The sequence below is a fragment of the Pseudomonas sp. CIP-10 genome, from assembly GCF_020911845.1.
Lineage (GTDB): Bacteria > Pseudomonadota > Gammaproteobacteria > Pseudomonadales > Pseudomonadaceae > Aquipseudomonas > Aquipseudomonas alloputida.
On the sequence record NZ_CP087160.1, the window covers coordinates 1,231,455 to 1,288,709 of the forward strand.

The window sequence follows — 57,255 nt, forward strand, 5'->3', positions numbered from 1 at the left end:
GCGCTGGCGTCATTGTCACCACCCATGGACTTGCGAAAACCCTGGATCGCCTCGCCCACATCGCTACCCAGCCCCTTCAGGCGCTTGGTACCAAACAGCAAGAACACGATCAGCAGTACGATCACCAGTTGCCAGATTCCAATGCCACCCATAGCGACCACTCCTGTAAGGTCATGAAAAGGAAGGGCAATCCTGCCTTGCCTAGATGACGAGCACATGACGAACGGGCACTGCCATCTACCTGAAACACCCCGCGTGTTGACTGGCGTTTTTATTCCGCAAGCGAGGCACGCACCGATGGGTGGAAGGCAACAGCAGGGTGCGGCCCTGTTGATGGTGATGGTGGTGCTGGCAATGCTGGCGGCGGGCATGGCCTGGCTGGTGGAAGATGGCCGGCGTCAGGTCGACGAAGTGCGCCTGCTGCACCAGCGAGTGCAGGTGCGGGCCATGGAGCAGGCCGGCCTGGCCTATGCCGGGCAGGCCCTGCGTGACCCCGCCTGGCGGCTCAGTCCGCTGTTCTGGCAAGCCTTGCGCGGGCAGCCGCTTAACTACGATTTTGGCGCTGGCCAGGCGCAGTTGCGGGTACGCGACCAGCACACCTGCTTCAACGTCAATGCGTTGCTGGGGGCCGATGGCGAACGCGCCGAGCGCCAGTTGCGTTATTTGCTGGGCAATGACATGGCGGCCGAACGCCTGGTCGATGCCCTGGCCGACTGGCTCGATGCCGACAGTGATGCCCGCCTGCAGGGCGCCGAGAGCGCCCAGTACCTGCGTCAGCAACCGCCACGGCTGGCGGCTGACCAGCCGATGCTCGACACCAGCGAGCTGAACCTGTTGCTGGAGCCGGACGCCAACCGCCAGGCGCGTTACCCGATGCTGTGCGCCTTGCCCCAGACCACGGGTTGGCGGCTCAACGCCAATGCGCTGGGGTTGGAGCATCTGCCCCTGCTGGAGGCGCTGTATGAAGGGCGTTACTCGCGTTCGTTGCTCAGCCGCATTGTCAGCGGCAGGCCGGCGTCGGGGTATGTGGACGCGGCTGCACTGCGTCAGGCGCTGGGGGCGGTGGATGACGAAACGTTCGAACGGTTGAGCGAAGGGCTGCTGCTCAACAGCGGGCATTTTCTGTTGCAGCTGTCGTTCGAGGAAGAGGGGCGGGTGATGCGCAGCGAGTTCCAGGTGGAGGCGCTGGGGGTGGTGCAATGGCATGCCCGGGTGCCGGCACAGCAGGTGCGGGTGCGTAGTAGAGAGCCTATAGCCTGGTAGGTTACCGCAGATCAGGCAGTGCCGATCTCACCACCATCGCTCCGCGGTAGAGGCCCGCGGCCGCCCTTCTCCTCAACTCGTCGTGCGGCTGATGGTGGTGCGATACATGCTTGGAAAGCGCTGCACAAGCTCACACCGTCTTCCAAACTTTTCCACTATTCCGAGTCATAACGATAACGACTATAAGGATAATGGGGCATTTGATCAGTTCCGGTTCGTAATTGTAATGCCATATCTCTGTACACGTTGCGCTCGAGATAGGCGTAAGTTAATGTACCGGCGGCAAAACCGACAGGTATACTTGCTGCGCCAACGGCGCTGTGACTCGCAAGATATATTCCATAACCGAGCCCACCTGATATGGCACCATTTTCGTAACGGGTCATCATAGTTCCCCAGAATTCGGCTAGATCATTTGACCTCCTGAAAATTTCCCTTGCCCCGTGCGCAATGGTCTCGATTCCATTGATCTCTAGGGTAACGTGGGGCGCGTTGGGTGGCGGGGTTTGTCCTGCCCTATACAAATTGATTCTCGGATCAAGATGTTGAACGGTGCTGTTGCCGTTACTGGTACTTAAAAGTGGTCTGACTACAGAAATGCGTGGAAGCTGACCGACCACCCAGTTCACTGCTCGACTCACTCCTCGCTGCACGCTTCGGCTGAACCACTCCCAAAACTGTCCAGTCGGGTCATTACGATTGATGGGGTCGTTCTGACAATAGCTGTATCCGTTGGTCCCACCTTTACGAAATGGAGACTGAGTGTCAGGTTGGATAAATCGCCTCAACGTGGGGCTGTAGAATCGGTGCCCATTGCCAAGTGGGTAACAGTGCAGCATCTGATCAAGTCGTTGCCCGCTATACGCGACAAGTTGTGAAGCGGGCAGCGTGTGAAGAAAACCATAGGGTGTATAGTTCTGTGGCAAGCCTTCAGGAACGATGCGCAAAGCAGTATTTGCATGGTCAGACTGTAGGATCAGGCCTGCCTGTGTGGGGGCGTCTAACTCTGCTAAAGCGATACCATTGCCCCGTAACAATTGACGTGGGCTGTCACCGACTTCACAAGCCAAATGGTCGACTTGGAAGAAGAAATTTTTCCTGTTTGACAGCCACTTGGTTGAGCGCATATGCGTGATCCGTGGAGTGGTAGGTGGGCTAATGATTTTCTACGCGCATGTTGATGTCTACTGGCAGATTTGTCAGGTCGCTTGGACACGCCACTGTGTATGCGGCTTCCGAGCAAAGTTGAAAGAGAACGTTTGCTGATTGCGGTGCAGCCCATCGCAACATAAGGCCGCTCCACGAAATACGCGATCCCTGGTAGGCGCGGGCTCACCCGCGAAGAGGCCTGCACAGCCAGCACAAGGCTGGCTGTGTTACCGCAGGTCAGGCGGTGCCGATCTCACCGCCATCGATCCGCTGGATCACCACCGTCGAAGCCCGCGGCCGCACGGTAGCCCCAGCCGGCGTCGCATCGGTCGCCTTGTCGGTATACGGCCAGTTGTCCGGGTGTTGAATGTTGACGAACAGCGTCTTGTTGTCCGGGGTAAAGGTAATACCGGTCACCTCGCAACCATTTGGCCCGACAAAGAAGCGCCGCAGGTCCACCTGGTTCTGTGCGTTCACCGGCACCTGCTTGCCGCTGGCATCCACCAGGTCGGTAGGGATCACCGCCAGCAACTGGTCGTTGGTGTAGTCGGTCAAGGTGGTTTCGCCGTTGTCGGTCTCAAACCACAGCACGCCGCGGCTATCGAAGCTCATGCCGTCGGGGCTGGCGAACTGGTTCAGTTCGGTCAGGCCGGAGCGGTTGATGTCGGCGGTGCCGGCAGCGTTGGCGCCGAACACGAAGATGTCCCAGGTAAAGCTCAGTTGGTCGTCGCTGTCGTGCCAGCGAATGATGTGGCCGTGTCGGTTCGGGCCGCGTGGGTTCGCTGCATCGACCTTGTCCGGGGTACGTGCACTGTTGTTGGTCAGGGTCAGGTATACGTCGCCGTTCAGCGGGTTGACCGTGGTCCATTCCGGGCGGTCCATCGGCGTTGCGCCCACGGCGTCGCCAGCACCACGGGTGTTGAGGATGATGCCCGGCAGGTCACCATACAGCGCGCCCAGGGTGCTGCCGCCGGTGGTGGCGGTGGCCACGTCCAGCAGCAGCCATACGCCGGTGCCGTCGGCATTGAAGCGGGCCACGTAGAGTTTGCCTTGGTCGAGGTACTTGGCGCCGGTGGCCAGGCGGTCGGCCGGGTTGGCATCAGCGGCGTCCCACACGGCGGTGGACACCCACTTGTACAGGTACTCGTTGTTCGAGTCGTCACCCATGTACCACACCAGCGGCTTGCCGGCGACGGGCAGGCCGGGGGCGCAGCCCTCGTGGCGGAAGCGGCCCAGCGCAGTGCGTTTGGTGGCCAGGGTGCTGTTGTTGTACGGATCGATCTCGACGATGTAACCGTAGGTGCTGGCTTCGTTGCGGTAGTCGTCGGTGGCGCTGGCGCCTTTGACGGTAACGTCGAAGCGGGTGAATTCGTCGTCCACTTCGCTGGCGTCACCGGCAGCGGTTTCCCACTTGTACTGGCCGCTGGAGGTGCCCACGCCAATGCGGCGCTGGTCCTCGGGGCGGGTGCCCTTGTTGACGAAGATGCCCGGCCAGTTCTCTTCACAGGTCAGGTAGGTGCCCCACGGGGTGTAGCCGTTGCCGCAGTTGTTGTTGGTGCCACGGCAGTGGGTGCCAGCAGTGGAGTATTTGGTCTTGACGTGGTCGGTGCCACGCAGCGGGCCGGTGATTTCCATGCGTGAAGCCGTGGTGAAGCGACGGTTCAGCGGGTCGTTGTCGACCACTTGCCAGCGGCCGTTGATCTTCTGCAGGCGTACAACGCCAGCACCGTGAGCGTTGATTTCCTTGCGCACTTCTTCAACCGGGCGCTTGCCGTTGACATCGGTAGTGGGGCCGGCCGGGTGCAGGGCGGCAGTGTCGATGTACTCGAAATTGATTGCCAGCAGGCCGTCTTCCAAGCTGCCGTTGATGGGGAAGAAGTGCATGCCGTCGTGGTGCATGCCCATGGCGTTGGCCTGGTCGGTCGAGGTGTTGCTGCCGTCGGACTTCCACGGGTTGCCGTTGCTGTTCAGTGGCGTCCCCCAGGGCGCCAGCACGTAGGCGCTATAGCCGGCGGCGACTACACAGGCGTCGGTGCGCGAGCCTGGGATGGACTGGAAGCCCAGTGCCAGTTTCGGCACTTCCGGCTCGGTGACTGGCGGTTCGGTCACCGGGGGCTCGGTGACCGGATCATCGTGATCGGAACCACCACCGTCGAAGCAGCCTGTCAGGCCGGTACCGGCGATCATGGCGATGGCGGCGCCCAGGCTGCCGCGCATGACGCTGCGGCGGCTCAGGTAGGCGTCCATGACGTTGGCCATCGGCAGGTTGCCGCTTTGGTTCCGGTCCAGGTTGTCGCCGGTATCTCGACTCATCAGGGTGTCCTTGTGTTGGCTGAGTTGGAGGAAACCGCGACTTTAAGGCGCAAGTGTGATGATTCCTTGGCAGAAATGTTAACGAGCTTTTAAAACTGCCAGTTCTTAGATTTGTGGTCTACAGATCAAATTGGAATTGCTGTCGGATTTCTGCCATCAAACTGTAATGCCAACGCCGCAACATCCGGGTCCCTGAATGGACGTGGATAAGGATGGCGGATGCGATGGCGAGCAGTGTGCACAGGCGCGAAGTGATCGGCTGGATGGGTATCGGTGCCTTGGCACCGCTGCTCGGCGCCTGCACAGCCTTCCCAGGGCAGCAGGGCGGCAACGCCCAGCTCGACTTGCTGTACGTCGCCGATACCCTCGATGCCCGCCAGCCTGGCCAGGCGGTGGTACCGGCTACCCGGTTGGGGCCGGTCAGCCATTTGGGCCGCGCGCCCTGGATGACTGGCCGCAGTGCCAGTATCGCCTACCCGCAACTGGCGCCGCTGCTGGATGCCAGCCAGGCAACGACAGCGCAACTGGGCGGTTATGCGGTGCTCGCGGCGTTGCTGGAACAACTGCGTGGCGAGGCCGGTGCGGGCAACAGCCTGACCCTGGAGAACGGCCAGGGCTGGAATGGCAGTGGCCTGGCGTACCTGACCCAGGGCGAAAGTGGTGTGCAAGGCAGCCAACTGCTGGGCATCGAAGCGCGGGTCAGCAGCGATGAGCGTGTGCTGTGGCCACAACGCAGCACGGGCCTGTATCGCCAGGCCAGCGCCATTACCCTCGGCGCCGGGCTGGCTGACGCACAACGCCAGGCACTGGGTGTGCAAGCCCTGCACGTTTTCGAGCGCGGCGGTGCCCGTATCGCAGTGGTCGGCGTGACCGACCCGTACGCCCAGGATCAGAAAGCCTCACTTAAACAGTGGTACCAGTCTCTGCTGCCGGTATTCGAACAAGCCCGGCACGAGGCTGACCTGGTGGTGGCCATGGCCGATGCAGGCACGGGCCCCGGCCTGTGGCTGGCTGAACGGGTGCCGCAAATCGACGTGCTGTTGTGCGCCCGTGGTCAGGACCTGTGGCCCGCGCCGGTCGAGGTCACCCAGGCCAGCGGTCGCCGCGTACCGGTGCTGTTTGCCGGCTGCCGGGGCAGCGGTGCCTTCCGCCTGCGCTGCCAGCGTGTGGCCGGCCAGTGGCAGTTCGACGGGCGTTTTTTCCCGGCCTTTGAACAGCAACTGGCGCCTGCCGCGCAGCTGCGTGTCGCGCAACTGCAGGCGCAACTGCACCAGCAACGGGCCGGCCACGCGGCCTGGCTCGACCAGCCGCTGGCCCGCGCGCCCCAGGCCTTGTGGCGCCGCGATACCCGTGGCGGCAGCTGGGACTGCCTGCTGCATCAAGCCTTGGCCGACGATAGCAGCATGCCCGTGTTGTTGCCGGGCCTGCGTTATGACTACCCGCTGGCAGCAGGGGCGCCCATTACCCGCGAACACCTGATCAGCCTTACCGGTGGCTACCCGGCGCCAGTGGTCGAGGCACCGGCCAGGCAGGTCGAACAAGTGCTGGAAAACGCCGCTGAACAATTGTTCGGTGACCCGCTGCTGCTGGACAACAGCCAGGACCTGCCGCGCTGGCAGGGCCAGGCCTGGAGCGTCAGCTACAGCCCACAAGGCAAGCGCATCACGGGGCTGGAGCCGGTGCAGGGCCTGTGCCGCACCTTTGGCCTGCAATTCGAAAGCCAGGTCGGCGAGCCACTGTGGCAGCGGGTCGAAGCCTGGCTGGCCCGTCAGCCTGACAACTGGCAACTGGCGCCGCTGCAACTGCCCGAAGTGCGTTACGTGCAGGGGCACCCAGGCTGGCATCCACGGCAGTTGGCCTCGTGATGCTCACCTCGCGTCTGCTCACCGGCGCTGGCCTGACCCTGGCCGGCTGGCTGTCTGCGCAGTGTGTGCTGCAGTTGAGCCGGCAGCCACACCCGGCCAAGGCGTCTGCGGTGGCTGACAGCCTGCTGCCCGGGCTGATGGTCGGTCACTGGCAGGCGCCGCCCGACGACGGCGCCATCACCATTACCCGTCTGCCGCTGCAATACCTCGGCGGCCTCAAGGCCCAGCCATTGGCCGCCAGTGTGGTGGTGCTGCGCTACGGCGAGCAAGTGCGCACCCTGGCCCGCGGTCAGCGCCTGGCGCCAGGGATCGTGCTGCAGGACATCGACAGCGATGGCCTGATTTTCAACAACCAGGGGCGGCGTGAGCGCCTGCCCTGGCCGCCACGCCCCGCCGTGACCGGCTTCAAGCGGCAAGGATGAACGATGCCTGTTAGATACTGCATGGCGGCTGCGCTGAGCCTGGCCTTGTCCATGGCCTATGCCCAAGAGCCGGTGTTCGATGACAACGGTACGCCGATGTACGAAGTGAATTTCGTCGATACCGAACTCGGCGAGTTCATCGACAGCGTGTCGCGTATCACCGGCACCACCTTCATCGTCGACCCCCGGGTCAAGGGCAAGGTCACCGTGCGCACTGTCGACCTGCACGACGCCGACGCTATCTACGACATCTTCCTGGCCCAACTGCGCGCCCAGGGCTATGCCACCGTCGACCTGCCCAACGGCAGCGTGAAAATCGTGCCCGACCAGGCCGCGCGCCTGGAGCCGGTGCCGGTAGAGGCGGGCGGGCAGCAGGGCGAGGGCAGCGACAGCGTAGCCACCCGCGTATTCAGCGTGCGCAACGCCGCCAGCGAACAGGTACTGGGCATCCTCAAACCGCTGATCGACCCGCGGGTAGGGGTGATTACACCGTACCCGGCGGCGCACCAGTTGGTGGTGACTGACTGGCGCAGCAACCTCGAACGCATCGCCAGCCTGCTGCGCCAGCTCGACCGCCCTCAAGAGGCACCGGGCAGCGGCAGCACCCAGGTGATCTACCTGCGCCATGCCAATGCTGGTGAAGTGGTCAAGGTGCTGCGAGGGCTCAGCCAGGAAGGGGCGGTGCCGGCTGAAGGCGCGGGCGAGGCAGAGGGCAAGGACCGGCCGGTGATGCCAGCCTCCGGTGGCCCGGGTATCCGCCTGGAATACGAAGAAGGGACCAATGCCGTGGTCATGGTCGGCCCCGACAGCGAGCTGGCAGCGTACCGGGCGATTGTCGAGCAACTGGACATTCGCCGTGCCCAGGTGGTGGTCGAAGCGATCATTGCCGAGGTGTCCGACAGCAGCGCCCAGGAGCTGGGCGTTCAGTGGCTGTTCGCCGACGAGAAGTTCGGTGCCGGTATCGTCAACTTCGGCAGTAACGGGGTGAATATCGCCAGCATTGCCGGGGCCGCCGCCAGTGGCGACAACGAGGCCCTGGGTGATCTGTTGTCCACCACCACCGGTGCCACGGCGGGCATCGGCCATTTCGGCGGGGGCTTCAACTTCGCCATGTTGGTCAACGCGCTGAAGGGCAAGAGCGGCTTCAACCTGCTGTCCACGCCCACCTTGCTGACCCTGGACAACGCCGAGGCATCGATCCTGGTTGGCCAGGAAGTGCCCTTCGTCACCGGCTCCGTGACGCAGAACAACGCCAACCCGTACCAGACCATCGAGCGCAAGGAAGTCGGGGTGAAGCTGCGCATCAAGCCGCAGATCAATGTCGACAACAGCGTGCGCCTGGACATCGTTCAGGAGGTGTCGTCGATTGCCGACACCAGCTCGGCCAGCGACGTGATCACCAACAAGCGCGAGATCAAGACCAAGGTCATGGTCGAGGACAACGGCCTGGTGATACTTGGCGGCCTGATCAGCGACGAGTTGAGTACCAGCAACCAGCGTGTGCCGCTGCTCGGCGACATTCCTTATCTTGGCCGGCTGTTCCGCTCCGATGCCACCAGAAACACCAAGCAGAACCTGATGGTGTTCATCCGCCCGCGCATTCTGCGCGACGGCCCGAGCCTGGCGGGCCTCAGTGAAGACAAGTACCGCACCCTGCAGCAGACCACACCGCTGCAATTGCCGGACCTTGCAGAGGGCGCGCGGCTGTTGCAGGTATTCCCCGCCAGCCGCGCACGCCTGGAAGGCGGTGACTGGTGATGCTGCCCTATCGCCAGGCACGGCAGAGCGGAGTGGCCATGGCCCCGGCAGAGCAGGGCTGGCAGCTATGGCTGCGGCCCGACGCCGACAATGCCCAGTTGCAGGAGTTGCTGCGTGTGCATGGCCAGCCAAGCCTGCTCGAATACCTGGAACCTTCGCTGTTCGACGAGCGCCTTGGCCAGCTGTACCAGGCTGGCGATGCCGCCACCGAAGCGCTGATCGAAGGCATTGGCGACCAGGTCGACCTGGATAGCCTGATGAGCGAGATGCCGCGCATCGAAGACCTGCTTGAAAGCGACGACGAAGCCCCGGTGATCCGCCTGATCAACGGCCTGTTCGGCCAGGCGCTGCGGCTGCGCGCCTCGGACATCCATATCGAGACCTTCGAGCAGAGCCTGGTGGTGCGTTTGCGGGTCGATGGCCACCTGCGTGAGGTGCTGCGCCCTCCACGTGCGTTGTCGGCCATGCTGGTATCACGGATCAAGGTCATGGCCCGCCTGGACATTGCTGAAAAGCGTCAGCCCCAGGACGGCCGCATCACCTTGCGCGCGGCGGGGCGCGAAGTGGACGTACGGGTCTCGACCTTGCCCGGCATCCACGGCGAGCGGGTGGTGATGCGCGTGCTCGACAAGCAGGCCAGCCTGCTGGCGCTGGATAACCTGGGTATGCCGGCAGCGGTATTGCAGGGCCTGCGCAGTTGCCTGGCGCGGCCCAACGGCATCGTGTTGTCCACCGGGCCGACCGGTTCGGGCAAGACCACGACCCTGTACGCCAGCCTGAACAGCCTCAACGACGGCAGCCGCAACATCCTCACCGTCGAGGACCCGGTGGAGTACGCCATCGCCGGCATTGGCCAAACCGCCATCAACCCGCGTGCCGGGCTGACGTTTGCCAGTGGCCTGCGCGCCATCCTGCGTCAGGACCCTGACGTGATCATGCTCGGCGAAATCCGCGATCAGGAGACTGCGCAGATCGCCGTGCAGGCCAGCCTCACCGGCCACCTGGTGCTGTCGACCTTGCACACCAACAGCGCGGTAGGCGCAGTGACCCGCCTGCGCGACATGGGCATCGAGCCCTTCCTGATCGCCTCGTGCCTGCGCGGCGTCCTGGCCCAGCGCCTGGTGCGGCGTTTGTGCGGCTGTGCGGTGGCGCACCCGCTACAGGCCGCCGAGCGCGAGCTGTGGCCCGAGCTGGCGGCACTGGACAGCACTTATCATGCCGTGGGCTGCGAGCAGTGCCAGGGCAGCGGTTATATCGGGCGACTGGGGCTGTACGAATTCATCGAGCTGGACGCTGGGCTCATCGGCCTGTTGTACGACGGCGCCAGTGAGCTGGCCATGCAGGACTATCTGGCTGACCGGCGCCAAAGCCTGGTGGCGATGGCCAGCGATTGCCTGGCCCGCGGTGAGACCAGCCTGGCCGAAGTGCTGCGCGTGGTGCAGGGCTAAGGCATGCCGACCTATCGCTACCAGGCCGTTGACCTCGCCGGCAAATCGCACAAGGCCAGCCTGCAGGCTGACAGTGAACGCCACGCCCGCCAGCTGTTGCGCGAGCAGGGCCTGTTCGCCCGCCAGTTGCAGCGTCATGACGCCGGCAGCCGACAACCTCGACGCCAGCGCCTGAGCCGCGCCCAGCTGTGTGAGCTGACCCGTCAGCTGGCCACCTTGACCGGGGCCGGCATTCCCTTGGTCGATGCCCTTGCCACCCTTGAACGGCAACTGCGTCAGCCTGCCCTGCACAGTGTGCTGGTGGCCTTGCGCGGCTCACTCGCCGAAGGCCTGGGCCTGGCCCGCAGCATGGCCCGGCAGGGCGCACCGTTTACTGGCCTGTACTGCGCGCTGGTCGAGGCCGGCGAACGTTCCGGGCACCTGGCCCAGGTGCTGACCCGCTTGGCCGACCACCTGGAGCAGGTGCAACGCCAGCAACACAAGGCCCGCACAGCGCTGATCTACCCCGCTGTGCTGATGGGTGTGTCGCTGGCAGTGGTGATGGGCCTGATGACGTTCGTCGTGCCCAAACTCACCGAGCAATTCGCCCACGCCGGGCAAAGCCTGCCGCTGATCACCTCGTTGCTGATCGGCCTGAGCCAGGGGCTGGTGCACGCCGGGCCCTGGTTGTTAGGGGGGGCGCTGTTGCTCGGGGGGCTGGGCAGCTGGCTGCTGCGCAAACCGCACTGGTGCCTGCGTCGCGACCAGCTGCTGCTGCGCCTGCCGCGTATTGGCAGCCTGCTGCAGGTGCTGGAGAGCGCGCGCCTTGCGCGCAGCCTGGCGATTCTCTGTGGCAGTGGCGTGGCCCTGCTCGAAGCCTTGCAAGTGGCCACCGAAACCATCGGCAACCGGCGTATCCGCCTGGCCATGGAGCAGGTGCGCCAACACGTGCAGGGCGGCACCAGCCTGCACCGTGCGCTGGATGCCAGCCAGCAATTCCCGCCGCTGCTGGTGAACATGGTCGGCAGCGGCGAGGCCAGCGGCACCCTGGCGGACATGCTCGAGCGCGTGGCCGACGACCAGGAGCGCGGCTTTGCCCGCCAGGTCGATACCGCCATGGCGCTGTTCGAACCCCTGATGATCCTGGTGATGGGCGCCGTGGTGCTGTTCATCGTGCTGGCGGTGCTGCTGCCGATCATGCAACTCAACCAGGGCCTGCAATTGTGACGACAAGGAGTATTGCCATGCAGCATCGACGTAACCGCCAACGCGGCTTCACCCTCATGGAGATCATGGTGGTGATCTTCATCATCGGCCTGCTGATCGCCGTGGTGGCGCCCAGCGTGCTGGGCAACCAGGACAAGGCCATGAAGCAGAAGGTGATGGCCGACCTGGCCACTCTGGAGCAGGCGCTGGACATGTACCGGCTGGACAACCTGCGCTTCCCCAGCAGCGAACAGGGCCTGGCCGCGCTGGTGAAAAAGCCGGCTCAGGAGCCAGTGCCTCGGGCCTGGCGCAGTGATGGCTACGTGCGTCGCCTGCCGGAGGACCCGTGGGGCACCCCGTACCAGTACCGCATGCCTGGGGAACATGGCCGGGTCGATGTGTACTCGCTGGGTGCCGATGGCCTGCCGGGCGGCGAAGGCCAGGATGCCGACCTGGGTAACTGGGCGCTGTAACGGTGCGTCATCAGCGCGGCTTCAGCCTGATCGAACTGTTGGTGGTACTGGCCATTGCCGGGCTGATGACCGGGCTGGCGGTGGCCGGCCTTGGCAACGGCCAGGCCAGTGTCGAGCAGGCCTTGCAACGGCTGGCGGTCGAGGTCCGCAGCCAGGCCGCGCTGGCCCGGCATGCCGGGCAACTGCGCGGGCTGCGCTGGAATGGCCAGCGACCGGAGTTCGTCCGCCGCGAGGGCAATGCCTGGGTGGTCGAAGCGGTCCCGCTCGGCGACTGGCCCAAGGGCCTGCACCCGGACTGGCCGGCCAGCCCGCAACCGCGCGTGCTGTTCACGCCGCATGGCTGGGCGCAGGCGGGTAGTGTGCGCTGGCGCTGGGCCGATGGCAGTCAGCAATGGGCCTGGAGCCGCACCGATGGCATGTGGGTCGTGCCATGAAGCAAGCACAGCGTGGTTTCACTCTGCTGGAGGTGACCGTAGCCCTGGCAATCGCTGCCGTGCTGGCGGTGATCACCAGCCAGGTGCTGCGCCAGCGGCTGGCCGTTCAGGACAACCTGCAACAGCACCGCCTTGGCCTGTTGTGCGCGCGTGAGCTGCAAGCCCGCTTTGCCGTCGAGCAGTACTGGCCTGCCGAAAACCAGGTAGCCGGCGAGCTCGGCCAAGGTGGCCAACGGTGTCACTGGCAACTGCAACTGCGCCGCACTGGCGTGCGAGACCTGCGCCGTGGCGAACTGCAATTGTTCGCTGACCGCGATCAGCGCCTGCCACTGGGCCAGTACACCGTGTTTCTGGAGCGCCCATGAAACATCGCCAGGCAGGTCTGACCCTGATCGAACTGATGGTCGCGCTGGCCCTGACGGCCGTGCTCGGCATCATGCTGGCCGCCCTGGTCAACGGCTGGCTGAAGGTGCGCGAACGCTTGCAGGACACCATTCGGCAAACCTCGGTGCTGGACTTTTGCCTGGCCCTGGAGCGGCGCTTCGACAGCCCGGTGCTGCGCCGTGTCTACGACCAGCGTCTGCCGCTGGCCAGCCGTTGGCTGGACTGGCAGCCCGCCAGCAACCAGTTGCTGTGGGTCGCCAGCACCGGCCTGCCGGCAGCCGAAGGTGGCTCGCGCCTGCAACGCCAGCGCCTGCGGTTCGAGGCCCGCGAGCAACGCCTGCTGCTGGAAAGCTCGGCGGACTTGTACGCCGCTGTCGCCCCGCGCTGGGTACAGCGCGAACGACTCGACCAGGTCAGCGCCATGAACGTTCTGTACTACCAGGGCGGCCGCTGGCTGGCCTGGCCTTCTGACCAACCGGTGCACCCAGGCCGTGGTGTGCGTCTGGAACTGCTGCGTGATGGAGCCCCCTATGTCTGCACCTTCGCCCTTCCATGGGGGCGCTCATGAAATTTGAATGGCGGCGGCGTATGCCGGCCCAGGCGTGGCTGCTGGTGCGCCCGGGTACTGCCTGGCATTGGGCGCTGGTCCAGGACGGTATTTTGCAAAGCCAGGGGCAGGGCGAGCCACCGGCCAACCCGCAGGCCCATGTTGCGCTGGTCCTGCCTGCCGAGGCGTGCAGTCATTTTCGCGTGCCGGCCCCGCCCGGGCTCAAGCGCGAAGAGTGGCCTTTGCTGCTTGAGGATCGCTTGCTGCAGGCCCCGCATGAGGTGGCCTGTGCCTGCCTGGCCCGTGAACCCGGGTACCTTCGTCTGCTGGTAGTGGCGCGTCAGCAGCTGGATGACTGGCGTGGCCAATGTGCCGAATGGGGCTTGCAGACGGTGCGTTGCTGGGCGGAGCTGCAGCTGCTGCCTTCGCCCGCGCCAGGATGCGCCTGGCAATGGCAACGCACCCCCGGGCTGTCCTTCTACAAAGGCTTGGCCGAAGACGGACAGGAGCACTGGCTGGCATGGCCTGATGCCTTGGGTGGCGTGCCGCAGCCACCGTGGGCAGGGCTGCACAAGACGTCGCTGAGCGGCAATTGGCCAACCGTATTTGCGCCGCTCGACACATTGCCTGGCCTGTTCGACCGCGCCCGCAAGGTGTGCTCGTTGCCGGCGGCCTCCCGCCAGCAGCAGCGGCTGCTGGCAGCTTGCCTGGTGCTGGCCACCGTTTGGGGTGGCCTGTGGGTGAGCCAGCAATGGCGTCAGGCGCAACTCTGGCGCAACCAGGTCGTTGCCGTGACCGGCGAGCAGGCCAGCCCTCGGCACGCGGCACAGGCCCTCAAGCGCCTGCGCGAGAGCGTACTGCAGCAGCAACTGCGTACACGTCAGCTAGACGACCTGCAGGCTCGCTTGCAGACCTGGCTGCGTGCCAACCCCGGCTTGCGCCTGCAAGCGGTGCGCTTCGATGGTCAGCGTTGGCACCTGCGCCTGGAGGGCGAGGGCAGTGCGCCGCCATGGCGTGATATGGCGGCTGCCGCTGGCGCCACAGTGCAGGTTCAAGAAGGCCAAGTGATCTTCGACCTGGGAGCAGCCTCATGAACCGGGACTGGCTACAGCGTCATCGCTTCACGTTCGCCTGGGGACTGATCGCCCTGCTGCTGGCCTTCCTGGCCCTGCGCGAAGGCGTTGCGCAATGGCGCGTGCTTGGCCAGTGGCGTGTGCTGGCCGAACAGGCGGCCAGCCTGCAAGGCGGGCCCGGTTTGAACCTGGAGCGGCTACGTCAGTCGGCCCAGGCCCGTGGGGTTGAACTGACCGAAGTCGATACGCAAGGCAAGGCCTGGCAACTGCGCGGGCAGGTGGCCGATGAGCGCATGCTGCAAGGCTGGGTGCAGAGCCTGCGTGCAGAAGGCGCACTGCCGTTGCAATGGGGGCTGGAGCAGCAGGGCAAGGGTTTGCGATTTGATCTGGTGGTGCAGCCATGAGCCGCAGTGCAGCAATGGCCTGGGTGTTACTGGTATTCGTGCTCACGCTGTTTATCGAGCTTCCGGCCAATTGGGTGGTGCGTGCGTTCGGCCTGCCGGTAGGCGATGTCGGTGGAAGCCTCTGGCAAGGGCAGGCACAACAATGGGGGCCGGTCGGGCCTTTGCGCTGGACGCTGCAGCCCTGGCGCTTGCAGGCGAATGCGCAAGTGGGGTTCCAGGGGCAGGCCTGGCAGTTGCGTGCAGAAGGCTGGCCCTGGCGTTGGCGGCTGGAGGCATCAGCCAAGGGGCCTTTGGCGACGGTCTCGACGGATTACCGCCTGGCCGGCCAGTGGCAGGGTGTGTTGAGGATGCAGGGGGCAGGGCGGCAATGCCAGGCCAGTGAAGGCCGCGTGATCGTAACCGACCTTGCCCTGAGCGACCCTTGGTCCCTAGGCCTTGGGCACGGCTGGCTGGAAATGGATTGCCGCAGTGGCTGGCACCTGCGCGGGCAGTTGGCGCAGCAAGGGCAACATCAACTGGCCGTGGATGCCGACCTGCCAGGACGCCAGGCGCAGGTGGTGTTCCAGCTGCAGCCTGAAGCGCAGTTGACGCCATTGTTGCGTGGGGCCCAATGGCTTGGGCCGCAGGCCTTGGCGGGGCAGCGAGACCTTCGTTGGTAAGCAACAACGTGGCGCGGCCTCCTGTAGGTACGCTGCGAGCGGTCGAGCTTTTCTGAGGTGCTCGGGGCTGAAGCGCTTGGTCGTATCGATGGTGCATACCCGCGAAGCAGGCGGCGCGTTGCGTGGCACCGGCTGCGCCGGTGTTCGCGGGTGAACCCGCTCCTACAACGGCCTGTGTCCAACCGCCGATTTGTGCCCAACCGCCGATTTGTGCCCAACCACCGATTTGTGTCCAACCGCCGAGTTGTGTCCATCCCCGATCAGTGTAGGAGCGGGCTTGCCCGCGAAGACGGCAGATCAGGCAATCACGATCACTCGTCGTCGGCAGTCCCGTTGGCCCGCCAGTAGGCTGCAGCCTTTAGCGCGTCTTCCTTTACCCCTTTCTCCAGCAACAACGCCTTGGCCTGGCGAGTCAGGGCTTTTTCCAGCGCTACCCAGGCATACAGCTGGCCTTGCGGCAAGCTCAGGTTCCGCACCAGCTCCAACAAGTCTTCCCCTTGGCGACGTACCCAGATCACTTCCACCTGCGCCTTGCTTGGCAGCGGCTGGCGCTCGTGCTCGTCTTCGATCTGGATGACTGCCAGCACCTGGCGGCCCGCCGGCAACTCCTCCAGCCGACGGCCAATGGCCGGGATGGCAGTTTCATCACCGATCAGCAGGTAGCTGTCGAAAATATCCGGCACCACCAGCGAGGCCCGTGGCCCTGCGATGTCCAGGGTTTGCCCGGGCGCGGCTTGCGCGGCCCAGGTAGAGGCAGGGCCGTCGCCGTGCAGCACGAAGTCGATGTCCAGCTCATGTGCCACCAGGTCGATGCGCCGTGGTGTGTACTCGCGCATGGTGGGCCGCGCGCCACCGTCCTTGCCCAGGTTGCGGGCCTCGATGGCCTGTTGTTGCTCCGGCGTTTCGGCGAACAGCAGCTTGATATGGTCGTCGCTGCCAACGCTGGTAAAGCCTTGCAGCTCGGCACCCCCCAGGGTGATGCGGCGCATGCGCGGGGTCAGCTCGGTGACCCGCAGCACCTGCAGACGGCGCTGGCGGATCTCGTGGTTTACGCGGTGAATGGTGTCACTCATGGGGCGTCTCCCTGAAAGGTTCGGTGGGCCCGGAGGCGATGGCCTTGGCGGTATGGTTGAGCAGGTCACGGACCCGTTCGATTTCTTCCACTGTCCAGCGGCCGCTGTGCATGTGCAGTGCATGGCGCAGGTTGCCGACCGCTTCATGAATCTCTGGCGGGCGGTCGTGGCCGCGCAGGGCGCGTTTGCTGACCTCGATGCGCATGCGCACGCCATCCAGGGCTACTGCCTGATCCGCCAAGGCGCTGCGGCCGGCATCGGTGATGGCGTAGAGGCGTTTGCTGCCTTGTACCTGGCCGCTGATCAGTTCGGCCTCTTCGAGGAAGTTCAGCGTGGGGTAGATCACCCCAGGGCTTGGGCTGTAGCTGCCGTCGAACAGATTTTCGATCTGGCGGATCAGGTCGTAACCGTGGCCGGGCTGCTCGGCCAGCAAGTCCAGCATCAGCAGCTTGAGGTCACCCGGGGCGAAGACACGCGGGCCGCGCTCGCCACGGGCGGGGCGCCGCTCGAAGGGATCATGAGGGGGATGTTCGCGCATAAGGATAGGGCTCCGTCGTTTGCGATATATCTTAAGATATTACTCAAGATATATCTAAAGACAAGCCCTTTAATGCTGATGATTATCATCTACTGCGTCGATGTGTTCCCTGTCGGTGGTGGTGTGTGCAGGGCAACCTGTGGCGGCTTGCACTCATTCGGATTGCCAGGCTGCAGGTATGGCATGAGGATCGGTGCCATGCCCTTGAGCACCTGCACTGGCAGCGCCGAAGTAAATTTGAACGCTTCTGCCGTGCGACCCGGCACGAAGGCGGTCAGCGTGCCGAAATGGTTGTCGCCGAGGAAGAACACGAAGGTGGCGGTGCGGTTTAGCGAGCGCGAGCCGATCAGCCGGCCGCCGGCGCCAAAGCTCTCGATTCGGTTGTCGCCGGTACCGGTCTTGCCGCCCATCACCAGTGGGGTGCCGTCCTGCAGCTTGAAGCTGCCGGAAATACGCCGCGCGGTACCTGCATCGACCACTTGCGACATGGCGCCTTTGAGTGCACGCGCCACTTCGACTGGCAGAATTCGCACGCCCCGGTCCGGGTCTGTGATCAACTTGGTCTCGTAGGGTGTGTTGGCTGCGAAGTGCAGGGTGTCGATGCGCAGGGTCGGCAGGCGAACACCGTCGTTCTGGATGATCCCGACCAGTTCGGAGAGGGCAGCGGGGCGGTCGCCGGAGCTGCCGATGGCGGTGGCCAATGAGGGCACCAGGTGGTCGAATGGATAGCCCACGCGTTTCCAGCGTTGGTGGATGTCGAGGAAGGCTTCGATTTCGACCATGGTGCGGATGCGGCTGTCACGGGCGCCCTGGTAGCGGCTCTTGAACAGCCAGCCGTATACCTCCTGGCGTTCGAAACGACTGGCGTTGATCATCTCGGTCAGTGTCGAGCTTGGGTTCTTCAGCAGGTAGCCAAGCAGCCACAGGTCCAGCGGGTGGACCTTGGCGATGTAACCCTGATCAGGCAGGTCGTACTTGCCGGGGCCGTAAGCTGCGTACATCTCTGACAGACGGCCATCGGTCAGTTTGCCCAACACGGCCTTGTCGCCCTTGAGGTGGGCACGCACGAAGGCGTTGAAGGTTTCCTGGCCTGCCTCGGGGAACAGGTAGCGGTGTACCGCCGCCAACCGCTGCGGGGTCACGCGCATGCTGTCGAGGAAGGTGTCCAGGCGTTGTTGCGAGGTTTTACGCTGGTACTTCTTCCAGAAGCGCATCAGGTAGTTGGTGCCTTCCTTGTCGGCAAAGCGCGCAAGGTATTCCTGGCGGCGCGGGTCGGCATCGTCCTTGAGCAGCGGCACGCGGTTGTACGGCTGCTGGTAAGTCACGTAGCGCACCAGGTCGCGCATCAGGCGGATGAACGGCAGGTTGATCGACTCGCGCAGTGCATCCTTGAGTGTCGGGTTGCGGTTGTTGTCTTCCTTGCGGAAGTTGTTGAATACATGCATCCCGCCACCGGTGAAAAACGCTTCGCCGGTGTTGGCCGAGTACTTACGCTCGAGCGCGGCGTCGAGCATGGCGTCAAGGCTCTGGTTCTTGCTGTTCTGCGCCAGCCATTCCAGCGACCATTGCGTGATGCGGTCGAGTTCGGCCACTTCGACCTTCTTCAGCTCGGCGGCAGGTTTGCCGGCGTACTTGTCGTGCAGCTCGGCGATAATTTCAAGGTAGGTGGTCAGTACCCGCAGCTTGGCGGTTGAGCCCAGCTCCAGCTTGCTGCCTTCGTTGATGTCGAAGGGCTGGTTGGTGCTGTCGGTCTGCACCCGGACCCGCGAGCCATCGGCGGTGCGTTCGAACAAGGTGAAGCTGTAGCTCACCTGGTCGGTGGTCTTGGCAGTGAGCAGCCGCTCGCCGATCAGGCCGATCTGTGCGGCAAACTCCGGGTCGGCAAGGTTTTTCAGGTACTGGCTGATCTGCAACTGCAGGTCGGCCTGCAAGGTACTGGTGGCTGACAGGTCGAGGCGGTCGAGGTCGTACAGCGGGCGATTGAGCATGGCCGACAGGCGGTTGCGTGCCAGGCTGATGCCCTTGTTGGTAATGATCGGTACGATGGTCGGCTGCGCGACCCAGTCGCGGTACACCGCCTTGCTGGCCAGCGCGGCATCGGCCAGTGGCTGATCGATGACCTTGTTGGCGGCGAGCACGCGGATGTGCGCGTCGGTCAGTTCGGCCAGCTCGACCCGGCCCTTGGACAAGTAATGCGAGGGGCGGCGTTGGGCAATCATCAGCGACAGCACCTGGCGCAGGGCCAGGCCGCGTGCGGCCATGCTCTCGGGGTCGGTGGCGGTGGCGTTCAGGGCCTGGTTGACCTGGTCGAAGTCGGCGCCGTACCACACCCGCAGGCCCTCGGCCATGCCATGTACCTCACCATGCCCAGGCACAGCCGACAGCGGTACGCTGTTGAGGTAGTCACGCACGATGCGCTGGCGTGCCTCGGTGGTGTCGGGGCCGCCCTGGTAGGCACGCACGCTGGCAGAAATCATCTGCCGGATCTTCTCCGCGCCCGATACCGTCAGGCCGTCGGGTGAGTGGCGATATTTCTCCAGCTGTGTGGCCAGGGTGCTGCCGCCGGCAGACTGGCCGGGCAGGGCCAGGTACTTGGCGACCTGGCTGTAGGCGGCCTTGGCAAAGCGTGGCCAGTCCACTGCCGGGTTGTTACGTGGGTCCTGGGTATCCAGCAGGTCGCGGTTTTCGATGAACAGCAAGCTGTTGACCATCACGGGAGGGATCGCTGCAAAGTCCGGGTACAGGTGCTGGGGGTAGTTGTACTGGTACAGCGTGTCGCCGCGGCAGTCGGTGATCGACAGGCCGGCCTGGATTTTCTCGATATAGGGCGCGAACAGCCCATGATCGACGTAGTTCATCAATGCGGGTGAGAACTTCACCTGTTCGCTGATGAGGTAGTCGCGCTTGAGCAGGCGTGGCAGGAATTCACCCAGGGCGCTATAGCCCAGGCGTTTGTCGAACGGCCCGTCACCGGGGTAGATGATGGCATCGCTGGGACCGGGTTGCAGCGAATAGGTCAGTGTACTGGCCAGTTTGCTGAACTCGCGCGATTGCAGTTCGGAGGTACGGAATTCGTCATACGCGGCAACACCTATGGCTACCAGTGCCACCAGCAGGATGAGGATGATCAGCCGCCACCATAGCCGACGCTGACGGGGGGACTTGGGTTGTGGCGTCTCGGCCGGAGGTATCTCGGGTGCTTCCGTTCTGCTTGGTTCCGATTGCCACAGTGCGCCCATAGTCTTCTATCCGGCCAAGTATTTTCGTCTTGCTTGTCTGAAGCTTAGACGTTGAGTGGATAGGGTGAAAAATTTGTAAGAAGAAGGAAAGTGGTGAGGGGCTATGCGGCTTTGGTGTGGGTTCCTTCAACGGCCGATGTTGCTATGGTGCCCCGGCGATTTTTGGGGCGGGTAGCGGCCCCAGAGTTCTAGCCAAATTTCTGCATATATACAGTGAAAACTCCTACAACGGTCTTCCTATACTGCTCGCCCCCTTCGCCTTGCCGGGCGCTCTACTCCGGCACACGGGCCGGTCCACAAGGCCAGCCTGGCAAGCCAATGCCACGCCTATCGGCTTGGTCGCGGCGGCACGAAGGTCAAATCCAATAACAAAATGAGGTTGTATTGCTATGCCAGTCGGCAACCACTCTGCCCACGGCCAGGCCACAGAAGGCGGCCCGCTCAAGCGTGAACTGGGCGAACGGCACATCCGCCTGATGGCGCTGGGCGCCTGTATCGGTGTCGGTCTTTTCCTCGGTTCGGCCAAGGCGATCGAAATGGCCGGTCCGGCCATCATGTTGTCCTACATCATCGGCGGCTTGGCCATCCTGGTGATCATGCGCGCCCTTGGTGAAATGGCCGTGCACAACCCCGTCGCCGGCTCGTTCAGCCGTTATGCCCAGGATTACCTCGGCCCATTGGCGGGCTTCCTGACCGGCTGGAACTACTGGTTCCTGTGGCTGGTGACCTGTGTTGCCGAAATCACGGCAGTGGCCATCTACATGGGCATCTGGTTCCCCGACGTTCCGCGCTGGATCTGGGCCCTGGCGGCGCTGGGCAGCATGGGCGCGGTCAACCTGGTGGCGGTGAAGGCTTTTGGTGAGTTCGAGTTCTGGTTCGCGCTGATCAAGATCGTCACCATCATCGCCATGGTGCTTGGCGGCATCGGCATCATTGCCTTCGGCTTTGGCAATGACGGTGTGGCAGTGGGGATCTCCAACCTGTGGAGCAACGGCGGCTTCATGCCCAATGGCGTGACCGGCGTGCTGATGTCGCTGCAGATGGTGATGTTCGCCTATCTGGGTGTGGAAATGATCGGCCTCACCGCCGGTGAAGCACGCAACCCGCAAAAGACCATTCCCCAGGCCATCGGCTCGGTGTTCTGGCGCATCCTGCTGTTCTACGTCGGCGCGTTGTTCGTGATCCTGTCGATTTACCCGTGGAACGAAATCGGTAGCCAGGGCAGCCCGTTCGTCATGACCTTCGAGCGCCTCGGCATCAAGACCGCTGCCGGTATCATCAACTTCGTGGTCATCACGGCGGCGCTTTCGTCGTGCAACGGCGGCATCTTCAGCACCGGGCGCATGCTCTATAGCCTGGCGCAGAACGGCCAGGCGCCGGCGGCCTTCGCCCGCACCTCGAAGAACGGCGTGCCACGCAATGCGCTGCTGCTGTCGATCGGCGCGTTGCTGCTGGGCGTGCTGGCCAACTACCTGGTGCCAGAAAAGGTCTTCGTCTGGGTGACCTCGATCGCCACCTTTGGTGCGATCTGGACCTGGGTGATGATCTTGCTGGCACAGCTGAAGTTCCGTGCCGGCCTTACCACGGCCGAGCGCAAGGCACTTAAGTACCGCATGTGGCTGTGGCCGCTGAGCTCGTATCTGGCACTGGCCTTCCTGGTGCTGGTGGTCGGGCTGATGGCGTACTTCGAGGATACGCGTGTGGCCCTGTACATCGGCCCGGCGTTCCTGGTGCTGCTGACGGTGCTGTATTACACGTTCCGCCTGGCGCCGAAAGACGCACAAGGTGTGACGAGTACCGCCTCCTGACCTGACGTGGGGCCGCTTTGCGGCCCCAGCGTTCTCTCAGGCCGCCACTTCGCTGTGCGGCTCGAAACTGTCCGCCCGGGCCAGTTGCCACATCCGCGAATAGAACTGCCCATTCACCTCGCCGGTCAGCAGCTCACCTGGCTTCAAAAACACATGCATCTGCGAGAACAGCTTGATCTCGGTGGCTGAAATGCGCCGCACCAGGTGCTTGGCCTCCAGTTGTGCCGGATGCTCCAGGCCGGCCGCCGCCAGCATTTCTGCCAAGGCACGCAACGTGTTGTGATGGAAGTTCAGCACCCGCTGGGCTTTGTCGGGCACCACCAGCGCACGCTGGCGCAGCGGATCTTGCGTGGCCACGCCGGTCGGGCACTTGTTGGTGTGGCAGCTTTGCGACTGGATGCAGCCGATGGCGAACATGAAGCCGCGTGCCGAGTTGGCCCAGTCGGCGCCAATGGCCAGCACGCTGGCGATGTCGAAGGCGCTGACAATCTTGCCGCTGGCGCCCAGCTTGATCTTGTCGCGCAGGTTCAGGCCGACCAGGGTGTTGTGCACGAACAGCAGGCCTTCACGCAGTGGCACGCCGATATGGTCGGTGAACTCCACGGGCGCTGCGCCGGTGCCGCCTTCCTTGCCATCGACGACGATGAAGTCGGGCAGGATGCCGGTTTCCAGCATGGCCTTGGCGATGCCCATGAATTCCCACGGGTGGCCCAGGCAGAACTTGAACCCCACTGGCTTGCCACCGGACAGTTCACGCAACTGGGCGATGAACTGCATCATTTCGATCGGTGTCGAGAAGGCGCTGTGGCGCGACGGTGAGATGCAATCCTCGCCCATCAGCACGCCACGGGTTTCGGCAATTTCCTGGGTGACCTTGTGTTTGGGCAGTATGCCGCCATGGCCAGGCTTGGCACCCTGGCTCATCTTGATCTCGATCATGCGCACCTGAGGGCTGCGCGCCTGGGCGGCGAAACGTTCGGGATCGAAGCGCCCATCTGGCGTGCGGCACCCGAAGTAGCCGCTGCCCAGTTCCCACACCAGGTCACCACCGTGCTCGCGATGGTAGGGGCTGATGCTGCCCTCGCCGGTGTCATGGTGGAAATTGCCCAGTTTGGCGCCCTGGTTGAGCGCACGGATGGCATTGGCGCTGAGTGAGCCGAAACTCATGGCCGAAATGTTGAAGATCGACGCTGAATACGGCTGGCTGCACTGCGGCCCACCGACGATGACGCGGAAGCTGGCCGGGTCGGCCAGCGGTGCCGGGCGCATGGAGTGGCCGATGAACTCGAAACCGGATTCATATACGTCGATCAGGGTGCCGAAAGGTTTGTCCGAGGCTTCGTTCTTCGCCCGGGCATACACCAGCGAGCGCTGGGCGCGAGAGAAGGGCAGGGCATCGCTGTCGGACTCCAGCAAGTATTGGCGGATTTCCGGGCGAATGGCCTCGACCAGATAGCGGATGTTGCCAAGAACCGGGTAGTTACGGCGGACGGCGTGGCGCTGCTGCAGCAGGTCGAACAGGCCGATCAGGCTGAGAATGCCTGTGGTCAGGGTGAACGGCCACAACCATTCGTGGTGGCTGAAGGGGAGGCTCGCCAGGGTGAACAGCACACAGGCGGCGAAGAAGGCATAACGACTGAGAAGTGACAGGCTCATACAGGGTCCTTGCGATGGCGCGGTCAGGCTCAGGGCCTGGGGGCAAACCCCGACCATAGCCAAGTTGCCGGGCACTGCAAAATAAAATTGGGGTAGCGAAAATCATTCTCGACCCGAGCCAAATTGCCTGGTCGCAACGCAGATCGGTGGTGGACACACATTGGTGATTGGGCGCAGGCCGTCGTAGGCGCGGGTTTACCCGCGAAGGGGCCGGGCCTGCTGGCCAATTTCTACCCGCCGTTCACCGTTGCCGCCGCCACCGTATTCGCGGGTGAACCCGCTCCTACAGGGGTGTCGCGCAGCAGTTTTTGCCGCCAGCTTTCCTGCTCCTGTGCGGACGCCTCGACCAGATACGCGTAACGCCCGGCCATCCGCACCGCCACCGGTATCCCGTCGCGATACAGAAGCCGGTTGCCAATCACTGCCGGCACTTTCGCCCCGGGCAGCAACGAGCCGATCAGGTTCAGCGGGTCACCGGCGCTCACCACCTGCAGCGTTCCGTCCGGTTCACGTCGTCTCACTTGCCGCAGCAATACTACCGCCTCAGGCAAGGCGAACTGTTCACCGGCCAGCCCGGCAATGAAGCGCCCGCCCCGGATCTCGCCACGCGCTTCCAATCGGTGATAGCAGCGCAGCAGCTCACGCCAGGGCGGCAGTACATCACTCTCGCGCGCCAACAGCCGCCAGCAGATCACGCCATAGCGGCGCAGCAGCGTGCGGGCAATGTGCTCCAGGCGCTGGTCGTGATCCGGTGGCGCATCGCTGCGGCGCAGCAGGGCCCAACGTCCGGCATGCGCCATGCTGCTGGAAAGCGGCGGGTGGCCTCGGCGGCTGTTACGTGAGCTGCGCTTGGTTGCAGGCGTGATCAGGCTGCGCAAGCCAGTGAAACTGTCCGCCCCGGCCAGGCCCGAGCCCACCAGCTCCTGCAGTGCAGTTTCCAGTTCACTGGGCAGCAGGTGTGCCTCATGTGCCAGTTCATCGAAGAACAGCGCACCCTGGGTTTTCAGCGCTTCGTGCACACGTTGCGCACGTAGGCCAAGGGCGTCGACAGCAGGTGCGGGCGCCAGGCTGCGCCACGTGTTCAACTGGTCCCGCGGCAGCAACACCAGTGGGGTACTGGTCAACGTGCTGCTCGCCACTGTTGCCGCCAGCCGGCTCCAGGCAAACTGGCCGCTTCGGCAGGCTTCGTCGAGCCAGTGCGGACTGTAGTCTTTGATACGCGCCGGCAGCAGCTCCGCCTCCCAGGCCGCTGCGGCGCTGGGGAATCCTTGTAACTGGCCCAGCACTTCGGCCACCGCCTGCGGACCACGCAGGCGCTCGTCAGGCGCCAGGTGCTGCCAATCGAACAGAAAGCGCATGAAGTCTTGCAGGCTGACCGGTTCGATCTCGCGGCGCAGGCGTTTGACTGTGTAGCGGTGGATGCGCGCCAGCAAGTGGCGTTCGCACCATTGCAGGTCAGTGGCACCTGGGCTGAAATGCCCGCGCAGCACATAGCCTTCGGCTTCCAGGCGGGCCAGCGCCTGTTCGATATCGGTTACCGGTTTGCCCAATGGCGCAGCGATTTGCGCCAGGGTCTGTGGGCCATGGCCGCTCAGGCGGGCGCGCAGCAGTTCGCTCAGTGCGTGGTCGGGCTCGATGGGCTGGTCGAAGCCAGCGAGCCGTTCGAGCGCTGGCTCCCTGTGCGCTGTGGGGTACAGTGCCAGCAGCAGGTTCAGGCGTTCGCGGGCCAACCAGAGCTTGTCATCGGGCAGGCGCAAGGCACGCCCGGCCTTGGCCAGCTGCCTTAGCAGCACATCCCAGCAGGGGTTGGCATCTACCTCGACCTGACCGATGGCCCCCAGGCTCATCAATGCTTCGTGCATTTCGTCGGGATTGGCCGGCTGTGGCCAGGCCTCGGCCGCTACGGCAGCAATGGCATCAGCGTCCAGCGCGCCCAGGTCGTCGCTACTGTGCACGTCGTTCCAGCGCCGGTTGAGTACCGCCTGGGTACGTCGTTCTTCCAGTGGCGCATCGTCCAGAAAGGCATAAGGCCGGGCATTGAGAATCGCTGAAGCCAGCGGCGAGGGGGCGGGCAAATCCCTGCACAGCAAGCGCACTGCACCGCTTTCCATGCGCCGCAGCAGGGCTAGCCAGCCTTCGCTGTCCATTGCCTCGTGCAGGCAATCGTCAAGGGTTTGCTCGACCAGCGGATGGTCGGGAATCTGCCGCTCGCCGACGATGTTCTCCAGGCAGGCGATCTGGTCGGGGAACACGGCGGCAACCAGGTCCTCACTCTTCATGCGCTGGATTTGTGGCGCCACCTTGCGTCCGCCCACAAAGCGCGGCAGTGCCATGGCCACGCCTGCATTCCAGCGCCAGCGCACGCCAAACAGCGGTGCATCGAGCAGGGCCTGGATGAGAATCGGCTCGGCGCTGCGGCTGTTCAGGTAACGCCACACTTCGTCCAGCTCGAAACTGTGGCTGGTCGACAGAGACAGCACGATGGCGTCCTCGCTGGCGGCAGCCTGCAGTTCGAAGTTGAAGGTGCGGCAGAAGCGCTTGCGCAGGGCCAGGCCCCAGGCGCGGTTGATGCGGCTACCATAGGGTGAATGAATGATCAGTTGGGTCCCGCCGGACTCATCGAAAAAACGTTCCATCACCAGCGTATCCTGCGAGGGCAGGGCGCCAAGCACTTCACGGGTGCGGGCCAGGTAGTCGAGCAACTGGCCCGCACAAGCTTCGTCCAGTTCGAAGGTCGCCTGCAACCAGGCCAGTACCTCCACCGTGTCGCCGCCTGCCTGCGCCAGTTGCTGGTCGATTCGCGCCTGCAGCCGGGCCACGGCGGCAGACAGCTCGTCACTGCGCCCCGGCGCTTCACCCAGCCAGAACGGAATGGTCGGTGGCAGGCCATGAGCATCCTCTACCCGCACCCGGCCCGGCTCGACGCGCAGAATGCGATAGGAGGCGTTGCCCAGCTGGAAAATATCGCCGGCAATGCTTTCCACGGCAAAGTCTTCATTGACGCTGCCGATGTTCAGCGCCTGCGGTTCCAGCAACACGGCGTAGTCGGCGTTGTCGGGGATGGTGCCGCCGCTGGTCAGCGCGGTCAGTTGGCTGCCACGTCGGCCACGCAGCGTGCCGCTCACTGCGTCACGGTGCAAGTAGGCACTGCGCACACCCTGGCGGCCGTTGTAGCCCTCGGCGAGCATGCGCAGCAGGGCCTGGTAATGGTGCTGGTCAAGCTCGGCGTAAGGTGTGGCCTGGCGCAGGCAATCCAGCAGATCCTGTTCGTGCCAGGCCTGGTTGCTGGCTTCTGCGACGATCTGCTGGGCCAGCACATCCAGCGGTGCCCGGGGGATGTGCAGTGCGTCCAGTTCGCCCTGTCGAACGCAGTCAAGCAAGGCAACGCATTCGATCAGGTCATCGCGTGAGGTGGGGAACAGGCGCCCCTTCGGCACACCATCGACCTGGTGTCCAGCGCGGCCAACCCGTTGCAGGAAGCCGGCAATCGAGCCCGGCGACGCGACCTGGCAGACCAGGTCGATATCGCCGATATCAATGCCAAGCTCCAGCGATGCGGTCGCGACCAGCACCTGGAGCTGGCCGCTCTTGAGCCGCTGCTCCGCATCCAGGCGCAGCGCTTTGGACAGGCTGCCATGGTGTGCGGCAACCGCCTCCTTGCCCAGCCGGTCGCTGAGGTGGCGGGTGATACGTTCGGCCAGGCGCCGGGTATTGACGAATACCAGCGTGGTGCGGTGTTCACGGGCAAGGGTGGCCAAGCGGTCATACACCAGGCCCCAGACATCAGTGGCCATCACCGCCCCCAACGGTACCGGCGGCACTTCGATGGCCAGGTCACGCTTGCGGGCATGGCCGATATCGACAATGGCGCAGGGGCGCCCGCTACCCACCAGAAACTGTGCCACCCGTTCAACTGGGCGTTGGGTAGCGGACAGGCCGATCCGCCGCAGTGGCTTTTTGCACAAGGCTTGCAGGCGCTCCAAGGTCAGGGCCAGATGGGCGCCACGCTTGTTACCGGCCAAGGCATGGATTTCGTCGACGATTACCGTGTGCACATGGGCCAGGCCTTCACGGCCAGACGCCGAGCCCATCAGCACGTAAAGCGATTCGGGGGTCGTCACCAGAATGTGCGGGGCCAGCTTGCGCATGGCGGCGCGTTCCTTCTGCGGAGTATCGCCGGTGCGTACCGCCGTGGTGATGCGTGGGGCGTTCAGGCCTTGCTCTGCAATGGCTTGGCTGATGCCTTCGAGCGGGGCCTGCAGGTTCAGACGAATGTCATTGGACAGGGCCTTCAGAGGTGAAACGTAGATCACCAGTGTCTGTGCGGGCAGTTCACCCTGGTGCTTCATGCCTTCACGCAGCAGTTCATCTAGCACGGCCAGAAAAGCGCTCAGGGTCTTGCCTGAGCCGGTCGGCGCGGCCAGCAGCATGGATTGCCCGGCGTGGATCAACGGCCAGGCCTGTGCCTGGGCATCGGTGACCGTGGCGAAGCGGCGGCGGAACCAGGTGCTGACGGCAGGGTGGAACAGCTCGAGCACCGGGTGGTGTTTGGCGGGCAGGTTCATGTGGTGTTTATGGAGGGTGTGCAACAGGTTGGCAAGGGGCCGCTCGTCTGCCAGGCCGACACAGGAATGACCGGCCTTGTCAGGCCAATGACCCCATGGGATCCTCGCGGGTCATTTTATTCAGCGAGCCCACTTCATGCCCAACATCATCCGCATCGCCGCCGCCCTGCTGATCGACCCTCAGGGCCGCACGCTGCTGGTGCGCAAGCGTGGCACCGAGGCTTTCATGCAGCCAGGCGGCAAGATCGATGCCGGTGAAACGCCGGTACAGGCGCTGGTGCGCGAGTTGCAGGAGGAACTGGGCCTGCGCATCGACCCGGCTCAGGCCATGCACCTGGGCCAGTTCAGTGCCCCCGCCGCCAACGAACCAGGCTTCGAAGTGCAAGCTGAACTGTTCCGTGTCGACAGCGCCGCTGCCGTGGTGCCGGCCGCAGAGATCGAGGAGGTGGTCTGGCTGGCTGCAGATCAGGCGCCCGTCATGCCACTGGCTCCCCTGACCCGCGACTTGATCCTGCCGCTGTATCGCCAGGCGCTCAACGCACCGCGCTGACGCCGTCGAGGGTAGCGAACGAGGTGTCCTTGGCCGTCAGCAAAAAGTCGCGCATGTACGGGGCATCGAGCATGTCGGTGCGTACGGCGGCATAAAGCGTGGCAAACAGGCCTTTCTCGCCCAGGCGTTTGCCCTTCACATAGCCGCGCGAGCTGTACTCGTGCAGCGCCCAATGCGGCATGCCGCATACGCCACGGCCGCTGGCCACCAGTTGCATCATCATCACCGTCAGCTCCGAGGTACGCACGGCGGCTGGCTCGATATCGGCCGGCTCCAGGAAGCGGGTGAAGATGTCCAGGCGATCGCGCTCCACCGGGTAGGTGATCAGCGTCTGGTCGAGCAAGTCTTGCGGCACGATGTAAGGCTTGCTGGCCAGCGGGTGCTGGTTGGCCACTGCCAGCATCGCCTCGTAGGTGAACAGCGGCACATAAGTGATGCCTGCCAGGTCCACCGGGTCGGAGGTCACCACCAGGTCAAGGTCGCCGCGGGCCAGGGCCGGCAGCGGGGCGAAGGCAAAGCCCGAGGCCAGGTCCAGTTCCACTTCCGGCCAGGCATCACGGAACTGGTCGATGGTCGGCATCAGCCACTGGAAGCAACTGTGGCATTCGATAGCCATGTGCAGGCGTCCGGCCGTGCCTCCGGCCAGGCGTGCGATGTCACGTTCGGCACTGCGCAGCAACGGCAGGGTGGCATCAGCCAGTTGCAGCAGACGCAGCCCGGCGCTGGTGAAGCGGATCGGCTTGGTCTTGCGCACGAAAATCGGGAGGCCCAGGCGCTCTTCAAGCTCCTTGAACTGGTGCGACAACGCCGACTGGGTCAGGTGCAGGCGTTCGGCGGCCTCCACCAGGCTGTCGGCCTCGCGCAGGGCATGAAGGGTTTTCAGGTGACGGATCTCCAGCACAGATGACTCCGGGGTGTGGAATTGAAGAAACAGGGAATGAATTGAGTTTCTCTCATGATGCGGCATCTGTCGACTGGGCGATCGTCGCACCGCCTGGCGGGAGTCATGAAACTGTCACCGAACTGTGGCAGCGCGCCCGAACAGAATTCATCAGACTCGCGCTCTACTGGGGATCTGCATTCTGGTGTTTCTTTCATGCGGGCTTTTTGGTTTTTTCTTTTCTTTCTGTTCAGCGCACCGGCGAGTTTCGCCGAACAGCGCTGTGACGCCCAGGTGCCGGTGCAGCGTGCCGAACTCGGTGCCGTCAGCCTGGTGTACCAGAGCGTCGGTGCGCCACGCGACCCGGCCTTGCTGCTGGTCATGGGCTTGGGCGGGCAGCTGATTCATTGGCCAGATGATGTGGTCGAGGCATTGTGCCGCCAAGGTTTTCGGGTGATCCGCTATGACAACCGCGATGTCGGCCTGTCACGCTGGAACCAGGTACCACCGCACGCCAACCTGACGCTCGAACTGTTGCGTTACAAGTTGGGCCTGCCCGTGTCGGCGCCCTATACGCTGACTGATATGGCCGATGACGGCTTGCGCCTGATGGACGCGTTGGGCGTGCGCCAGTTTCATGTATTGGGGGTGAGCATGGGCGGCATGATTGCCCAGCACCTGGCGGCGATGGCGCCTGAGCGTGTGCGCAGCCTGACGCTGGTCATGTCCAGTTCAGGGGCGGCGGGGCTGCCGGCGCCGGCCCCGGCGTTGGTGCAGTTGCTGGCCCGGCGCAGCGCGCCGAACCGTGAAGTGGCTATCGAGCAGCAGGCCGACCTGCTGGCGGCCCTGGGCAGCCCTGAGGTACGAGACGACCGCGAAGTGTTGCTGCAGCAGGCGGCGCAGGCCTACGACCGGGCGTTCAACCCTGACGGGGCCAAGCGCCAGATCATGGCGATACTGGCCGAGCCGAGCCGCGTCGAGTTGCTCAACCAGTTGCGAGTGCCGACCCTGGTGGTACACGGCACGGCTGATCCGTTATTGCCGGTGATGCATGGCGTGCACCTGGCGGCGCATATCCAGGGCAGCCAGTTACGCTTGATCCCGGGGCTGGCGCACCGTTTCCAGGAGCCGTTCAAGGCGCCGTTACTGGGGGCGGTGTTGCCTTATTTGCAGGCGCACAGGCAAGCGGTCACGCACATCGCAGGGCTCTGAATCTGCGCTGGCTGCTTTCGATCAGTGCATCCGCACCCACACAGTCACCAGCACGGTCGCGGCGATCAGCCAGGCCAGCGTGGCCAGCGCCATCGATGCCTCGAGGCGCAAGCGGTCGACCAGTACATACAGGGTTGCCAGGTACACGAAATACGGAATGATCGACCACATGCCAAACAGGATGGTGGTCTTCAGGTCGGCAATGCTGCGCCCCTTGCCGACGATGTAGTGGGCAATCAGGGCGAAGGTGGGGAACAGCGGCACCAGCCCTGCGATGTAGTAGTTGCGCGTTTTCGACAGCACCGCCAGCAACAGCACCACGCCTGCGCCCAGGGCCGCTTTGAATACCAGGTCCACGTTGTTTTCCAGTTTGGGTTCAAGTCAGCCGAGGCCGTATTTTTTCACTTTGTCGAACAGCGTGGTCTTGGCCATGCCCAGCTCCTGGCTGGCCTGGCTCAGGTTGCCGCCCGTGCGTTGCAGGGCATCAGTGAGCAGGTTGCGTTCGAATGCTTCCACCGCCTCGGCAAAAAGCAGGCCTTGGTTGGCACCTCCGCTGGGGCCTTTCTTGAATGCTGGCAGGCCGAGGGCATAGCGTTCGGCCACGTTGCGCAACTCGCGCACGTTACCCGGCCAGTCATGGGCCATCAGGCGCGACAGGGTCTGGCTGTCCAGTGTCGGTGTTTCGCGGTCGAAGCGTAGGGCCGACTGCTGCAGGAAATGTTCGAACAACTGCAGGATGTCTTCACGGCGCTCACGCAGCGGCGGCAGCTCCAGGGTGACCACGTTCAGCCGGTAATACAGGTCGCTGCGGAACTGGCCGCTCTGGCCCAAGGCATCGAGGTCGGCCTTTGTCGCGGCGATCACCCGGCAATCCACCGGGATGCTCTGGTTCGAGCCCAATCGCTCCAGGGTGCGCTCCTGCAGCACGCGCAGCAGCTTGATCTGCAGGTTGATCGGCATGCTCTCCACTTCATCGAGGAACAGCGTGCCGCCATTGGCGTGTTCGATCTTGCCGATGCGGCGTTTGCCGGCACCGGTGAAGGCGTTGGCCTCGTGGCCGAATATCTCGCTTTCAAACAGGTTTTCCGGCAGGCCGCCACAGTTCAGCGCCACGAACGGGTGGCTCTGGCGGCGGCTGAAGTCGTGCAGGCAGCGTGCGACCAGCTCTTTGCCGGTGCCGGTCTCGCCTTCGATCAGCACGTTGGCTGAGGTGTCGGCGACGTTGGCGATCAGTTCGCGCAAGTGCTCCATGGCCGGTGAGCGACCAATGATGCGTCCCTCCAGGCTGCTCTGTTCGGCCAGCTGGCGGCGCAGGGCCACCACTTCGCGTGACAGCCCGCGCTGTTCCAGCGCGCGGCGCACCACATCGACCAGGCGCTCGGGGGAGAACGGTTTTTCCATGAAGTCGTAGGCGCCGTTACGCATGGCGCCAACGGCCATGTCGATATCGCCATGGCCAGTGATCAGCACCACCGGCAGGCTGCGGTCACGGGCCTTGAGGCGATTGAGCAGCTCCAGGCCATCAATACCCGGCAGGCGGATATCGCTGACGACAATGCCGGCGAAATCGTCGCCGATGCGCTCCAGCGCCTGTTCGGCGCTGCCCACGCCCTCGCAGGCGATATCCTCCAGGGCCAGCGCCTGCTGGCAGCCGAGCAGCACATGCGGGTCGTCTTCGACAATCAGGACGGTAAGAGGCGCTTGGTTCATGGATGCTCTGCCGATTCGCTAGGGGGGGAAACCAGGGGCAAGGCCAGGACGAAGGCTGTGCCGCCGGTGGCGGGATGCTCGACGTTGAGGCTTCCCTTGGCGGCGGCGGCAAGGGAAGCCGACAAGGTCAGGCCCAGGCCCAGGCCATGCTCGCCCGGTTTGGTGGTAAAGAAGGGTTCGAACAGGTGCTTGCGCGCTTCGGCGTCAATGCCGTGGCCGTTGTCGCGCACCTGCAAACGGTACTTGTCGCCCTGCAACTCGCCTTCCAGCCACAGCTCAGGCTGCGGTTGCGCGGCCATCGCGTCAAGGGCGTTGCCGATCAGGTTGACCAGAATCTGCTCCAGGCGGGTCTGGTCGATGGCCAGTTGCTGGTCCTCGAACTGATGGTGCAATTGCAAGTGACAGGCACTGACGCGGTTGGCCAGCACCTGCAGGGTGGCCTCTACCGCCTTGGCCAGTGAAGCCTGGCCGCTGTCATCGCCGCGCCGGGCGAACGAGCGCAGGCTGGCGGTGATGCGGCCCATGCGGTCGATCAGGTCATTCATGGTGCGCAGGTTGGTGCTGGCGGTTTCCAGCGCCCCGCGCTCAAGGAAGCGCACCGTATTGCCAGACAAGGTGCGCAGCGCAGCCAAGGGTTGGTTCAGCTCGTGGGCAATGCTGGTAGACATTTGCCCGATGGCGGCCAGCTTACCTGCTTGCACCAGCTCATCCTGGGCGTGGCGCAAGGTCTGTTCGGCATGCCGGCGCTCGCGAATCTGGCCCTTGAGGCGTTCGTTGCTGGCGCGCAGGTCGGCGGTGCGTTCGGCAATCCGCCGCTCCAGCTGGCTGTTGGCCTCTTCAAGGGCTTCACGGGCCGCCAGGCGGGTGGCGATCACTTTGCGCCGCTCGTTCCAGGCGATGCCGAGGATCGCCAGCAAGGCAAAGGCCACGCCCACCAGAATGCCCTGCACCATGGATTCGCGACGCAGGTCCTGCAGTGGGGTCAGCAGGGTGAAATGCCAGGGCGTGTCGACCAGGCGCCTGGTTTGCGCCAGGTACGCCACTTCGTGCGGTTTGCCATGAGCGGTTTCGGTGTTGGCCGGGAAGGTCAGCTTTTCCACACCATCGGCCAGGGTTTCCCGCGCCAGAGGCTGCAATTCGTTCAGCGGCCACCAGTAGTATTGCAGGCTTCGCGCCAGGCGCTCCTTGATTTGCGGGGTCAGCGGGCGCACCGACTTAAGACGCCGGGCCGGGTCGCTGGAGAGAATGATGATGCCATTCTCGTCGCTGACGAACGCCTCCAGGCGGGCACGCTGCCAGCGCTCCTCGAGGGTGTCCAGGCGCACCTTGATCACCGCAACGCCTATGATCTTGCCGTGCTCCTCAAGCCCATGGGCCAGGTAATAGCCAGCCTCGCCAGTGGTACTGCCGATGCCGTAGAAACGCCCGGGCTCGCCGCGCACGGCAGTCTGGAAATAGGCGCGAAACGACAGGTCTTCACCCAGGAACGAGTCGGCATCGCGCCAGTTGCTGGTGGCCTGCACCCGGCCATTGGTGTCGAGGACGAAGATGGCCCGACTGCGACTGCGACGGTTCAGGCCTTCAAGGTATTCGTTGACCGTCTGGCGTGAAGCGCCGTCCGGGTCGGTGAGCAGGTGCGAGACGCTGTCTTCCAGCTCCAGCAGGCTTGGCAAGTAGGTGTACTTGCTGATTTCGCTTTCGACCGTGCGTGCGTGCAGCTCCAGCTGGCGTTCGCCGTTTTCGCTGAGGGTGCGGATACCATTGCTCTCGCTGATCAGGTAGCCAGCCATTCCCAGGCCGACCATCAGCAGGATGATCAGTGGTGGTAACAGCAATTGACGGATCAGGCGGGAATTCACGGCAGGCTTGGCAGGGCGAAGTAGCGAGGGATCGCATTTCATCACAGTGGCCTTGTTACGACCAGCTTCCGCTGCCTGGTGGGGCCGTGGCAGCGGAAGCTGTGGCCGGGTCAGTGCTGCAGGATCTTGCTGAGGAAGTGCTGGGTGCGCTGGTCGCGGGCGCTCTGGTCACCGAAGAACGCTTCCTTGGTGCAGTCTTCGATGATGCTGCCCTTGTCCATGAAGATGACCCGGTTGGCGACTTTGCGGGCAAAGCCCATCTCGTGGGTTACGCACATCATGGTCATGCCTTCTTGGGCCAGTTGAACCATCACGTCCAGTACCTCGCTGACCATTTCCGGGTCCAGTGCCGAGGTGGGTTCGTCGAACAGCATGACGATCGGGTCCATCGCCAGGGCGCGGGCGATGGCCACGCGCTGCTGCTGGCCACCGGAGAGCTGGCCGGGGTGTTTCTTGGCATGGGCACTGAGGCCTACACGCTCGAGCAGCGCCAGGCCCTTCTTGGTGGCTTCCGCCTCGCTGCGGCCCAGCACCTTGCGCTGGGCGATGGTCAGGTTCTCGGTGATGGTCAGGTGCGGGAACAGCTCGAAGTGCTGGAACACCATGCCCACGCGCGAGCGCAGCTTGGGCAGGTTGGTCTTCGGGTCGGCAATCGAAGTGCCATCGACCACGATGTCGCCCTTTTGGAACGGCTCCAGCGCGTTGACGCACTTGATCAGGGTGGACTTGCCCGAGCCCGACGGGCCACAGACCACCACCACCTCACCTTTCTTGACCTCGGTGCTGCAGTCGGTCAGTACCTGGAAGTCGCCGTACCACTTGTTGACGTTCTTGATGGAAATCATACGGTGATCCTTTTTTGCAGGCGCTTGACCAGCCACGAAGCGGAGAAGCTGATGAGGAAGTAGACGACGCCGGCGAAGATCAGGAACTCATGGGAGCGCCCGATGATGTCGCCGTTGGAGCGTGCCGAGTTGAGGAAGTCGACCAGGCCCACGGTGTATACCAGCGAGGTGTCCTGGAACAGGATGATGCTCTGCTGCAGCAGCAGCGGGGTCATCTTGCGGAAGGCCTGGGGCAGGATGATCAGGCGCATGGTCTGCGCGTAGTTCATGCCCAGCGCTTGTGCGGCGCCCATCTGGCCCTTGGAGATCGACTGCACACCGGCGCGGACGATTTCGCAGAAATACGCGGCCTCGAACATCATGAAGGCAACCACGCAGGAGGTGAAGGCACCCACCGGGGTATCTTCGCCGGTGATCCAGCGCAGCACGAACGGGACCGCCAGGTAGAACCAGGTGATCACCAGCAGCAGCGGGATCGAGCGGAAGTAGTTGACGTAGGCACCGGCCAGGTTCGACAACAGTTTGCTCGACGACAGGCGCATCAGGGCCAGGATGGTGCCCAGCACGATACCGCCGATGACGCCCATGACCATCAGTTTGAGGGTCATGACCATGCCCTCCCAGAGGGCAGGCAGGGCAGGGATGATTTCGCTGAAATCCATTTCCATTTACTTGCCCCCCACGGAAATCAGGCCAGGCACGGCGACTTTCTTCTCGATCATGCGCATGAGCAACATCAGGCCCATGTTCAGGGTGAAGTAGATCAGCGTGGCCAGGGTGAACGCCTCGAACAGGTTGGCGGAAAACTCTGCGGTCTGTTTGGTCTGCGCCAGCAGCTCCATCAGGCCGATCAGCGACGCCACCGAGGAGTTCTTGAACACGTTGAGGAACTCGGAGGTGAGCGGCGGAATGATGATCCGGTAGGCCTGCGGCAGCAGCACATTGTTGTAGATCTGCGGGAGGCTGAAGCCCATGGCGCGGGCGGCAGCTTCCTGGCCTTTGGGCAGCGCCTGGATACCGGTACGCACTTGCTCACAGACGCGTGCGGCGGTGAACAGGCCCAGGCAGACGACCACGCTGATCAGCGCCGAAGTGGTCGGGTTGAGGTCCTGCTTGAACCATTCCTGCAAGCCTTCTGGCAGAAGGTCCGGTACCAGGAAGTACCAGATGAACAGTTGCACCAGCAGTGGCACGTTGCGGAACAGTTCCACGTAGGCGGTGGCGATACCCGATACCAGGCGGTTCGGTACGGTGCGCATGACACCGAGGACTGACCCCAGCAGCAGCGCGATGATCCAGGCGGTAATGGCGATGGCGATGGTCCAGCCCAGGCCGGTGATGTACCAGTCCAGATAGGTTTCGCTGCCCACGCCGGTGGACTTGAAGAACACGCCCCAGTCCCAGTTGTAATTCATCGGGATTTCCCCTCAGACGGTTGTTTCACGGGCACCTTCGAGCATCCGGGGGCGCAAGGCGCCCTCGGATGAAAGGTTAGACACTAATGAGTGGCCTGCAGAATTGATTCGTGCTTGTGAGCACCAGGCCACTATTTGCTGAGGATCAGGACTTCTTCTCGTCCGCAGCCTTGTCGGTCGGCTCGGCGATCAGTTTTTTCAGCTCTTCGCTCATCTGGAAGTTGAGGTTCAGGCCTTTAGGCGGGATCGGCTGCATGAACCACTTGTCGTAGCTCTTGTTGACTTCGCCCGACTTGAAGTAGGCAACGATGGCGTCGTCGACCGCTTTCTTGAACGCAGCGTCTTCCTTGCGCACCATGCAGCCGTAGATTTCGTACGACTGTGGCGTACCGGTGATGACCCAGTCGGATGGCTTGCGCGCCTTGGCCATTTCACCGGCGAGCAGGGCGTCGTCCATCATGAAGGCCACGGCGCGGCCGCTTTCGAGCATGTTGAAGGCTTCACCGTGGTCCTTGGCGGAAATCACGTTCATCTTCATCTGCTTGTCGGCGTTCATCGCCTTGAGGATGCGCTCGGAGGTGGTACCAGCGGTGGTCACCACGTTCTTGCCGGCCAGGTCCGGGAAGTCTTTGTATGCAGGCTGACCGTCCTTGACCTTGGTCAACAGGCGGGTACCGACTTCGAAGATGCCGACCGAGAAGCCGACTTGCTGCTGGCGCTCGACGTTGTTGGTGGTGGAGCCGCACTCCAGGTCGACGGTGCCGTTCTGCACCAGCGGAATACGGGTTTGCGAGGTGACCAGGTTGTAACGGACCTTGATGTCCGTGCCCAGTTGCTTTTTCAGCGCGTCGACGACGGCCAGCTGGATGTCATGCGAGTAACCGACGGGCTCGGGTTTGCCGGCCAGGTAGGAAAATGGAATGGAGGAGTCGCGGTGCCCCAGTGTGATGGTGCCCGATTCCTTGATCTTCTTCAGGGTGCCGGTGAGCTCCTCGGCCATGACCGGCGAAGCGATGACTGCAGCCGCGATGGCTGCGCCCAGCAATTGACGAACGATACGCATCAAATTTTCCTCGACGTGTTTGTTTTTTTTATGGAGCCGTTGGCGGACTCTTCGTTCAACGAATACAGCAAGAAGCGGGTGCATTCGGCTACCAAGTGTAGAGCATGACTCGTGCCAAGCCTTGCTGTCGACCTTAAACCGCTTGTATTGCTCGCGCTTGACAGTCTCGACATCTCTCTGGGGTTCGCCAGGCCGAATAAATAGCGCTTGCTCGTTCGGTTATCCGAACGCATGGGTCGCCGCACATTCAGATATCACGTGTGGTAACTATGCAGTGCGCGGCAAGGGCGCAGACGTAGTGTGCTCTGCTCTTTGCCTGGAGAGCTCCACAGATGTCACCGCACCGGCCCCCGAACGATTCCATCGATAGCCTGATTGCCCAAAACTTGCCTGGATGGCTAGTCGACCACGCGCAACCGGAAAGGCTCGATGCGTTACGAAACGCCCTGCGGCGGCAGGCGAACTGCAATGCGCGGCTTGGCCCAATCCTCCAGGCCATCCCTTCTTTGCAGGCCTACGCAGCAGCGTTGCTCAAAACGAAACTGCGCAAGAGCGGCTTCAGCAACCCGGACGTGACGGGCTGGAGGGTACGGGTCTCGCAGCGGCTGTTGCTGCCCAGCGCTTCGCCTGTGCTGCTGCGGCCCACCTATGTTCGTCGTTCCAGGCGGTCATTGCTGGAGGCGGCGCTGCATAACTATCATCGCAGGGAGACACGCCCCGGGCTCACGCTCAAAGGTGAACTGGTCGATGGCAACGGTAACCGCCTGCCGATGAGCTTCCACGCGTTTGCCTCCGCATGTCGCGAGGTTGACGCAGGGGGCAAGTACCAGGCGTTGCTCACCCACCATCTACAGCCTGAAGATGGCCCGGAGGATGAGCCGGGCCAGGCCGTTTCCCGCTTGCACGGGCTGTTCGAAGCGAGTTTCAAGGCCCATTTCGAGGTGGCGATGCGGGTCGCTGCGTTGAAACAGGACATTGACGAGCGCACGTATTTTTTTCTGTTGCCGCTTATTGCCGAAAAGCCGGTGGTGCCTGCGCTGGTTGGCACTGTGGTTCCCCGACAGTTGTACCTGCTGGGCCGCCCGGTTCAAGGCGTGCTGACGCTGGAAGTGCGTCCGTCAGCTGAGGGCGCAGTGGAGTCGGTGGTGCTCTGGGTACCCGATGACCCTCATCAGCCCGTCTCCCGTCATGCCAGCTGGGATGCACTCGACAAGTACCTCGGTAAGCGCTTCCGTGCGCCGGCCTATCGGCGCTTTTTTGCGCGCTTCATTAACGAGCGTCAGCGCATCAATTTCTATCGGGTATTAAACGAACGGGTCGCGCAGGCATCGGCAGCCGGGGTGGAACTCGACGCCCGTTCTGCACCGATCACTGACGCACCGTTCGTACACCTGCGCCGGCAACACCTTGCCAAGATCAGGGATGACGCCAAGGTGCTCGCCGTGCCCACCGATGTCGAAGATGACGAAGACCGCGAAGCGCGCATGCAGGGCTACAAAGAGCTGGGTATGAACTTGCTGAATGTGGCGGGGGCCTTCGTGCCTGTGCTTGGCGAAGTGCTGCTGGTGGCAAATGCGGTTCAGATTGCTGACGAAGTGTATGAAGGGTATGAAGATTGGCGCATGGGTGATCGCGAAGGGGCGTTGAACCACCTGTTCAACGTTGCCGAGAATGTCGTGCTCGGCGGGATGATCGCAGCCGGCAGCCAAGTGGCCGTGCGTGCCCTTGAGCGTCTGGCCTTCGTGGATGACTTGGCACCGGTGTGCACCTCCGCAGGCAAGGTCAGGCTCATGGCTACGGATCTGCCCGGTTACGATGCCCAACCGTTGCGGGGTGTCGGCGCACAGGAATGGTTGTGGCACCTCGATGAGGGGCGTTATCGGGTGATGGAGGATCCGCAGGATGGTCGCTCCAGGATCCTGCACCCTGGTCGTCCCAGGGCCTACCGGCCGGCGATAGAGCAGAATGGCGCCGGTGGCTGGCGCCATGAACTCGAAACTCCACAGTACTGGGAAGGGCGGGCCAACCTGGTGCGCCGCCTGAGTACGCCCCTGGCAGAGCTACCGGAACCGACATGCGACTACCTGCTCCAGGTGACAGGGCTGAGTGAAGCGCAGATTCGCCGTTTACACGTTGAGCACATGGGCGCACCTGCACGGTTGCTCGATGCCCTGGAGCTTTATCAGGCACATGAATTACACCCGGACTTCAGCGCGCCGCGACTGGCGCAGTACGTTGCTGATCGGCAAGTGCAGCCCAATGGCATCGAGCGGATATTGCGGCGCACTTTCCCCGGCCTGTCGGCTCGCTGTACTCGTGAGCTGCTTCAGCAATGCAGCGGTGCGCAGCTCGATACACTCAGCACCGCGCAGCGGATCCCTTTGGCAGTGGCCGAGCGTGCACGATGGTCGCTGCGCGAAAGCCGTCTGGACAGGGCCTGTGCCGGTTTGCGCCTGCCGCGTTGCGTCAATCCGGACACCGAACGCCTGGCTTTGAGCTTGCTCGAGCGTCAGCTGAAATGGCCGGACACCCTGCGCATCGAACTGCGCGAAGGTAGCCCGAGTGGCCGGTATCTGGCCGGTATCGGCGCAGAGTCTGCGCAGGATGTACGGTGTATCGTGCGCCGCGGCGACGGCTACCGCTACGCCGGTCAAGGCACATCCGGCCCCTACCTGGCGGCACTGTTGGCTGCGCTGGATGAGACGCAGACAGCCGATCTCGGCGATGCCGCTGTCAGTCCAGGCGCCCTGGGCTCGTTGCTGATCGAGGCCGCTGCCGGGGATCGCACCCAAGCGGCTGAGCTCTGTGGCATGCCGCGTCTGGGTGTTGGCCTGCGACCCCCGACCCGTTTTGGAGATGGGCGTATCGGGTATGCCTTGAGTGGGCGAGGCGAGAGCAGTCGGCGTGCCATAGGGCGTGGTATTCACCAAGTGTTTCCGACGATGACAGACGGGGAGCTACAAGCCTATCTGCTTGACCTCATGGAGCGGCGAGTAGGGTTGTGGGAGCACTACAGCCAGCTCACGGGGCAGTTGGCGCGCCTGCGTCAGAGCCTGCGCCAGTGGCGCAGGGATGCCAGTAACCCACTGGACGCGCTACGCCGCCGTCGGGTCGCTACTGCCGTACGGCGAAGCTGGCGGCGCAAGATAACCGACGAGGCCGGGGATTACGCGCTGATCATCAGCGGAGAGCGTATCGGGAGTCTGCCCGAATTACCGGAGGGGGTGAGCTTTGATCATGTGCGACGGCTGATCCTCAGTGACCTGGGCCTTGGTGAAATCAATGGGGACTTCCTTCGACGTTTTCCCAACCTGATCGAGCTCGACCTGTCCGGCAATCGCCTGACTGCGATCCCTCACGGCATTGAACATTTGCCCCGCCTGCGGCAGCTAAACCTGCGTCGCAACAGCGTGATAATGGATGAGGCCGGTGAATTGCGTCTTGCCGGGATGAGCGCGTTGCGGTACCTCGACCTCAGCCACAACCCGCTGGGAAGGGCGCCGGTACTGACGCGCCTGGGCAATTTGCGTGAAGTCAACTTGCGCTCTGCTGGCCTTGAGGCGTTGCCTGAGCGGATTTCATTTCGTGCCCACATAGACTTGCGAAACAACAACATTCGCACGCTGCGCCGAGAGTTGCAGCAGCTGCGCCTGCAGGTGCACCAGTTGTCCTTGCACGATAATCCACTTGGCGAAGCTGACGCATTACTGCTCGATGAGGCACGAGGTGTAACCCCAGGGCAGTGGGGGTCAGCGTCCGCACGCCATCGCGCCATTGACAGTGACCTGTTCAATACCTGGGCCAACAGCACAGCCGACGCTGAACGTGATCGCCAGCAGGCCATATGGACAGCGCTGCTTAAGGAGCCGCACTCAGATGGGATGTTCCGCTTTCTGGCAGACTTCGTTCACGGCGAGGACTTTGAGCAGCACCCTGGGCATTACCGCAGCCGAATCTGGCGAATTCTGGAAACGTGTGAGCAGCACGAGCAGTTGCGTCATCAGTTGTTTCTCGAGGCATCTGGTCCCCGCAGTTGTGAAGACCGGCTGCTGCTGTTGCTGGAGCAGATGGAGCTTGGGGTTCTGGTGCTGCGCGCCGTCGAAGACGCGCATGGCAGTCGGATGGAAGCTCGCTTGCTAAGCCTGGCGCGTGGTTTGTTTCGCCTGGACGAGGTCGACCGTCACGCGACGTTGCACGTGCAACGCATGCATGCCGAGCACGCCCCTCATGTCGATGAAATCGAGACACGGCTTTTTTACCGACAGCGGCTTGCGCGTCCGTTGGGCTTGCCGATCGAGCTCGACGAAATGCACTACCCAGGTTTTGCAAACGTAACCACCAGCGATGTGTTGCGGGTCCAGGACGCGGTTTTGCAAACTGAGACGACGGATGCCCTGATAGCCTCGTTGGCACAGCGGCCTTTCTGGGAGCAATACGCGCGAGAGTTTCATGCGCAGCGATTTGAAGAACTGGTACAGCCACTGCACCAGCGCATGGAGGCCCTACAGGTTCAGGTAGATGAGCAAGTGATCAACGAAAGCGAGTTTCTGCAACGCTGTGAAGCACTGAAGACTGATTACGATCGCAGTGAGCGGGCATTGCTGGCGCGGTTGGCGCGGGAAGCCTACGAGCGCTGGGCGAATACGCCCCCTTGACGGATCAAGAGGGCTTCACCGTCGGTATCAGGCTGCGCGGCTATTCGCGCGCACCTTGCGGGCTTGCTGCAGATACGCCTCCAGGGCCATCTGCTCCTGTGCAGTCAGCGACAGGCCCAGCTTGGTGCGACGCCAGATAATGTCAGCGGTTTGCTCTGCCCATTCCTCTTCCAGCAGGTAGTCCACCTCGCGGGTGAACAGCCCGGCCCCGATAGCCTGCCCGAGGTCTTCGGGGCCGTGAACGCCATCGAGCAGTCGCCACACACGGCTGCCATAGGTGAGCACCCAGCGTTTGGCCAGGTCTACAGGCAACCAGCCGCAACGTGCCAGTACGGCATCGATCAGCGCCTGTACCGTTGTCATGCCCTCTGCGCCCGGCAGTGGCGCACTGGCGGTCCAGGGGCCGCGCATCTGGGTGAAGAAGGGCTTGAGTTCAGCCATGGCCGATTCGGCCAGCTTGCGGTAGGTGGTGAGCTTGCCACCGAACACCGACAGCAGCGGTGCCTGGCCAGCTTCTGCCGAAAGGGCGAGTGTGTAGTCCCGGGTCACCGCCGAAGGGTTGTCTGACTCGTCGTTGCACAGCGGCCGAACGCCGGAGTAGGTATGCAGGATGTCGGCTTGGCTCAGTTGGTGGTTGAAGTGCTCGTTGACGACCTTCAACAGGTAATGTGTTTCCTGCTCGGTAATGGCGACCGCGGCAGGGTCGCCGCTGTATTCCCGGTCAGTGGTGCCGATCAGGGTAAACCGGTCCAGGTAAGGGATGCAGAAGACGATGCGCTGGTCTTCATTCTGCAGAATATAGGCATGTTCACCTTCATACAGGCGCGGCACGATAATGTGGCTGCCCTGGATCAGGCGGATGCCGTAAGGCGCATCGAGCTTGAGGTCGTCCTTGATGAAGCTGGCCACCCACGGGCCGGCGGCGTTGACCAGCGCGCGGGTATGGATCGTCTGGAGGCTGCCGTCGGCGTGCTGCAGTTCTACCTGCCACAAGCCCTCTACACGTTCGGCGCGCAAGCAGCGGGTGCGGGTGTGGATGTGTGCGCCCAGCTCACGGGCCGCCATGGCGTTGAGTACTACCAGGCGGGCGTCATCGACAGCGCAGTCGGCGTATTCGAAGCCGCGGGTGATTGCCGGCTTCAGCGGGTAGCCCGGGCCGAAGCGCAGGCTACGCGAGGCGCCCAGGCGCTTGCGCTTGCCCAGGTGGTCGTAGAGGAACAGGCCGGCGCGGATCATCCATGCAGGGCGCAGGTGCGGGCGGTGCGGAAGCACGAAGCGCATAGGTTTGACGATGTGCGGGGCCTTGGCCAGCAGCACTTCGCGTTCAGCCAAGGCCTCGCGTACGAGGCGAAACTCGTAGTGCTCCAGGTAGCGCAGGCCACCGTGAATCAGTTTGCTGCTGGCTGACGACGTGTGTTGGGCCAGGTCGTCTTTTTCGCAAAGGAAGACCTTCAAGCCGCGACCAGCGGCGTCGGCAGCGATGCCCACGCCATTGATGCCACCGCCGATCACGACAAGGTCATAGCAGTTGGCTGTTGGGGGCTGGGACGAAACTGGCTGGGACACGGGCAAGGCCTCCTGGGGCTGTTCACATCGAATATGAACATTGATGTTCGTTTGCGAAAATATTAGCGCAACAGAAAGCCGGTCGCCAGTCAGTCTCTATAGAAAAAACTGATCAAATGACAACGAAGTGAACATTTCCGAAAATTTAGGGGGTGACTTTGGTTCTTGGGGAGGCGCTGTCTCAGGCATAACTGGCCCGAAACCGATGCAGGCGCGAGCCACGCTCGCGATGCGCCGCGCGGGCCGCACTTGATCTCACGGCCGCCACACATCTGGCGGCATGCACCCACCAGCCCTCAAACCACCTCAAGCCTGATCTTGTTCTGGTTCAACAATTGGGTAAGGGTCGGGGTTGGTGTCTGGTCGGTCACCAGGCAGTCGACCAGGTCGATCGAGCCCAGACGCACCATGGCATTGCGCCCGAACTTGCTGGAATCGGCCGCGAGGATCACTTGCCGGGCATTGGCGATGATGGCTTGCGACACCCGCACTTCCTGATAGTCGAAATCGAGCAGGCTGCCATCCTCGTCGATACCGCTGATGCCCACCAGGGCGAAGTCGACCTTGAACTGGTTGATGAAATCGACACTGGCCTGGCCGACTACACCACCATCACGGCGTACCGTGCCACCCGCCACCAGCACTTCGAAATCGTCCTTGGCGGCCAGGATCGCCGCCACGTGCAAGTTGTTGGTGATGACTTTCAGGTGGTTGTGGTTGAGCAGCGCCCGTGCGATCGATTCGGTGGTGGTGCCGATGTTGATGAACAGCGACGCATGGTCGGGAATCTGCCGGGCTACGGCGTCGGCAATGCGCTGCTTTTCGTCGCGCATCTGGTCGGCACGCATGGCGTAGGCGGTGTTCTCGATGCTCGAATCGTAAGCCGCGCCGCCGTGATAACGACGCAGCAGGTTGAGCTCGGCAAGCTGGTTGATGTCGCGTCGGATGGTCTGGGGAGTGACAACGAACAGCTGCGCCATTTCCTCGATACTGACATAGCCGCGTTCGCGTACCAGTTCGAGGATTTGTTGTTGGCGAGGGGGCAGATTCATGGGCGGTCCTTTGGGGCTGCCGGACAAATTCTGCAATGATGCCGTAGGAAGGGGATGACGGCCAGTGGACGATTGGGGCCGCATGGCGGCCCCAACAGCTATCATGCCTCGTGATCTTCCCAGTCACGGGTACGCTCGACCGCCTTCTTCCAGCCGGCATACAGCTTTTCTTTCTGCGTTTCGTCCAACTGCGGGCTGAATTCACGCTCGATGATCGCCTTGTCGCGCAGCTCGTCCAGGCCACTCCAGAAGCCACAGGCCAGGCCTGCCAGATAGGCGGCGCCCAGCGCCGTGGTTTCGCGCATCTGCGGCCGCTCGACGCAGGTGCCGAGGATGTCGGCCTGGAACTGCATGAGGAAGTTGTTGGCCACTGCACCACCGTCCACGCGCAGCTCGGACAAGCGCTGGCCACAGTCCTGCTGCATGGCGTCGAGGACATCGCGGGTCTGGTAGGCGATGGACTCCAGTGCGGCGCGAATGATGTGGTCCACCTTTACACCACGTGTCAGGCCGAACAACGCACCGCGGGCATACGGGTCCCAGTACGGGGCACCCAGGCCGGTAAAGGCGGGCACCAGGTACACGCCGTTGCTGTCCTTGACCTTGCTGGCGAAATACTCGGTATCCAGGGCGTCGTTGACGATCTTCAGTTCGTCACGCAGCCATTGCACGGTAGAGCCACCATTGAATACCGCACCTTCCAGTGCATAGGCCACCTCACCACGCGGGCCGCAAGCAATGGTCGTGAGCAGACCGTGGGACGACTTCACCGCCTGGTCGCCCGTGTTCATCAACAGGAAGCAGCCGGTGCCGTAGGTATTCTTGGCTTGGCCCGGCTCAACGCACATCTGGCCGAACAGTGCCGACTGCTGGTCGCCGGCGATACCGGCAATGGCAATGCCGCTCTTGGTGTGGCCGTACACTTCCGAAGATGGGCGCACCTCAGGCAGCATTTGCCGCGGGATGCCCAGGATTTGCAGCAGCTTGTCGTCCCACTGCAGGCTGTGGATGTTGAACATCAGCGTGCGCGAGGCGTTGGTGTAGTCGGTGACGTGAACCTTGCCACCCGTAAACTTCCAGATCAGCCAGGTGTCGATGGTGCCGAACAGCAGTTCGCCACGCTCGGCGCGTTCACGGGCGCCCTCGACATTGTCGAGGATCCACTTCAGCTTGGTGCCGGAGAAATACGGGTCGGTGACCAGGCCGGTGGTTTCACGAATGTAGCCTTCGTGGCCGTCGCGCTTGAGCTGGGCACAAATCTCGGTGCTGCGGCGGCACTGCCAGACAATGGCGTTGTACACCGGGCGTCCGGTTTCCTTGTCCCACACCACCGTGGTTTCGCGTTGGTTGGTGATGCCCAGCGCAGCGACCTGGGCGTGGCTGATACCCGCCTGGGCAAGGGCCTCGACCATGGTGGCGCTTTGTGTGGCGAAAATCTCCATCGGGTCATGCTCGACCCAGCCCGCCTGCGGGTAATGCTGTGCGAACTCGCGCTGGGAGGTACCTACAACATTGGCGTCACGGTCGAAAATGATCGCCCGTGAGCTGGTGGTACCCTGGTCCAGGGCGATGATGTAGTTCTTATCCTGGGTGTCTGTCATGGTCGTAGGCCTTGCAAGAATAGGGGGTCAGGGCTGTGCGTGATGGCGGCATCAATTGGCTTGAGTATCGCCCTGGCGAATGTCATTTGTCTCAGGGGTCGCGGCAGGCGCCATTGGCAGGTTGCGTGCAATCAGGCCGCGATAGCTCGCTGCACCCAAGCAGGCGCCAAGGATCGGTGCAAATACCGGAACCAGGAAATAGGGAATATCCCGCCCGCCAGTGAAGGCGATTTCGCCCCAACCGGCCAGGAAGGTCATGAGTTTTGGCCCGAAATCGCGGGCCGGGTTCATCGCAAAGCCAGTCAATGGGCCCATGGCGCTGCCAATCACTGCAATCAGCAGGCCGATCAGCAGCGGGGCCATGGCGCCGCGCGGCAGGCCGTTGTTGTCGTCGGTCAGGGCCATGATCACGGCCATCAGAATGGCAGTGATCACCACTTCGACCAGAAACGCCTGGCTGGTGGACAGCGACGGGTGCGGGTAGGTGGAGAACACCGAGGCCAGCTCCAGGCTGCCTTCGCTACCGCGCAGCATGGCGTGGGCTTGTTCGAAATCGAAGAACAGATTGCTGTATAGCGTGTAGACCAGTGCTGCGCCACAGAATGCGCCGCATACCTGGGCCAGCATGTAGAAGGGCAGCTTGCGCTTGTCGAACCCTGCGAACAGTGTGAGGGCGATACTCACGGCTGGGTTCAGGTGCGCACCGGAAATACCGGCGGTGAGGTAGATGGCCATGCTGACGCCCACGCCCCAGATGATACTGATTTCCCAAAGCCCGAAGCTGGCGCCGGCCACCTTGAGCGCGGCGACGCAGCCGGTACCGAAGAAGATGAGCAGGGCGGTGCCGAGAAACTCGGCCAGGCATTGGCTGGACAGTGTGGGTTGGCGCAGAGCAGTCGTCATGTATGACCTCGTTTTTTTTGTTGTGAGGCGCGTGGCGCTCGACAGCAAAACCCGGTGTCTATCCCCATTGACCCCGGGTGATGTAGGAAATGCACCTTATAAGTGCACCGCTTATTCAGAAACGAAAAAATATAGACAAGAAACGCTGATGTCAAAGGTCGAAAGTGAACGGTCAGTCACGATATGGTCGCTAGAATCAGCTGCTGATCCCTGTACTAGACCCGCGCGATTGCGGTGCGGTGGCTGGGATGTGGGAATTGTCCTAAAGTAGCCGCCGAGTCGTCCCTGACTGGAGCCCTTGCATGACCCCCGCCCTAGACTTGTTGAAGAAGCACCGTGCCGAGCATCGTGTGCACAGTTATGAACATGACCCGAAGTCGGCGTCGTATGGCCTGGAGGCGGCAGAAAAGCTCGGGCTCGACCCGCAACAGGTGTTCAAGACGTTGCTGGCAAGCAGCGAGAAAGGGGAATTGCTGGTAGCGGTTGTGCCTGTGGTGGGTACCCTGGACCTCAAGGCCCTGGCCCATGCTGCCGGCGTGAAGAAGTGCGAGATGGCCGACCCGGCGGCGGCGCAGCGGGCGACCGGTTACCTGGTGGGTGGCATCAGCCCGCTGGGGCAGAAGAAGCGCCTGCGGACCTTCATTGATGACTCGGCGCAGAATTTTGCAACTATCCATGTCAGCGCCGGCAGGCGTGGCCTGGAAGTGGAGCTGGCAGCGGCGGTGCTGGCGGAGTATACGCAGGGCACGTTTGCCGGGATCGGCAGAGGCTGAGATCCGGAGCCGCGCTGCAGCCCAATCGCGACACAAGGCCGCCCCACAGGAGTTCTCGATTTCCTGTGGGAGCGGCCTTGTGTCGCGATTGGGCCGCAGCGCGGCCCCAAGGGTCTGCAATCAGGTCGCGGAACTGTACCGACGCACGCCATTCTCCTGGCGCGGCAACTGCGCCGCTACGCTACCCGGCACCGGGAACAGCACCAGGTGATCGGCTTTCACCGCAATCCCCACATCTTCACCGACCTGAAGGTCGTTATGGCTAGGGAAGATCGCTTCCAGCTGGCTGCCAGTCGGCAGTTGCAGGCGGTACAGGGTCGATGCCCCCAGGAAGCTCTTGCCAACGATGTTCGCCTGTAGCCCGCTGCCCGGTGCATACACGATATCGTCGGGCCGCAGCAGTACATCCACCGAACTGCCCGGCGCCATGATGTAGGCGCGGTTACCGCGCAGCTCACCCACTTCGGTATTGACTGCCTCGTGGCTGCTCATTTGCCCACGGATGAAGTATCCCTGGCCGATGAAACTCGCCACGAATGGCGTCTGCGGTTCGTGGTAAAGGTTATAGGGCGTATCCCACTGTTCCAGGCGGCCTTCCTTGAAGACGCCAACCTGGTCGCTGACGGCAAAGGCTTCTTCCTGGTCATGGGTGACCAGAATGGCGCTGGTACCGCGGCTTTTGAGAATATCGCGAACCTCATGGCTCAGGCGCCGGCGCAGCTCCACGTCGAGGTTGGAGAATGGCTCGTCAAGCAGCAACAGTTGCGGCTCGGGCGCCAGCGCCCGGGCCAGGGCGACACGTTGCTGCTGGCCGCCAGACAGCTCATGCGGGTAACGCCCGCCCAGCCCGCCGAGTTTGACCAGCTCCAGCATCTCTTCGATGACGGCGGCCTGGCGTGGGTGTTTGGCGATACCAAAGGCAATGTTCTGCGCCACGGTCAGGTGCGGGAACAGTGCGTAGTCCTGAAATACCATGCCGATGCGGCGCTTTTCCGGAGCCAGGGTGAAGCCAGCCCGGGAAATGACCTCACCGGCCAGGTGGATTTCACCTTCGTGCACCGGCTCGAAACCGGCGATGGCACGCAGGGTGGTGGTCTTGCCACAACCGGATGAACCCAGCAGGCAACCGATGTCGCCTGCGTTCAGGTGCAGGTTGAGGTTCTGGACGATGCGCTGGTCGCCATAGCCGCAGGCGAGGTTGCGCAGGTTGAGCAGTAGGGGTTGACTCATGCGTGGTGGTAAGCCGGTTCTACAAGGAATTCGAGAAGCGCCTTCTGTGCATGCAGGCGGTTTTCAGCCTCGTCCCAGGCGACCGAACGTGGGTCGTCGAGCAGGTCCTGGCTGATTTCCTCGCCACGGTGGGCGGGCAGGCAGTGCATGAAGAGGACATCGGGTGCAGCCAGGTCGAGCAGTTCGCGGGTGACCTGGTAAGGCGCGAAATGCGCCAGGCGCCGTGCAGTTTCCTCCTCCTGACCCATGGAAGTCCAGACATCGGTGACCACCAGGTGTGCATCACGCACAGCTTCCCTGGCATCCCGGATGATCTGCACGCGGTCACCGCCCAGTGCCATGAAGCGTTGATCCGGCTCATAGCCTTCGGGGCAGGCGATGCGCAGCTGGAAATCGAACTGCCTGGCGGCTTCGATATAGGAGTTGCACATGTTGAAGCCATCGCCGATCCAGGTCACGGTCTTGCCCTGAATCGAGCCGCGGTGTTCAACGAAGGTCTGCATGTCGGCCAGCAGTTGGCACGGGTGCGATTCGTCGGACAGACCGTTGATCACGGGCACACGCGACTTGGCGGCGAACTCGGTCAGGGTGCTGTGGGCGTGGGTCCGGATCATCACCACATCAACCATGCTCGACAGCACGATGGCGCTGTCACCAATCGGCTCGCCGCGGCCCAGCTGGGTGTCGCGGGGCGACAGGAAGATGGCCTGGCCGCCGAGCTGGATCATGCCGGCCTCGAACGACACGCGGGTACGGGTCGAGGACTTTTCGAAGATCATGCCCAGCACACGGTTCTTCAGCGGTTCGAACAGCACGCCTCGCTTGCGCAGGTCCTTCAGCTCGATGCCGCGGCGGATCACCCCGAGCAATTCGTCGGTGGTGAAGTCCAGCAGGGAGAGAAAGTGCCTAGCGCTCATGAGTGACTACCTTATCTGCAACGGTATGCAGGTCGACCGTATGGTTTTTTTGACAACGGGGGTGACCTGCGGCGTAAGCCGCACGGGGCGGACGAAATAGGGAAAGGCGCAATACTATAAGTAAATGTCGCCTGAAGCCAAGGGGGGAAAAGCGGGGTGATCGCAAAGGGTATTGCAAAGGGTGTCTTTACCCGTTGGCCCGTGCTGTTCTTTATTTGCTACAGACGGTTGTACACGGCTTGCTGGCAATTTGGCAAATGGCTGTCGTAAATCGTGCGCCTGATGTCGGTGGATTCACGCGGCGAAGCGCACTGGCCGCGGGGCGGGGGGCGGGCGCATAGTCACTGTTCGACAACAACAAGGCAGAGGCGGCCATGACCAAGACCCTGCATCACCGTGCCTGTCACCTGTGCGAAGCGATCTGCGGGCTCAACATCGAAGTCAGCCATGAGGAAGACGGGCGGGCCCTGATCAGCTCGATCAAGGGCGACCCCATGGACCCGTTCAGCCGTGGCCATGTCTGCCCCAAGGCCGTGGCGTTGCAGGACATTCAGAACGACCCGGATCGCCTGCGCCAGCCCCACAAGCGGGTCGGCGAGCATTGGCAGGCCATTGGCTGGGATGAGGCTTTCGCACTGGCAGCCGAAAAATTGTGGGCGGTCCAGCAAGCCCATGGGCGCAATGCCGTGGCGGTCTACCAAGGCAACCCGAGCGTGCACAATTACGGCTTGATGACCCACAGCAACTACTTTCTGGGCCTGCTCAAGACCCGTAACCGTTTCTCAGCCACTTCAGTGGACCAGTTGCCCCAACACCTGGTCAGCCACTTGATGTATGGGCATGGGCTGCTGCTGCCGATTCCGGACATCGACCACACGGGGTTCATGCTGATTCTTGGCGGCAACCCGCTGGCCTCCAATGGCAGCATCATGACTGTTCCGGACGTGGAGAAGCGCCTGAAGGCCCTGCGGGCGCGTGGTGGGCGCCTGGTGGTGGTTGACCCGCGGCGTAGCGAAACGGCGGCAATGGCTGACAGCCATTTGTTCATACGCCCCGGTGGTGATGCAGCCCTGTTGTGCGGCTTGCTCAACACATTGTTCGAAGAAGGCCTGGCACGGGGCTCGCACTTGCCGGTCAACGGCCTGCAGCAGGTGCGCCAGGCCATTGCGCCGTTCAGTGCCGAGGCCGTGAGCGCCCAATGTGGTATTGCTGCAGCGGATATTCGCCAGCTGGCACGCGACTTCGCCGCTGCCGGGCAGGCCGTGTGCTACGGCCGCATGGGCGTCTCGACCCAAGCATTCGGTACCCTTTGCCACTGGCTGGTGCAACTTGTGAACCTGGTGACCGGCAACCTCGACCGCACAGGCGGCGCGTTGTGCACGGAGCCTGCCGTCGACCTGGTGGCAACCACCTCGGGCGGCCATTTCAACGCCTGGCAGAGCCGTGTGTCGGGTTTGCCCGAGTACGGCGGCGAGCTGCCGGTGGCTGCCCTGGCCGAGGAAATGCAAACACCGGGCGAAGGGCAGGTGCGCGCCCTGGTGACCGTTGCCGGTAACCCTGTGTTGTCCACGCCTAACGGCCGCCAGCTGGATACGGCGCTGGAGGGTCTGGAGTTCATGCTCAGTATCGATCTCTACATCAACGAAACCACCCGCCATGCCGACTTGATCCTGCCCTCCACCTCAGCGCTGGAGAACGACCATTACGACAGCACCTTCAACTTGCTGGCAGTGCGCAATGTCACGCGCTTCAACCGGGCGATCCTGACCAAGCCGGAGGGGGCACTGCATGACTGGGAGATCTTCGTCGGCCTGGCCCAGGCGTTTGCCAAGCGTGCCGAGTTGGCGTTGAAGCCGACCTGGTCGCCTGCGCAGATGATTGATCAAGCCCTGCGCAAAGGGCGCTATGGTGAAGCAACGCCTTGGCAGCTCTCCCTGGCAACACTGGACGATCACCCGCACGGGCTTGACCTGGGGCCTTTACGCAGCAACCTCGCTGGGCGCTTGACGACCGTCAGCAAGGCTGTCGAAGCAGCCCCTCAGGTCTTGCTGGACGACTTGCACCGCCTGGCGCAAATGACGCCCCCAGTGCCGGGCGAGCTGCTGCTGATCGGGCGCCGCCATGTGCGCAGCAACAACTCGTGGATGCACAACTTCCATCGCCTGGTGAAAGGCAAGCCACGGCATCAGTTGTTGATGCACCCGCAAGATTTACAGCGGCGGCAACTGCAGGATGGCCAGCGCGTGCGCATCCGTTCGCGTACTGGCTCACTGGAGGTCGAGGTGCAGGCCTGCGAGGACATGATGCCCGGTGTGGTCAGCTTGCCCCATGGCTATGGTCATGGTCGTCAGGGCGTGCACCTGCAGATCGCCCAGGCGCAACCCGGCGTGAGTGCCAATGACCTGACCGATGAGCGCTTTCGGGACCAGGTTTCCGGAAACGCTGCGCTCAATGGCGTACCCGTGCAGGTCGAGGCCGCTTGAGGAACGGCAAGGCCGAGCACGGCGCTCGGCTTTCCGATACAATGCGACACCGTGCCGACGACTGTGTCGGATAGTTCAGCCGAGGTGCTACATGGATATCATCGAAACGATCAAAGAGCAGATTGCCAACAACACCATTCTGCTTTACATGAAAGGCTCGCCGAATGCCCCGCAGTGCGGCTTCTCTGCGCGTGCATCGCAGGCCGTGATGGGTTGTGGCGAAAAGTTCGCCTACGTCGACATCCTGCAGAACCCGGAAATTCGCGCCAACCTGCCAAAATACGCCAACTGGCCGACCTTCCCGCAACTGTGGGTAGCCGGTGAGCTGGTTGGCGGCAGCGACATCATGCTGGAAATGTTCGAGAAGGGTGAGCTGCAAACCCTGATCAAGGAAGCGGCTGCCAAGGCCAAGGCTTCTGAAGCCTGATCTTCCGGCAAACATAAAAAAACCCGCGATCAGCGGGTTTTTTTATGGGGCGAATAGTTACTCTTCGCCCATCTGCGACTGCAGGTAGTTCTCGATACCGATCTTGTCGATCAGCCCCAGTTGGGTTTCCAGCCAGTCGATGTGTTCTTCCTCGGACTCGAGGATATCTTCGAGCACGTCACGCGAGCCGAAGTCGCCAGCGGTTTCACAATGGGCGATGGCGGCCTTCAGGTCGACCAGGCCTTGCTGTTCAATCTTCAGGTCACACTCGAGCATTTCCTTGGTGTGCTCGCCGATCAGCAGTTTGCCCAGGTCCTGAACGTTAGGAATACCTTCGAGGAACAAAATACGCTTGATCAGTTTGTCAGCGTGCTTCATTTCATCGATGGATTCTTTGTACTCGTGCTTGCCGAGTTTGTTCAGCCCCCAATCTTCGTACATGCGTGCGTGCAGGAAGTACTGGTTGATCGCGACCAGCTCGTTTCCGAGGATCTTGTTGAGATGCTGGATGACGCTTACGTCGCCTTTCATGTCGGGTTCCTGCCCTGTAGAAGTGTGTCAATCCACTGAAGTTTGAGCCCGATACTTAGGTGTGTCAAACCTAAGTTCTTGAATACTAAGTGAAAATTAATAGGAATAAGAATGTTTGTGAACCGCGTTGCAACGCTAACTTGTTGAATTGCGGGCATAAAAAAACCGGACACCAGGTCCGGTTCTTGAAATTCTGCGTTCAGGCAGCGGTAAATTCGACGGGGTAGGGCAAGACCGCCTGGCTGACCTGAAGCTCGGTCAGGGTCTCGCGGACCACCTGCTTGGCCACGCAGGCGCATTTCCCACACTGGCTGGCGACATTGGTGGCGGCTCGCACTTCCTTGTAACTGCAGCATCCTTCATAGATCGCATCGCGGATCTGTCCGTCGGTAACGCCGACACAAAGACACACATACATAAGGGCTGACCATCGCTGGTTGGGTCGATGGGTTGGAGCTTAATGTTAATGAGAATGCTTGTCAAAGATCTTTCTGAGGGTGCTGTGCTTGAGCGACCGGTGGTCGCTTTGTCGACGGAGTCGGCCTGTCATGAGAAGCCGTGTATGATGGTCGGCCTTTGTTGGATGTCGGGCAAGCCCGTCTGGCCCGGCAAACGGTTTTTCACCCTCATCAGGAGATTACAATGAGCGTACTCGTTGGTAAGAAAGCCCCCGATTTCACCGTTCCGGCCGTGCTGGGCAATGGCGAGATCGTCGATAGCTTCAACCTGGCCTCGGCCATCAAGGGCAAGTACGGCCTGGTGTTCTTCTACCCGCTGGACTTCACCTTCGTCTGCCCGTCCGAGCTGATCGCCCTGGACAACCGCATCCCTGACTTCCAGGCGCGCAACGTGGAAGTGATCGGCGTGTCGATCGACTCGCACTTCACCCACAACGCCTGGCGTAACACCCCGGTCAACAACGGCGGCATCGGTCAGGTGAAGTACACCCTGGCTGCCGACATGACCCACGAAATCTGCAAAGCCTACGACGTCGAGTCCGAAGGCGGCGTGGCCTTCCGTGGTGCCTTCCTGATCGATACCAACGGTGTTGTCCGTTCACAGATCGTCAACGACCTGCCACTGGGCCGTAACATGGACGAGCTGCTGCGTCTGGTCGACGCTCTGCAGTTCCACGAAGAGCACGGCGAAGTGTGCCCTGCCAACTGGAAAAAAGGCGACAAGGGCATGAACGCTTCGCCTGAAGGCGTTGCTGCCTACCTGAGCGAGAACGCTGGCAAGCTGTAATTGCTGCGTGCATGAAAAAACCGGCCTTCGTGGCCGGTTTTTTTATGCCTCACTGTGCAGGTCTCTTACGGACGCGCTCGCGAATGCTTTTGGCAGATCAATCGTTGAAATCGCGCCAGCCGCCCATTTCTTTCCAGCGGTTGACGATGCCGCAGAACAGCTCAGCGGTTTTCTCGGTGTCATAACGTGCCGAGTGCGCCTCACGCCCGTCGAAATCGATGTCAGCGCTCTGGCAGGCTCGTGCCAGCACGGTCTGGCCATACGCCAGGCCCGCCAGGGTGGCGGTGTCGAAGCTGGAGAACGGGTGGAACGGGTTGCGCTTCAGGTCATTGCGCGCCACTGCTGCATTGAGGAAACCCAGGTCGAAGCTGCTGTTGTGGCCGACCAGAATTGCCCGCTTGCAGCCGTTGGCCTTGAGTGCCTTGCGCACGCCACGGAAGATGTCGGTCATCGCGCTTTCCTCGCTGACCGCCATGCGCAGCGGGTGGTCCAGCTTGATCCCGGTGAACTCAAGTGCGGCCGGCTCGATGTTGGCGCCCTCGAACGGCTCCACGCGGTGGAAGTAGGTATGTTCGGGGAACAGGAAGCCTTTCTCGTCCATGCCGATGGTGACGGCGGCAATTTCCAGCAATGCATCGGTAGCGCTGTTGAAACCACCGGTTTCAACATCCACCACGACCGGCAGATAGCCGCGGAAGCGCTCGGCCATCGGATGGCGAGGACCGCTGCTGCCTTGGGTGTCCAGGTCGTCTTCGTAAAGGTCTTCGCTCACGCGTTTTTCTCCAGCAGGCGCCAGCGCAGTTTTTCGCCAGCGCGCAGCGGGACTACGGTTTGCTCGCCAAATGGCAGGCTTTCCGGAGCGGTCCATTCTTCGCGGACCAGGGTAATGGTGTCGGTGTTCGCCGGCAGGCCATAGAAGGCCGGGCCGTGCAGGCTGGCGAAGCCTTCCAGCTTGTCCAGCGCGTTACGCTGCTCGAACGCTTCGGCGTACATCTCGATGGCCGCATAGGCGGTGTAGCAACCCGCGCAACCGCAGGCTGCTTCCTTGGCGTGACGGGCATGAGGTGCCGAGTCGGTGCCGAGGAAGAACTTCGGATTGCCGCTGGTGGCTGCGTCCAGCAAGGCCACCTGGTGAGTGTTGCGCTTGAGGATCGGCAGGCAGTAGAAGTGCGGGCGAATACCGCCGACCAGCATGTGGTTGCGGTTGTACAGCAGGTGCTGGGCGGTGATGGTCGCACCCACGTTGGCCGGGGCCTCGGTGACGAACTGCGCGGCATCGCTGGTGGTGATGTGTTCGAACACCACTTTCAGCGTCGGGAAGCGCTCGACCACACGGCGCATGTGCTCGTCGATGAAGCGCTTCTCGCGGTCGAACACGTCGATCTCGCTGCGGGTCACTTCGCCATGCACCAGCAGCGGCATGCCCACTTCCGCCATTGCCTCTATGGCCGGGAAGATGTTGTCGATGCTGGTCACGCCGGAATCGGAGTTGGTGGTGGCGCCGGCCGGGTACAACTTGGCGGCGTACACGAAACCGCTGGCCTTGGCCGCGCGGATGTCCTCGGGGCTGATGTTGTCGGTGAGGTACAGCACCATCAGCGGCTCGAAGCGGCTGCCGGCCGGGCGGGCAGCCAGAATGCGCTCACGGTAGGCGCCGGCCTCGGTGGCATTGCGCACCGGCGGCACGAGGTTGGGCATGATGATGGCACGGGCGAAGGTACGCGCCACGTCGCCAACGGTGTGGGGCAGGACGGCACCATCGCGCAGATGGATGTGCCAGTCGTCGGGGCGCAGGAGGGTCAGGCGATCGGACATTGGGGATTCCAGGCGGGTCGAACTCAAGCCCCAATCCTACCGGAAAACCCCGGGGCGAGCACGGCTATCAAGTTTTCCGGACAGCGTCCGATAGCCTGCAGGTAAGCCGTCAGAATTTGTGGAGCCGCCCGTGCGCCAGCGTTACCTAGCCCTGTTGACCCTGTTCGCCAGCCTGCCGGCCGGCGCACTGACTTTCCAGACGCGCATGGAGAACATTGCCTGGAAGGTCGAGGGTGACCAGTTCGAGTGCCGTCTGAGCCAGCCGAT

Annotated in this window: 48 protein-coding genes (2 of these 48 running past the window's edge); 22 read left to right on the forward strand and 26 right to left on the reverse strand. The window is 62.9% G+C overall.

Going from position 1 to position 57,255, the window contains the following annotated elements; all coding sequences use genetic code 11:
• Positions 1–152, reverse strand: the 5' portion of a protein-coding gene (gene tatA, locus LMH93_RS05550) for a twin-arginine translocase TatA/TatE family subunit (RefSeq protein ID WP_003255011.1). The gene continues 82 nt to the left of window position 1, outside the view; only the first 152 of its 234 coding nucleotides appear in the window; its start codon is at positions 150–152; the stop codon falls past the left edge of the window.
• Between the two features lie 145 nt (positions 153–297).
• Here tatA and gspK point away from each other — a divergent pair, with 145 nt between their 5' ends.
• Positions 298–1,263 (forward strand): type II secretion system minor pseudopilin GspK, encoded by a 966-nt coding sequence (gene gspK / locus LMH93_RS05555; protein ID WP_004575684.1) that lies wholly within the window; start codon positions 298–300, stop codon positions 1,261–1,263.
• A 155-nt stretch (positions 1,264–1,418) separates the two neighbouring features.
• On the opposite strand, the gene LMH93_RS05560 is transcribed toward gspK, so the two are convergent.
• Positions 1,419–2,390, reverse strand: a complete 972-nt coding sequence (locus tag LMH93_RS05560) for an RHS repeat-associated core domain-containing protein (protein WP_004575683.1) — start codon at positions 2,388–2,390, stop codon at positions 1,419–1,421.
• A gap of 259 nt (positions 2,391–2,649) precedes the next feature.
• Positions 2,650–4,725, reverse strand: coding sequence for a PhoX family protein (locus tag LMH93_RS05565; RefSeq protein ID WP_230064903.1), 2,076 nt, complete (start codon positions 4,723–4,725; stop codon positions 2,650–2,652).
• 224 nt (positions 4,726–4,949) lie between these two features.
• On the opposite strand from LMH93_RS05565, the gene LMH93_RS05570 reads away from it, so the two are divergent.
• Genes LMH93_RS05570 through LMH93_RS05625 form a run of 12 tightly spaced genes read left to right on the forward strand, consistent with a single transcriptional unit; the run spans position 4,950 to position 15,377 of the window.
• Positions 4,950–6,590 carry a lipoprotein UxpA gene (locus LMH93_RS05570; RefSeq protein WP_230064904.1) on the forward strand — a complete coding sequence of 547 codons (1,641 nt, stop codon included), beginning with the start codon at positions 4,950–4,952 and terminating at the stop codon, positions 6,588–6,590.
• Positions 6,590–7,012, forward strand: coding sequence for a pilus assembly protein PilZ (locus tag LMH93_RS05575; protein WP_070095972.1), 423 nt, complete (start codon positions 6,590–6,592; stop codon positions 7,010–7,012). The genes LMH93_RS05570 and LMH93_RS05575 overlap by 1 nt, the downstream gene beginning before the upstream one ends.
• A 21-nt stretch (positions 7,013–7,033) precedes the next feature.
• Positions 7,034–8,770, forward strand: coding sequence for a type II secretion system secretin GspD (gene gspD, locus LMH93_RS05580; protein ID WP_003255003.1), 1,737 nt, complete (start codon positions 7,034–7,036; stop codon positions 8,768–8,770).
• Positions 8,770–10,218: a GspE/PulE family protein gene (locus LMH93_RS05585; RefSeq protein ID WP_003255001.1), complete on the forward strand. Its 1,449-nt coding sequence runs from the start codon at positions 8,770–8,772 to the stop codon at positions 10,216–10,218. The genes gspD and LMH93_RS05585 overlap by 1 nt, the downstream gene beginning before the upstream one ends.
• 3 nt (positions 10,219–10,221) lie before the next feature.
• On the forward strand, positions 10,222–11,424 hold the full coding sequence (gene gspF / locus LMH93_RS05590; protein WP_230064905.1) for a type II secretion system inner membrane protein GspF: 1,203 nt from the start codon (positions 10,222–10,224) through the stop codon (positions 11,422–11,424).
• Positions 11,425–11,441: 17 nt separating this feature from the next.
• On the forward strand, positions 11,442–11,876 hold the full coding sequence (gene gspG, locus LMH93_RS05595; RefSeq protein ID WP_004575677.1) for a type II secretion system major pseudopilin GspG: 435 nt from the start codon (positions 11,442–11,444) through the stop codon (positions 11,874–11,876).
• 2 nt (positions 11,877–11,878) lie between these two features.
• A complete protein-coding gene (gspH, locus tag LMH93_RS05600) occupies positions 11,879–12,310 on the forward strand; it encodes a type II secretion system minor pseudopilin GspH (protein ID WP_029615570.1) in 432 nt (143 codons plus the stop codon).
• A complete protein-coding gene (locus LMH93_RS05605; protein WP_003254995.1) occupies positions 12,307–12,675 on the forward strand; it encodes a type II secretion system protein GspI in 369 nt (122 codons plus the stop codon). Before gspH ends, LMH93_RS05605 begins: the two co-directional genes overlap by 4 nt.
• Complete coding sequence (locus tag LMH93_RS05610; protein ID WP_012051376.1) at positions 12,672–13,262, forward strand: type II secretion system protein; 591 nt, start codon at positions 12,672–12,674, stop codon at positions 13,260–13,262. Before LMH93_RS05605 ends, LMH93_RS05610 begins: the two co-directional genes overlap by 4 nt.
• Complete coding sequence (locus tag LMH93_RS05615) at positions 13,259–14,335, forward strand: type II secretion system protein GspL (protein WP_230064906.1); 1,077 nt, start codon at positions 13,259–13,261, stop codon at positions 14,333–14,335. The genes LMH93_RS05610 and LMH93_RS05615 overlap by 4 nt, the downstream gene beginning before the upstream one ends.
• Positions 14,332–14,718 (forward strand): type II secretion system protein GspM, encoded by a 387-nt coding sequence (gene gspM / locus LMH93_RS05620; RefSeq protein ID WP_003254992.1) that lies wholly within the window; start codon positions 14,332–14,334, stop codon positions 14,716–14,718. Before LMH93_RS05615 ends, gspM begins: the two co-directional genes overlap by 4 nt.
• A complete protein-coding gene (locus LMH93_RS05625; protein ID WP_230064907.1) occupies positions 14,715–15,377 on the forward strand; it encodes a type II secretion system protein N in 663 nt (220 codons plus the stop codon). Before gspM ends, LMH93_RS05625 begins: the two co-directional genes overlap by 4 nt.
• Before the next feature lie 311 nt (positions 15,378–15,688).
• Here LMH93_RS05625 and LMH93_RS05630 read toward each other — a convergent pair whose 3' ends face one another.
• From LMH93_RS05630 to LMH93_RS05640, 3 genes are all read right to left on the reverse strand, one after another.
• Positions 15,689–16,450, reverse strand: coding sequence for a siderophore-interacting protein (locus LMH93_RS05630; RefSeq protein ID WP_012051379.1), 762 nt, complete (start codon positions 16,448–16,450; stop codon positions 15,689–15,691).
• Entirely contained in the window at positions 16,443–16,988 is a 546-nt protein-coding gene (locus LMH93_RS05635) for a PadR family transcriptional regulator (RefSeq protein ID WP_003254989.1), read from the reverse strand. The genes LMH93_RS05630 and LMH93_RS05635 overlap by 8 nt, the downstream gene beginning before the upstream one ends.
• An 89-nt stretch (positions 16,989–17,077) precedes the next feature.
• Entirely contained in the window at positions 17,078–20,227 is a 3,150-nt protein-coding gene (locus tag LMH93_RS05640; protein ID WP_182375563.1) for a transglycosylase domain-containing protein, read from the reverse strand.
• Positions 20,228–20,616: 389 nt separating this feature from the next.
• Here LMH93_RS05640 and LMH93_RS05645 point away from each other — a divergent pair, with 389 nt between their 5' ends.
• A complete protein-coding gene (locus LMH93_RS05645; protein WP_003254987.1) occupies positions 20,617–22,035 on the forward strand; it encodes an amino acid permease in 1,419 nt (472 codons plus the stop codon).
• 36 nt (positions 22,036–22,071) lie between these two features.
• Here the strand turns inward: LMH93_RS05645 and LMH93_RS05650 are convergent, their stop codons facing one another.
• Both LMH93_RS05650 and LMH93_RS05655 read right to left on the reverse strand, forming a co-directional pair.
• Positions 22,072–23,691, reverse strand: a complete 1,620-nt coding sequence (locus LMH93_RS05650) for an FMN-binding glutamate synthase family protein (RefSeq protein ID WP_004575669.1) — start codon at positions 23,689–23,691, stop codon at positions 22,072–22,074.
• 230 nt (positions 23,692–23,921) lie between these two features.
• Positions 23,922–28,256: a DEAD/DEAH box helicase gene (locus LMH93_RS05655; RefSeq protein ID WP_230064908.1), complete on the reverse strand. Its 4,335-nt coding sequence runs from the start codon at positions 28,254–28,256 to the stop codon at positions 23,922–23,924.
• A 136-nt stretch (positions 28,257–28,392) separates the two neighbouring features.
• Between LMH93_RS05655 and LMH93_RS05660 the strand changes: the two genes are divergently transcribed.
• Positions 28,393–28,806 carry an NUDIX hydrolase gene (locus LMH93_RS05660; protein ID WP_003254983.1) on the forward strand — a complete coding sequence of 138 codons (414 nt, stop codon included), beginning with the start codon at positions 28,393–28,395 and terminating at the stop codon, positions 28,804–28,806.
• Here the strand turns inward: LMH93_RS05660 and metR are convergent.
• Positions 28,790–29,707, reverse strand: coding sequence for a transcriptional regulator MetR (gene metR / locus LMH93_RS05665; RefSeq protein ID WP_003254981.1), 918 nt, complete (start codon positions 29,705–29,707; stop codon positions 28,790–28,792). The two genes, LMH93_RS05660 and metR, sit on opposite strands and share 17 nt — an antisense overlap.
• 195 nt (positions 29,708–29,902) lie before the next feature.
• Here metR and LMH93_RS05670 point away from each other — a divergent pair, with 195 nt between their 5' ends.
• Positions 29,903–30,898: an alpha/beta fold hydrolase gene (locus LMH93_RS05670; protein WP_230064909.1), complete on the forward strand. Its 996-nt coding sequence runs from the start codon at positions 29,903–29,905 to the stop codon at positions 30,896–30,898.
• 21 nt (positions 30,899–30,919) lie between these two features.
• On the opposite strand, the gene LMH93_RS05675 is transcribed toward LMH93_RS05670, so the two are convergent.
• The 7 genes from LMH93_RS05675 to LMH93_RS05705 all read right to left on the reverse strand — a co-directional run bounded on the left by LMH93_RS05675 (position 30,920) and on the right by LMH93_RS05705 (position 37,790).
• Positions 30,920–31,255, reverse strand: a complete 336-nt coding sequence (locus LMH93_RS05675) for a GlpM family protein (protein WP_003254977.1) — start codon at positions 31,253–31,255, stop codon at positions 30,920–30,922.
• Between the two features lie 24 nt (positions 31,256–31,279).
• Complete coding sequence (locus LMH93_RS05680) at positions 31,280–32,608, reverse strand: sigma-54-dependent transcriptional regulator (RefSeq protein ID WP_003254975.1); 1,329 nt, start codon at positions 32,606–32,608, stop codon at positions 31,280–31,282.
• The gene (locus LMH93_RS05685) at positions 32,605–34,509 is read right to left on the reverse strand and encodes a sensor histidine kinase (RefSeq protein WP_014861385.1); all 1,905 of its coding nucleotides are present in this window, start codon (positions 34,507–34,509) and stop codon (positions 32,605–32,607) included. The genes LMH93_RS05680 and LMH93_RS05685 overlap by 4 nt, the downstream gene beginning before the upstream one ends.
• 68 nt (positions 34,510–34,577) lie before the next feature.
• Positions 34,578–35,312, reverse strand: coding sequence for an amino acid ABC transporter ATP-binding protein (locus LMH93_RS05690; protein WP_003254971.1), 735 nt, complete (start codon positions 35,310–35,312; stop codon positions 34,578–34,580).
• A complete protein-coding gene (locus LMH93_RS05695; RefSeq protein ID WP_012051387.1) occupies positions 35,309–35,980 on the reverse strand; it encodes an amino acid ABC transporter permease in 672 nt (223 codons plus the stop codon). The genes LMH93_RS05690 and LMH93_RS05695 overlap by 4 nt, the downstream gene beginning before the upstream one ends.
• Complete coding sequence (locus LMH93_RS05700; protein ID WP_003254968.1) at positions 35,981–36,727, reverse strand: amino acid ABC transporter permease; 747 nt, start codon at positions 36,725–36,727, stop codon at positions 35,981–35,983.
• A 145-nt stretch (positions 36,728–36,872) separates the two neighbouring features.
• On the reverse strand, positions 36,873–37,790 hold the full coding sequence (locus tag LMH93_RS05705) for a glutamate/aspartate ABC transporter substrate-binding protein (protein WP_230064910.1): 918 nt from the start codon (positions 37,788–37,790) through the stop codon (positions 36,873–36,875).
• 332 nt (positions 37,791–38,122) lie between these two features.
• On the opposite strand from LMH93_RS05705, the gene LMH93_RS05710 reads away from it, so the two are divergent.
• On the forward strand, positions 38,123–42,445 hold the full coding sequence (locus LMH93_RS05710; protein ID WP_326839526.1) for an NEL-type E3 ubiquitin ligase domain-containing protein: 4,323 nt from the start codon (positions 38,123–38,125) through the stop codon (positions 42,443–42,445).
• 27 nt (positions 42,446–42,472) lie between these two features.
• On the opposite strand, the gene glpD is transcribed toward LMH93_RS05710, so the two are convergent.
• The 4 genes from glpD to LMH93_RS05730 form a co-directional block, all read right to left on the reverse strand.
• Positions 42,473–44,011 (reverse strand): glycerol-3-phosphate dehydrogenase, encoded by a 1,539-nt coding sequence (glpD, locus tag LMH93_RS05715; protein WP_230064912.1) that lies wholly within the window; start codon positions 44,009–44,011, stop codon positions 42,473–42,475.
• A 296-nt stretch (positions 44,012–44,307) separates the two neighbouring features.
• Positions 44,308–45,063, reverse strand: coding sequence for a DNA-binding transcriptional repressor GlpR (gene glpR / locus LMH93_RS05720; RefSeq protein ID WP_003254962.1), 756 nt, complete (start codon positions 45,061–45,063; stop codon positions 44,308–44,310).
• Between the two features lie 101 nt (positions 45,064–45,164).
• A complete protein-coding gene (glpK, locus tag LMH93_RS05725; RefSeq protein ID WP_003254960.1) occupies positions 45,165–46,664 on the reverse strand; it encodes a glycerol kinase GlpK in 1,500 nt (499 codons plus the stop codon).
• Positions 46,665–46,715: 51 nt separating this feature from the next.
• Positions 46,716–47,567: an MIP/aquaporin family protein gene (locus LMH93_RS05730; RefSeq protein WP_003254959.1), complete on the reverse strand. Its 852-nt coding sequence runs from the start codon at positions 47,565–47,567 to the stop codon at positions 46,716–46,718.
• A 302-nt stretch (positions 47,568–47,869) separates the two neighbouring features.
• Here LMH93_RS05730 and ybaK point away from each other — a divergent pair, with 302 nt between their 5' ends.
• Positions 47,870–48,340, forward strand: a complete 471-nt coding sequence (gene ybaK, locus LMH93_RS05735) for a Cys-tRNA(Pro) deacylase (protein WP_003254957.1) — start codon at positions 47,870–47,872, stop codon at positions 48,338–48,340.
• Positions 48,341–48,460: 120 nt separating this feature from the next.
• Here ybaK and LMH93_RS05740 read toward each other — a convergent pair whose 3' ends face one another.
• Complete coding sequence (locus LMH93_RS05740; RefSeq protein WP_014755513.1) at positions 48,461–49,570, reverse strand: ABC transporter ATP-binding protein; 1,110 nt, start codon at positions 49,568–49,570, stop codon at positions 48,461–48,463.
• Entirely contained in the window at positions 49,567–50,487 is a 921-nt protein-coding gene (gene argF, locus LMH93_RS05745) for an ornithine carbamoyltransferase (protein ID WP_003254953.1), read from the reverse strand. Before argF ends, LMH93_RS05740 begins: the two co-directional genes overlap by 4 nt.
• A gap of 374 nt (positions 50,488–50,861) precedes the next feature.
• Here argF and LMH93_RS05750 point away from each other — a divergent pair, with 374 nt between their 5' ends.
• Together LMH93_RS05750 and grxD are read left to right on the forward strand one after the other, a co-directional pair.
• A complete protein-coding gene (locus tag LMH93_RS05750) occupies positions 50,862–52,970 on the forward strand; it encodes a molybdopterin oxidoreductase family protein (RefSeq protein WP_230064913.1) in 2,109 nt (702 codons plus the stop codon).
• A 91-nt stretch (positions 52,971–53,061) separates the two neighbouring features.
• The gene (gene grxD / locus LMH93_RS05755) at positions 53,062–53,397 is read left to right on the forward strand and encodes a Grx4 family monothiol glutaredoxin (RefSeq protein WP_003254949.1); all 336 of its coding nucleotides are present in this window, start codon (positions 53,062–53,064) and stop codon (positions 53,395–53,397) included.
• A 57-nt stretch (positions 53,398–53,454) separates the two neighbouring features.
• Here the strand turns inward: grxD and bfr are convergent, their stop codons facing one another.
• Positions 53,455–53,928, reverse strand: coding sequence for a bacterioferritin (gene bfr, locus LMH93_RS05760; RefSeq protein ID WP_003254948.1), 474 nt, complete (start codon positions 53,926–53,928; stop codon positions 53,455–53,457).
• 199 nt (positions 53,929–54,127) lie between these two features.
• Positions 54,128–54,346 carry a bacterioferritin-associated ferredoxin gene (locus tag LMH93_RS05765; protein WP_230064914.1) on the reverse strand — a complete coding sequence of 73 codons (219 nt, stop codon included), beginning with the start codon at positions 54,344–54,346 and terminating at the stop codon, positions 54,128–54,130.
• 224 nt (positions 54,347–54,570) lie between these two features.
• On the opposite strand from LMH93_RS05765, the gene LMH93_RS05770 reads away from it, so the two are divergent.
• Positions 54,571–55,173, forward strand: a complete 603-nt coding sequence (locus tag LMH93_RS05770) for a peroxiredoxin (protein ID WP_003254945.1) — start codon at positions 54,571–54,573, stop codon at positions 55,171–55,173.
• A gap of 97 nt (positions 55,174–55,270) precedes the next feature.
• Here the strand turns inward: LMH93_RS05770 and rnt are convergent, their stop codons facing one another.
• Together rnt and pyrC are read right to left on the reverse strand one after the other, a co-directional pair.
• Positions 55,271–55,882, reverse strand: coding sequence for a ribonuclease T (gene rnt / locus LMH93_RS05775; protein WP_010952252.1), 612 nt, complete (start codon positions 55,880–55,882; stop codon positions 55,271–55,273).
• Between the two features lie 59 nt (positions 55,883–55,941).
• The gene (pyrC, locus tag LMH93_RS05780; protein ID WP_003254943.1) at positions 55,942–56,988 is read right to left on the reverse strand and encodes a dihydroorotase; all 1,047 of its coding nucleotides are present in this window, start codon (positions 56,986–56,988) and stop codon (positions 55,942–55,944) included.
• Between the two features lie 130 nt (positions 56,989–57,118).
• Here pyrC and LMH93_RS05785 point away from each other — a divergent pair, with 130 nt between their 5' ends.
• Positions 57,119–57,255: the 5' portion of a flagellar protein MotY gene (locus LMH93_RS05785; protein WP_230064915.1), read on the forward strand. It continues 844 nt past the right edge of the window; the window shows 137 of its 981 coding nt (coding positions 1–137); its start codon is at positions 57,119–57,121; its stop codon lies off the right edge, out of view.

What these genes read in the sequence shown, in the direction of transcription:
- gspK (WP_004575684.1), top strand. Translation starts at nt 298, where the DNA reads ATGGGTGGAAGGCAACAGCAGGGTGCGGCCCTGTTGATGGTGATGGTG.
- LMH93_RS05560 (WP_004575683.1), bottom strand. Translation starts at nt 2,390, where the DNA reads ATGCGCTCAACCAAGTGGCTGTCAAACAGGAAAAATTTCTTCTTCCAA.
- LMH93_RS05565 (WP_230064903.1), bottom strand. Translation starts at nt 4,725, where the DNA reads ATGAGTCGAGATACCGGCGACAACCTGGACCGGAACCAAAGCGGCAAC.
- LMH93_RS05570 (WP_230064904.1), top strand. Translation starts at nt 4,950, where the DNA reads ATGGCGAGCAGTGTGCACAGGCGCGAAGTGATCGGCTGGATGGGTATC.
- LMH93_RS05575 (WP_070095972.1), top strand. Translation starts at nt 6,590, where the DNA reads ATGCTCACCTCGCGTCTGCTCACCGGCGCTGGCCTGACCCTGGCCGGC.
- gspD (WP_003255003.1), top strand. Translation starts at nt 7,034, where the DNA reads ATGGCGGCTGCGCTGAGCCTGGCCTTGTCCATGGCCTATGCCCAAGAG.
- LMH93_RS05585 (WP_003255001.1), top strand. Translation starts at nt 8,770, where the DNA reads ATGCTGCCCTATCGCCAGGCACGGCAGAGCGGAGTGGCCATGGCCCCG.
- gspF (WP_230064905.1), top strand. Translation starts at nt 10,222, where the DNA reads ATGCCGACCTATCGCTACCAGGCCGTTGACCTCGCCGGCAAATCGCAC.
- gspG (WP_004575677.1), top strand. Translation starts at nt 11,442, where the DNA reads ATGCAGCATCGACGTAACCGCCAACGCGGCTTCACCCTCATGGAGATC.
- LMH93_RS05605 (WP_003254995.1), top strand. Translation starts at nt 12,307, where the DNA reads ATGAAGCAAGCACAGCGTGGTTTCACTCTGCTGGAGGTGACCGTAGCC.
- LMH93_RS05610 (WP_012051376.1), top strand. Translation starts at nt 12,672, where the DNA reads ATGAAACATCGCCAGGCAGGTCTGACCCTGATCGAACTGATGGTCGCG.
- LMH93_RS05615 (WP_230064906.1), top strand. Translation starts at nt 13,259, where the DNA reads ATGAAATTTGAATGGCGGCGGCGTATGCCGGCCCAGGCGTGGCTGCTG.
- gspM (WP_003254992.1), top strand. Translation starts at nt 14,332, where the DNA reads ATGAACCGGGACTGGCTACAGCGTCATCGCTTCACGTTCGCCTGGGGA.
- LMH93_RS05625 (WP_230064907.1), top strand. Translation starts at nt 14,715, where the DNA reads ATGAGCCGCAGTGCAGCAATGGCCTGGGTGTTACTGGTATTCGTGCTC.
- LMH93_RS05630 (WP_012051379.1), bottom strand. Translation starts at nt 16,450, where the DNA reads ATGAGTGACACCATTCACCGCGTAAACCACGAGATCCGCCAGCGCCGT.
- LMH93_RS05635 (WP_003254989.1), bottom strand. Translation starts at nt 16,988, where the DNA reads ATGCGCGAACATCCCCCTCATGATCCCTTCGAGCGGCGCCCCGCCCGT.
- LMH93_RS05640 (WP_182375563.1), bottom strand. Translation starts at nt 20,227, where the DNA reads ATGGGCGCACTGTGGCAATCGGAACCAAGCAGAACGGAAGCACCCGAG.
- LMH93_RS05645 (WP_003254987.1), top strand. Translation starts at nt 20,617, where the DNA reads ATGCCAGTCGGCAACCACTCTGCCCACGGCCAGGCCACAGAAGGCGGC.
- LMH93_RS05650 (WP_004575669.1), bottom strand. Translation starts at nt 23,691, where the DNA reads ATGAGCCTGTCACTTCTCAGTCGTTATGCCTTCTTCGCCGCCTGTGTG.
- LMH93_RS05655 (WP_230064908.1), bottom strand. Translation starts at nt 28,256, where the DNA reads ATGAACCTGCCCGCCAAACACCACCCGGTGCTCGAGCTGTTCCACCCT.
- LMH93_RS05660 (WP_003254983.1), top strand. Translation starts at nt 28,393, where the DNA reads ATGCCCAACATCATCCGCATCGCCGCCGCCCTGCTGATCGACCCTCAG.
- LMH93_RS05670 (WP_230064909.1), top strand. Translation starts at nt 29,903, where the DNA reads ATGCGGGCTTTTTGGTTTTTTCTTTTCTTTCTGTTCAGCGCACCGGCG.
- LMH93_RS05680 (WP_003254975.1), bottom strand. Translation starts at nt 32,608, where the DNA reads ATGAACCAAGCGCCTCTTACCGTCCTGATTGTCGAAGACGACCCGCAT.
- LMH93_RS05685 (WP_014861385.1), bottom strand. Translation starts at nt 34,509, where the DNA reads ATGAAATGCGATCCCTCGCTACTTCGCCCTGCCAAGCCTGCCGTGAAT.
- LMH93_RS05690 (WP_003254971.1), bottom strand. Translation starts at nt 35,312, where the DNA reads ATGATTTCCATCAAGAACGTCAACAAGTGGTACGGCGACTTCCAGGTA.
- LMH93_RS05695 (WP_012051387.1), bottom strand. Translation starts at nt 35,980, where the DNA reads ATGGAAATGGATTTCAGCGAAATCATCCCTGCCCTGCCTGCCCTCTGG.
- LMH93_RS05700 (WP_003254968.1), bottom strand. Translation starts at nt 36,727, where the DNA reads ATGAATTACAACTGGGACTGGGGCGTGTTCTTCAAGTCCACCGGCGTG.
- LMH93_RS05705 (WP_230064910.1), bottom strand. Translation starts at nt 37,790, where the DNA reads ATGCGTATCGTTCGTCAATTGCTGGGCGCAGCCATCGCGGCTGCAGTC.
- LMH93_RS05710 (WP_326839526.1), top strand. Translation starts at nt 38,123, where the DNA reads ATGTCACCGCACCGGCCCCCGAACGATTCCATCGATAGCCTGATTGCC.
- glpR (WP_003254962.1), bottom strand. Translation starts at nt 45,063, where the DNA reads ATGAATCTGCCCCCTCGCCAACAACAAATCCTCGAACTGGTACGCGAA.
- glpK (WP_003254960.1), bottom strand. Translation starts at nt 46,664, where the DNA reads ATGACAGACACCCAGGATAAGAACTACATCATCGCCCTGGACCAGGGT.
- LMH93_RS05730 (WP_003254959.1), bottom strand. Translation starts at nt 47,567, where the DNA reads ATGACGACTGCTCTGCGCCAACCCACACTGTCCAGCCAATGCCTGGCC.
- ybaK (WP_003254957.1), top strand. Translation starts at nt 47,870, where the DNA reads ATGACCCCCGCCCTAGACTTGTTGAAGAAGCACCGTGCCGAGCATCGT.
- LMH93_RS05740 (WP_014755513.1), bottom strand. Translation starts at nt 49,570, where the DNA reads ATGAGTCAACCCCTACTGCTCAACCTGCGCAACCTCGCCTGCGGCTAT.
- argF (WP_003254953.1), bottom strand. Translation starts at nt 50,487, where the DNA reads ATGAGCGCTAGGCACTTTCTCTCCCTGCTGGACTTCACCACCGACGAA.
- LMH93_RS05750 (WP_230064913.1), top strand. Translation starts at nt 50,862, where the DNA reads ATGACCAAGACCCTGCATCACCGTGCCTGTCACCTGTGCGAAGCGATC.
- grxD (WP_003254949.1), top strand. Translation starts at nt 53,062, where the DNA reads ATGGATATCATCGAAACGATCAAAGAGCAGATTGCCAACAACACCATT.
- bfr (WP_003254948.1), bottom strand. Translation starts at nt 53,928, where the DNA reads ATGAAAGGCGACGTAAGCGTCATCCAGCATCTCAACAAGATCCTCGGA.
- LMH93_RS05765 (WP_230064914.1), bottom strand. Translation starts at nt 54,346, where the DNA reads ATGTATGTGTGTCTTTGTGTCGGCGTTACCGACGGACAGATCCGCGAT.
- LMH93_RS05770 (WP_003254945.1), top strand. Translation starts at nt 54,571, where the DNA reads ATGAGCGTACTCGTTGGTAAGAAAGCCCCCGATTTCACCGTTCCGGCC.
- rnt (WP_010952252.1), bottom strand. Translation starts at nt 55,882, where the DNA reads ATGGCCGAGCGCTTCCGCGGCTATCTGCCGGTCGTGGTGGATGTTGAA.
- pyrC (WP_003254943.1), bottom strand. Translation starts at nt 56,988, where the DNA reads ATGTCCGATCGCCTGACCCTCCTGCGCCCCGACGACTGGCACATCCAT.